General features: G+C 41.4%; 33 protein-coding genes (2 of these 33 running past the window's edge). 30 read left to right on the top strand and 3 right to left on the bottom strand.

Annotation, left to right across the window (positions count from 1 at the left end; genetic code table 11):
• From AAH582_RS17185 to AAH582_RS17150, 8 genes are all read left to right on the top strand, one after another.
• A protein-coding gene (locus AAH582_RS17185; protein WP_343319042.1) for a TonB-dependent receptor crosses the window boundary here: on the top strand, nucleotides 1–1119 show its 3' portion. It extends 2340 nt beyond the left edge of the window; the window shows 1119 of its 3459 coding nt (coding positions 2341–3459); the start codon falls outside the window, past its left edge; its stop codon occupies nucleotides 1117–1119.
• Nucleotides 1120–1164: 45 nt separating this feature from the next.
• Nucleotides 1165–2994 carry a RagB/SusD family nutrient uptake outer membrane protein gene (locus AAH582_RS17180; protein WP_343319040.1) on the top strand — a complete coding sequence of 610 codons (1830 nt, stop codon included), beginning with the start codon at nucleotides 1165–1167 and terminating at the stop codon, nucleotides 2992–2994.
• A 61-nt stretch (nucleotides 2995–3055) separates the two neighbouring features.
• Nucleotides 3056–5962: a hypothetical protein gene (locus AAH582_RS17175; protein ID WP_343319039.1), complete on the top strand. Its 2907-nt coding sequence runs from the start codon at nucleotides 3056–3058 to the stop codon at nucleotides 5960–5962.
• Between the two features lie 387 nt (nucleotides 5963–6349).
• On the top strand, nucleotides 6350–6922 hold the full coding sequence (locus tag AAH582_RS17170) for an RNA polymerase sigma-70 factor (RefSeq protein WP_343319037.1): 573 nt from the start codon (nucleotides 6350–6352) through the stop codon (nucleotides 6920–6922).
• A 34-nt stretch (nucleotides 6923–6956) separates the two neighbouring features.
• A complete protein-coding gene (locus AAH582_RS17165) occupies nucleotides 6957–7856 on the top strand; it encodes an aldo/keto reductase (RefSeq protein WP_343319035.1) in 900 nt (299 codons plus the stop codon).
• Nucleotides 7849–9021 (top strand): enolase C-terminal domain-like protein, encoded by a 1173-nt coding sequence (locus tag AAH582_RS17160; protein ID WP_046675335.1) that lies wholly within the window; start codon nucleotides 7849–7851, stop codon nucleotides 9019–9021. The genes AAH582_RS17165 and AAH582_RS17160 overlap by 8 nt, the downstream gene beginning before the upstream one ends.
• Before the next feature lie 22 nt (nucleotides 9022–9043).
• Complete coding sequence (locus AAH582_RS17155; protein WP_343319032.1) at nucleotides 9044–10603, top strand: SLC5 family protein; 1560 nt, start codon at nucleotides 9044–9046, stop codon at nucleotides 10601–10603.
• 100 nt (nucleotides 10604–10703) lie between these two features.
• A complete protein-coding gene (locus AAH582_RS17150; protein WP_084823247.1) occupies nucleotides 10704–11135 on the top strand; it encodes an L-rhamnose mutarotase in 432 nt (143 codons plus the stop codon).
• Here the strand turns inward: AAH582_RS17150 and AAH582_RS17145 are convergent.
• The gene (locus tag AAH582_RS17145) at nucleotides 11122–12003 is read right to left on the bottom strand and encodes an AraC family transcriptional regulator (RefSeq protein WP_053003845.1); all 882 of its coding nucleotides are present in this window, start codon (nucleotides 12001–12003) and stop codon (nucleotides 11122–11124) included. The two genes, AAH582_RS17150 and AAH582_RS17145, sit on opposite strands and share 14 nt — an antisense overlap.
• Nucleotides 12004–12445: 442 nt before the next feature.
• Here AAH582_RS17145 and AAH582_RS17140 point away from each other — a divergent pair, with 442 nt between their 5' ends.
• The 19 genes from AAH582_RS17140 to AAH582_RS17050 all read left to right on the top strand — a co-directional run bounded on the left by AAH582_RS17140 (nucleotide 12446) and on the right by AAH582_RS17050 (nucleotide 51235).
• Nucleotides 12446–14674: a hypothetical protein gene (locus tag AAH582_RS17140; protein WP_343319029.1), complete on the top strand. Its 2229-nt coding sequence runs from the start codon at nucleotides 12446–12448 to the stop codon at nucleotides 14672–14674.
• A gap of 40 nt (nucleotides 14675–14714) precedes the next feature.
• Complete coding sequence (locus tag AAH582_RS17135; protein WP_343319027.1) at nucleotides 14715–16994, top strand: hypothetical protein; 2280 nt, start codon at nucleotides 14715–14717, stop codon at nucleotides 16992–16994.
• A 26-nt stretch (nucleotides 16995–17020) separates the two neighbouring features.
• Nucleotides 17021–18949, top strand: a complete 1929-nt coding sequence (locus tag AAH582_RS17130) for a right-handed parallel beta-helix repeat-containing protein (protein WP_343319026.1) — start codon at nucleotides 17021–17023, stop codon at nucleotides 18947–18949.
• The gene (locus AAH582_RS17125; protein WP_343319024.1) at nucleotides 18942–21350 is read left to right on the top strand and encodes a family 20 glycosylhydrolase; all 2409 of its coding nucleotides are present in this window, start codon (nucleotides 18942–18944) and stop codon (nucleotides 21348–21350) included. Before AAH582_RS17130 ends, AAH582_RS17125 begins: the two co-directional genes overlap by 8 nt.
• A gap of 128 nt (nucleotides 21351–21478) precedes the next feature.
• A complete protein-coding gene (locus AAH582_RS17120) occupies nucleotides 21479–22774 on the top strand; it encodes a family 43 glycosylhydrolase (protein WP_343319022.1) in 1296 nt (431 codons plus the stop codon).
• 150 nt (nucleotides 22775–22924) lie between these two features.
• Nucleotides 22925–24370, top strand: coding sequence for a glycosyltransferase family 2 protein (locus AAH582_RS17115; protein ID WP_343319020.1), 1446 nt, complete (start codon nucleotides 22925–22927; stop codon nucleotides 24368–24370).
• A gap of 26 nt (nucleotides 24371–24396) precedes the next feature.
• A complete protein-coding gene (locus tag AAH582_RS17110; RefSeq protein WP_343319018.1) occupies nucleotides 24397–26541 on the top strand; it encodes a right-handed parallel beta-helix repeat-containing protein in 2145 nt (714 codons plus the stop codon).
• A gap of 432 nt (nucleotides 26542–26973) precedes the next feature.
• Nucleotides 26974–30234 carry a SusC/RagA family TonB-linked outer membrane protein gene (locus AAH582_RS17105; protein WP_343319016.1) on the top strand — a complete coding sequence of 1087 codons (3261 nt, stop codon included), beginning with the start codon at nucleotides 26974–26976 and terminating at the stop codon, nucleotides 30232–30234.
• 12 nt (nucleotides 30235–30246) lie between these two features.
• A complete protein-coding gene (locus AAH582_RS17100) occupies nucleotides 30247–32145 on the top strand; it encodes a RagB/SusD family nutrient uptake outer membrane protein (protein ID WP_343319014.1) in 1899 nt (632 codons plus the stop codon).
• 90 nt (nucleotides 32146–32235) lie between these two features.
• A complete protein-coding gene (locus tag AAH582_RS17095) occupies nucleotides 32236–33423 on the top strand; it encodes a DUF4959 domain-containing protein (protein ID WP_343319012.1) in 1188 nt (395 codons plus the stop codon).
• 47 nt (nucleotides 33424–33470) lie between these two features.
• The gene (locus AAH582_RS17090; RefSeq protein ID WP_343319010.1) at nucleotides 33471–34637 is read left to right on the top strand and encodes a DUF4998 domain-containing protein; all 1167 of its coding nucleotides are present in this window, start codon (nucleotides 33471–33473) and stop codon (nucleotides 34635–34637) included.
• 205 nt (nucleotides 34638–34842) lie between these two features.
• Nucleotides 34843–35703, top strand: a complete 861-nt coding sequence (locus AAH582_RS17085) for an AraC family transcriptional regulator (RefSeq protein ID WP_343319008.1) — start codon at nucleotides 34843–34845, stop codon at nucleotides 35701–35703.
• 275 nt (nucleotides 35704–35978) lie between these two features.
• Nucleotides 35979–38294, top strand: a complete 2316-nt coding sequence (locus AAH582_RS17080; RefSeq protein WP_343319006.1) for a GH92 family glycosyl hydrolase — start codon at nucleotides 35979–35981, stop codon at nucleotides 38292–38294.
• 62 nt (nucleotides 38295–38356) lie between these two features.
• The gene (locus AAH582_RS17075; protein ID WP_343319004.1) at nucleotides 38357–39763 is read left to right on the top strand and encodes an alpha-L-fucosidase; all 1407 of its coding nucleotides are present in this window, start codon (nucleotides 38357–38359) and stop codon (nucleotides 39761–39763) included.
• Between the two features lie 84 nt (nucleotides 39764–39847).
• Nucleotides 39848–41104 carry a DUF2264 domain-containing protein gene (locus AAH582_RS17070; protein WP_084823251.1) on the top strand — a complete coding sequence of 419 codons (1257 nt, stop codon included), beginning with the start codon at nucleotides 39848–39850 and terminating at the stop codon, nucleotides 41102–41104.
• 108 nt (nucleotides 41105–41212) lie between these two features.
• On the top strand, nucleotides 41213–43501 hold the full coding sequence (locus tag AAH582_RS17065; protein WP_343319002.1) for a glycosyl hydrolase family 95 catalytic domain-containing protein: 2289 nt from the start codon (nucleotides 41213–41215) through the stop codon (nucleotides 43499–43501).
• 69 nt (nucleotides 43502–43570) lie between these two features.
• Nucleotides 43571–45805, top strand: coding sequence for a glycoside hydrolase family 3 C-terminal domain-containing protein (locus AAH582_RS17060; protein ID WP_343319000.1), 2235 nt, complete (start codon nucleotides 43571–43573; stop codon nucleotides 45803–45805).
• Between the two features lie 65 nt (nucleotides 45806–45870).
• Nucleotides 45871–48387, top strand: coding sequence for a beta-galactosidase GalB (gene galB, locus AAH582_RS17055; protein ID WP_343318998.1), 2517 nt, complete (start codon nucleotides 45871–45873; stop codon nucleotides 48385–48387).
• Between the two features lie 4 nt (nucleotides 48388–48391).
• Nucleotides 48392–51235: a hypothetical protein gene (locus tag AAH582_RS17050; protein WP_343318996.1), complete on the top strand. Its 2844-nt coding sequence runs from the start codon at nucleotides 48392–48394 to the stop codon at nucleotides 51233–51235.
• A gap of 200 nt (nucleotides 51236–51435) precedes the next feature.
• On the opposite strand, the gene AAH582_RS17045 is transcribed toward AAH582_RS17050, so the two are convergent.
• On the bottom strand, nucleotides 51436–53211 hold the full coding sequence (locus AAH582_RS17045; protein WP_343318995.1) for a family 43 glycosylhydrolase: 1776 nt from the start codon (nucleotides 53209–53211) through the stop codon (nucleotides 51436–51438).
• Nucleotides 53212–53460: 249 nt separating this feature from the next.
• On the opposite strand from AAH582_RS17045, the gene AAH582_RS17040 reads away from it, so the two are divergent.
• Nucleotides 53461–54630 (top strand): glycoside hydrolase family protein, encoded by a 1170-nt coding sequence (locus tag AAH582_RS17040; RefSeq protein ID WP_343318993.1) that lies wholly within the window; start codon nucleotides 53461–53463, stop codon nucleotides 54628–54630.
• An 11-nt stretch (nucleotides 54631–54641) separates the two neighbouring features.
• Here AAH582_RS17040 and AAH582_RS17035 read toward each other — a convergent pair whose 3' ends face one another.
• Entirely contained in the window at nucleotides 54642–55688 is a 1047-nt protein-coding gene (locus AAH582_RS17035; protein WP_343318991.1) for a hypothetical protein, read from the bottom strand.
• A 618-nt stretch (nucleotides 55689–56306) separates the two neighbouring features.
• Here AAH582_RS17035 and AAH582_RS17030 point away from each other — a divergent pair.
• Together AAH582_RS17030 and AAH582_RS17025 are read left to right on the top strand one after the other, a co-directional pair.
• A complete protein-coding gene (locus AAH582_RS17030; RefSeq protein ID WP_046675345.1) occupies nucleotides 56307–57074 on the top strand; it encodes a pentapeptide repeat-containing protein in 768 nt (255 codons plus the stop codon).
• 377 nt (nucleotides 57075–57451) lie between these two features.
• A protein-coding gene (locus AAH582_RS17025; protein ID WP_046675346.1) for a PadR family transcriptional regulator crosses the window boundary here: on the top strand, nucleotides 57452–57671 show its 5' portion. It continues 119 nt past the right edge of the window; the window shows 220 of its 339 coding nt (coding positions 1–220); its start codon is at nucleotides 57452–57454; the stop codon falls past the right edge of the window.

Genomic DNA, 57671 nt, shown 5'->3' with positions numbered 1-57671 from the left:
TACAATTATGCGAGCAGTTCGGGGATGATTTTCAATGGTATGGTGGTACCATCAACATCTTTGGGAGGAACCATAAATCCGAATATTACGTGGGAAAAGAATCGAAATATAGGAGCAGGGATCGATTTAGGTCTCTTTAATAACCTGGTCACATTGACTGCCGAATACTGGACGAAGAAAACAACCGACATCCTTGGAAAAAGAGAAGCCTCCGTCCCTGATGAGGTGGGAGCAAGCCTGCCGGCTATGAATTATGGGATCGTCTCCGCCAATGGATGGGAATTTCAGTTGGGGCATCAACAAACTATAGGGGATTGGCATTATCGGATCGCAGGAAATATTTCCTTTTCCAACAATAAGATTGTCCAAATGGATCAAGCGGCGGCTATTCGAGATTATGAAAATCGAATTGGGACACCAGTTGCGGGTGGACTTTGGGGCTATGTCGCTGATGGTATAATTCGAACACAGAGAGATGTTGATCGCATTTTGCAGGAGCATGGGAAAGATTTTACCATATTTGGTGTTAAGCCCCAGCCTGGCATGCTGATGTACAAGGATTTGAGAGGACCGATTGGGGTTGATTCTCCTGATGGTAAAATCGACAGCTATGATCAGCAGTATATAAGTTGGAATGGTATTCCACGATTAAATTATGGACTATCCTTGGGTTTAGATTGGAAACAATTTGATTTTTCTGCAATCATTGCGGGGTTTGGCCGATATCAAGGTTATGCCCGAGGCAATTGGTTTTTGCCTAATGGTAACTATGGAAACCAGACGTACTGGAAAGATATGTGGACAATCGATAATCCAAATGGCAAATTACCGAGCGGAGCTTGGCAGGGTGATGTCATGGGTGTAAACAATGTGAATCAGAATTCGACTTTTTGGTTGCAAAACAGAAGCTTTGCACGTTTAAAAAATGTCACCCTGGGGTACAACTTTAAGGTCGATAAATTAAAACCAGTTTCCGCATTACGTGTGTTTGTCAGCGGTGAAAATCTTTTTGAATGGGTCGCGGGTGACTGGAAAAGATATAGTGATCCTGAATTGGGGGACGGTGGTGCTTACCCGATCCTACGCTCTTTTACAGCAGGTGTAAATGTAAGCTTTTAACAGACGTCCAGTGTGAATTAGTGGTTAATTATAAATCAAATAAGTATGAAATTTCAACAAATTAAAATAGGTGGTTTTCTATGTGCCGTATTATTTTCCTTAGCGGGATGTAAAGACACATTGGATGTTGATCGTATTGGTGCGATTACACCTGAAAATATGTGGAGCAATCCTGATTTTATTAAATATTATGTGAACGACTTCTATAAAATATTACCTGCTTGGAACCAGATGTCGGATTTAACGGAAGAAGCAGCTTCCAAAACACTTTCAAGCGTTTTAAGAGGGATTAATGCGAGCAGTGATGACTACCCAGGTCGTGAATGGCCTTATGCTTCACTACGTTCCATTAATGTTTTTTTACAAAATATTGAATCATCAAACGCGGGGCTAACTGCTGAAGAAAAGGCCTACATGACTGGTCAAGCACATTTCTTTCGGGCCATGCTGTATTTTAAAATGGTGAAGGTCATGGGTGGAGTACCTATTATTACGGACGTATTGAATCCAACTGACGACTTGGAAACACTGCAAAAATCAAGAAACTCAACAAAGGAGTGTTTCGATTTTATCGTTAGCGAATTGGATCAAGCAATTGCCTCGCTCCCGGTAAAAGGTACAGCAAGCTATGAGAACAGTCGAATCAACAAAGCTGCAGCAATGGCTTATAAAGGTGAAGTGTTGTTGTGGAAAGCGAGTCCTTTGTTCTGCAAGGTCAAAAATAATAACTATTGGGAAGATGCTTATAAGGCCCTAAATGATGCAAAAGTAGAGCTGGATAAAGAAGGATATGGTCTTTATCGAACAAATGCAGCAAATACAATGGATAATTATTGGTATGATAAACCGGGAGCGGCAACGGAAAATATTATTTTCGTAGAATATAAGTATCCTGCTAAATCAAATGGACATCAACAGAGCCAACGTCCCCTATCAACATCCAGTGGCTCGGCAGGCGGAAATGAACCTACTTGGGAATTGGTAAAGGCGTTTCCAATGAAAAATGGTAAAGATATTCAGGATCCGAGTTCGGGCTATCAGGCTACCCTGTTTTGGAAAAATCGTGACCCTAGATTTTATACAACGATTGTTTATAATGGGGCTACCTATGGAATAGGAAATGATAAAACTCGGCATCAGTGGATATTCAATAGTGTTAACGAGGATGGTTACCTTGGAAATGGCTACAATAATAGTGGGTTTTATTCACGTAAGGCTATCGATACGACATTAAATCAAACCGTTTGGTCCCAACAGGCATTTGATTGGCCGGTGCTGCGTTATACCGAGGTATTGATGAACCTAGCAGAGGCCGCTAATGAATTGGATAGCAAGAGAGGTACGGTATTGTCCTTATTGACACCTATTCGCGATCGTGTTGGTATTGTGGCCGGTACAGATGGGCGTTTTGGTTTTGGAGAGGATGTAGGTGCAAATTATGCGAGTACCTTGAAAGCAATCATGGCAGAACGATTAATAGAATTCGCTTATGAAGGCAAGCGTTTTATGGATCTGCGCAGAAGAAGGATGTTTGCGGAGCTCGATAGTTATGGTACTTTTCATGCCTATGGTCCTTACCTGGATAAGGCTGCTGCTGTAGCATTGAAGATTGGAATAACCGCAGATATGTCTACCAGTGATATTATGAAACAATTGAATATTTATCTTTCCAGCCCTAATGCAAAAGCTGATGAAGTTTTAAAAACGATCTTTCAGTTCAAACAAGATAAAATCGATGTTAATCCTGATGCTAAAATAGCTGTTCCGGAACGGAACTATTTTGCGCCATTAAAACAAGATTGGATCAAAAAGAACCCGAAACTTAAACAGAATACTGGTTGGGATAATGGCGATTTTAATCCGGTTATTCAGTAAATAATAGCTCGAGATAGCGTTGGATTTTCAACGCTATCTTTTAAAAAAATATCGATTATCTATGAGAGCAATAGTAAAAATTGACAGAATAGTATGTTTAGTCTTCTTTCTAATTTGGAACCTTAACAACGTAATTTCGCAGCAAGTCAGCTGGTCCCAAGAGGAAGTTAAAGGGCTGAATAGCGACCCGCATCAGAAGAAAATAGGAGGGTATCCTTATGAGATGGAAGGGCGAACGGAAGTACGCCAACCGCTTGTGGATTTCGAAGATTGCAGCAGGTGGAAAGTACGGACGTATAACACTCAAGCGGCGCTATATCGGACAGAGGAACAGCGTGTCATCGGTCAGCATAGTGGTAAGGTTTTGTACAAAACGTCAAATAAATCTGCAGGATTTCGTGTAGAATTGACCCAGCCTATTGTTTTTAAAAAAGAATGGGATTGCATCAACTTCTGGAATTATGGTGATCATTGGTTATGGGAAAACAGTGGTCCTGCAATGACGCATGCAGCGATTGTAAAAGATGCAAAAGGAAAGGAAATTGTCATTCCTTTTATGCAAGAGTGGTTGTGGCGAAATATGAATTATAAATATTGGTTTTTAAATCATATTAAGTTAAATGACAGTATTGCACGGCCAATTACCTTAGTTGGTTTGGAATTTAAGGGCGATGGCACGCAGCCAAATCAGGAAAATAACATTTTTCTTGGACCACTTTACGGTTACCAGGAAATTTTAAAACCCGTCAAGTACAAAACCCTACCTGAAAAGTTACCTTTCCCTGTGAGGAAAGAGACGATCTTACCGACCAATAAAACAAAGGAGTTTAGCAATACCCTACGTAAAGAAGGGAATACCTATATCTTTTCGTATACCGGTAAAGATGCTATGTTGGATTATAAGATGGTACCTACCTCACCGATGGCTGAAATTAACCTGATTTCAGGAGATCAAACGAAGGTGATCAATGCCGGTGCAGACCTCATTTTTGAATACGAGAATAAAGTAGCTTGGACAGTGTTGGATCAAACGATCGCTAACAATCAGTTACAGGTTCGTTACCGGGCTCGATCCAAAGAGGGGGAGGTTAAATTTTTGTGTAAATATGAAATTAATCAGAAATCCTTTATTGTTACTATTGAAGAATTGGCAGCGCAGGGGCGAGTAGCAGAAATTCGATTGGGGAGGACAGATAAAGCCAGTGCGGGAAAATTGGTAGATATTCCTTTTCTGTCTTACAATCCTTTTGCAAATGATTCGTATACTGCCGATCGACCTAGTTTATTGGCTGTTGATAATCTATTTTTCTTTACTATGTTTGATTGGTATTATAGTAATGCTTCGGTGCTTTATGCTGGTCAGAAAGGAATTGAAGGCGGCTTGGCGGCATATAACGGTGGCGCCAGATATTATCCACTCAATAATAAAAAGCGGAATCCTGTGCGTGAACGTTTATTTTATAATGTCTCACCCGATGTACAGGAAGTATTTCCGACAATTGATAACCCGGCATCGCCAATGCGTTCCAATCAAGCGAATCGATTATGGGCTATTAATGGCGGAAGTGACTTGGTTAAACTGGCTGATTTTGTGACTGACCTGCGTAGTAAGGGACTGGAGCATGTTAGTATACGTTATCATGAAGAGTTTTGGCGTGAAGGGGGGGAAAGCTTTACTTTTCGGACTAAACCGAATCCAACATTAGGGGTGAAGAAAATTCGGGATTTTGTAAAGTTTGTTCAACAGCAGGACTGGCGAATAGGGCTCTATACCAATTACATGGATTTAGCACCTGTCAATGCCCTCTGGAATGAAGATTGGGTTCGTATCAGCCATAAAGATTTTGGTTGGGGACCGGCCTGGTGTCGAAACTATGCACCCAAACCTGCCGTAGGGTATGAGCAGCAAGCCATCCTGGCACCACAGATACATAAGACCTTTGGAACCAATTTTTCCTACTGTGATGTTGCTACTTGTATTTCGCCGATGGATCGAGTCGACTATGATTATCGCGTACCTGGAGCAGGCAAGTTTCGGTCTACTATTGACTATATTGGGATGACCTTATTAAATGAAAGAAGAGCTTATCAAGGCCCTGTGTATTCAGAAGGAGGTGTTCACTTCTTTTACGCCGGCCTATTGGATGGAAATTATGCCTGGGTAGACCGTAGCCTCCCTATATTTCCTGATTTTCAGCTGCTAAAAATAAATCCACTGGAAATGGACGCTATTGCCAATGTATCTGGATACGAATATTTGGCCTATGCGTATGCTTTCGGTAGTATCGGTATGCTTTCCGAGGGGGCTGATGCCGTGATGCGCTATGCATTTATGCAACCTTTTCAGGAAAAATACATCATGGAACCGGTAAAGGATATCGCTTATTTTGACAATGGACAATTTTTAAGCTCTTCTGAGGCTGTTAAAAAAGATCTGATTAAGTCACCTAAGCTCAAAGTAACTTATGGTACCAAACTTGAACTCTATAGCAACTTTTCGGATAGCGAATGGACGGTTGAAGTTGGTGGACGCACCTATTGCTTACCAAAGTATGGCGTTTTAGCTTATTCTCCAAATGAGAATCTTTTCGCTGTCTCTGCACTGAATAAGGAAGCAAAGGAAAGTAAACGGATTGATAAAGTCTATTCGAATGAATTGTATTATTTGAATACCAACGGAGAAATAGTGACTGAACCTTTGGGAGGAAAAGGTTGCTATATGGTAAAAAAAGAAAAATTTGGTTGGGAGGTTATTCCAGTGACGAACCTGGAAAAAGTGGATATTGACTGTAAACTTTTAGGTTTTTCTGGCACTATTGGATTAGACGTAGAAGCTGTAGATAAAAATGGGCAGGTGATTGAGACAATCAATACACATCCATTCAAGAATACGATTTCCTTTAACCACGACAACAGAGCTTTCAAGTATCGTATATGTCCTGTAACGCGATTCGCTGAAAATAACTAAGCTAATGCTGTACTGTTTACAATTCTATCACAAAGGACAGTTTTTAAATCTGTCCTTTGTTGTATTGATAAAAATACTATTCTCGTAAGACCACTTGAATGATTATTTTAAACCTTTGGGCGCATAAGTATGCTGGACCTTGACTAAATTCGGATTTTCGAGCCGACAGAGACCGCACCAACTCGCCTAAAAATCGATCAGGCATATACAATCCCCGAATTGCTGCCAAAGCATAAAACCGTCCGCTACGCTAGTCTATTTGAGAATTTTTAATTGAATCGTCAAATAATATGATAAGCTGTGATTTGCACCTGCAAATAAAACACCAATAATGGTCAAATTTGACCTAGTTGTATAGCTGGCATATTTGAAACTTTACATAAATAAATGGGATTTTATATTTCCTATGGCCTTAGTTATGTAATGAAGCAGATAGCACAACATTTTGATCAATTATTTAAAGAATATCACCAGCGGTCTTTTCTATTCGCAAAGTCTTTTGTCCATATTGATGCCGTAGCGGAGGATATCACCGCCGATGCGTTATTAGCAACTTGGGAACGGATGCAAGCGGAGACGCTCTTGTCTCCTAAGTGCTTTCTTTTACGGGTTATAAAAAATAAAGCGCTGGATTATTTGAAACACCAGCGGATCCATAGACAATTGATCGAACCCCTGGATAACTGGGATGAATGGGAATTGCAGCTTCGTATAGACAGCTTAAGCGAAATCAATGAAGAGCGGGTTTTCCTCCAGGAAATTAAGACAATAACGCAGCAGACACTCGATGCAATGCCCTTAAAGACACGGGCGGTATTTGAGTTGAGTCGACAGCAATATATCAGTGGTAAAGATATCGCCGAGCAACTGGGGATTTCGCTTAAAGGTGTGGAGTATCATATCACAAAAGCACTTAAGGTATTGACCATTAATCTTAAAGATTATATGGTTGCTTCTTAGTAATTTAGATGCTATAAATTTTGACTGAAATAAAATGCACAATCCGGGAATAGATAAAATAATATTGGGCACTGCAGGCTTGGGTGGTGTTTGGGGAGCCGTAGAACCCGAGGAGTCCATTCAAGCTATACATGAGGCTTTATCCTATGGAATCTGTGCATTAGATACGGCCGCAGCTTACGGCGATGCGGAATACTTTGTGGGACAGGCTTTATTGCAATGGAATGGTACAAAACCGGCCATTAGTACGAAAGTAGGACGATTAAAAAGCTATGTGGCAACCGAAGCGCGGTATGATTATTCCACTGCTGGTATGCAGCGAAGTGTGGAGGAGAGTTTAAAGACATTGGGGTTGGCGCAAGTAGATGTGCTGTTTTTGCATGAACCTGCTGTCTTGACGGCTGATATTGTGGGGCGAGTGGTCTCGGATATGCAGTGTTTTAAGGAGCAAGGGCTGGCCAAAAAGATTGGAATAGGAGGGAACCCTCCAAGCTGGTTTATGCCATACCTGATCGAAGGACAATTCGATGTGCTTATGGAATACAATACATTAAACGCATGTAACATAGCGGCACTTCATAGCTCTATCCCAATCTGTGAGCAGAAGGGAATGGAATACTATGCCGCGAGCCCGCTAAATATGGGGCTATTGGGACGTAAATTTCAAGATTTTTCCCTGCTAGTGCCCGAGTGGTTGGATGTGCTGACGGTTGAACAGGCAAAACGAATACAGTCTATTGCGGAACGATATAACCTATCGCTGGATGTATTAGCTTTACAATTTTTATTGAATATTGATGCTCCCTTTAAAATGGTCATAGGCGCCGCCAATCAGCGCGAACTGCATCGTTCTCTCAACGCAATCAACCAAGGCATATTGCCAAAAGATATTTATAACGAAATCCTCCACACGTTAATGATAATAGATGAATAGTATAGATCTGGAAACCTTTAATATCCAAAAAATCAGTATCCGGGTGTTGGCACCCGTCGCAACAATAACTCCTTTCCAGGACGCAACCATGGGACCTTTTCCGAGCTTTGGTCTATCGATCATCCGTATTGAAGATGCCGAGGGGTTTGTCGGTGAAGCACCCGTGTATAATAGTTATACCAATATTTTGGAGACCTGCCTATTTCCGATATTATTTCATTGCGAAGGCATGTCTTATCAGGAATTTTTTCCTAAGCTGTATTGGTCCATTCGAAATGAAGGCTTCAAGGGGGCGGCGTCGGCGCTACTAGGGCAGGTCGATATGGCTTTACACGATCTGGCGGCTAAACGAAGTGGACTGCCTTTGTACCGTTATATTGGCGGAAATCGCAACACCGTGAAGATTTATGGAAGTGGCGGCGGCACCAATTATACGCTGCAAGAATTGGAAAAGGAAGTCGCACTCTTTTTGAATGCTGGAGTGGACTGCTATAAGATGAAGATCGGAAAAGATTTTGGGACAAATATAGCTACCGATATTGAACGTGTGAAACATGTACGCAAACTGGCGGGAAAAGATATGCAGATCGCTGTGGATGTCAATCAGATCTGGTCTTGCGAACAAGTGTTTAGATTTCTGGATGCCATTGGTGAAAAAGAATTAGCCTGGCTCGAGGAACCGATACATTCTGCGGCATATGATCAAATTGAAGAGCTTTGTAAGCGGACAACCGTTCCAGTTGCTTATGGTGAATCCGAGCGCACATCCAAGATATTTCCCATGTTGGCCAACTGTGGAGTAAAACACTTACAGCCTGTTCCGACACAATTCGGGGGAATAAAGGAATGGATGGAAGTACGAGATTTATGTACCAGTCGCAATTTGCAGCTTTCTTCTGGTGGTTATTCTTTATATTCGAGCTTTTTAATGACTACGGCCAGTGAAAGGGGGATGATCGAGTACCTATATTCCTTGATGTATGGTTTAGAAAAGTATTTCTTGATTAAACCATCATTGGAAAAAGGACATTTTCATTTACCTGAATCAGAAGGATTACCTGTTCGGATCAATTGGGAGTATTGTTTGAAAGAAAATAAAATAATAAGGGAACAGGTCTGGATGAAAGCAGATGTTCCTGGATATAATCCGCTGGTTAGTATGTAATACAGAAAAAACAAACCTGATCATGAACTTAACATTTAATTACATTGACTATTTGGTTTTAATAGCATACGCGTTGGTTCTTTTGTATGTGGGGTTTCGTTTTTCCAGGAGAGAGAAAAATCAGCAGGACATATTTCTTGGTGGGCGTTCTCTGAAATGGTGGCAGATTGGTTTTTCCATTTTTGGTGCCAATGCTGGACCCACGATGTTGATCGGATTTGCAAGTATTGGTTTTTCTCATGGGATAGTCGCCAGCAACTTCGAATTGTTGGCTTGGATCTTTTTGATGCTGTTGGCTATGGTGTTCTTGCCTTATTATCTGAAAGCCAAGATTAGTACAATTCCCCAGTTTCTATTGATTCGCTTCGGTAAAAGATCATACAATTTCCTGATCGTGTATAGCCTTATTTCCATTTTGGTTGTTTGGCTGGGGAGTGCCTTGTATGCTGGAGGATTGCTTATATCAGGGATATTTGGTTGTCAGTTGTTTACAGCAATCTTAATAATCGGTGCCATCGCAACCAGTTTTACGGCAATTGGAGGATTGAAGGCTGTGGTTCGTACCGGGGTTTTCCAGTCTGTAATCATTATCATATCGTCGATTATACTGACCTTCTTGGGCTTTCAAAAGATCGGCCAGCTCGAAACGTTGATCAGTCAGACACCAGCGTCGTACTGGAAGTTATTTTTGCCGGCTTCCAATCCCGAATATTCGTGGGTAGGTATTGTTTTGGGATACCCTGTAGTGGCCATATATTATTGGTGTGCCGATCAGACGATCGTACAGAAGGTGCTGGCAGCGAAAGATTTAAAAGAAGGACAATATGGTGCCTTATTTATTGGGGCACTTAAGATTATTATGCCGATTATATTTATTCTGCCCGGCATCATGTGCTTTGTATTGTTCAAAGATACCGCACCAGACAATGCCTATATTACCATGATCAAACAATTGATGCCTCACGGTCTACTGGGATTAAGTATTGCGGCATTGATTGCGTCGCTCGTGGATACCGTATCATCGAGTTTAAACTCATTCTGTGCGGTGTTTACATTGGATGTTGTCCAGCAGTTTAAAGTACTGGATAGTAATCAGCAAAGGCGGATGGGGAAATGGGTGACTGTCTTAGTCGCATTGGCAGGTATTGCGATCGCGATGCTGTTTTCTTATTCCGGAAAAGGATTTTTTGATCTCACACAGGGTTTAGTTTCGATTCTTGCTCCACCATTGGCGGTGGTCTTTCTGTGGGGAGTCATCTGGCGCGGAATCAATAGTACGGCCGCAGAGGTTGTGCTATATGGTGGCGGTTTGATCTGTTTGATACTGGGTATTTGCCATGTAATGAATTATCCTTATCAAGGGTACTGGCCTCATTTTTTAATGCTTTCTTTTTATATTTTTGTAGCCTTGAGCGTGGTCGTTGTCGCCGTGTCTTTCCTGACTAAATCCAAGGAGCATTCGGAAATACCGACCCTGTTTGACCGAACGCCTAGTTGCGAGTCTGGTCAATCTCGATCAGTTTGGCTGACCTGGGCAGGATTGGCGATCGTTATGATCATGATCTATATTTATTTTAATTGACGTCATCCATCAATAATTTCATCAGTCAATGATTAGGCATAGCGATGGGATGATTCAATAGCATATAGCTCATTTAATGAAAAATTAAACGAAAATAAAGATGAAATTGCTTGTTCGCCTGCTAATACTATGTAGTTCGGTGCTATTTGTGATGTGTAAAGGGGAGAAAGCACCCTCCCATTTACCAGATTATGAAGAGCATGTATTTGTGGTCAATATTGTAGACAATCCAGAAAAACTAAAGGAATACCTGGCCTATCACGATCGGGTATGGCCTGAGGTTGAGGCCGGGTTTAAAAAAGCAGGTTATCAGCAGATTGCATTGTATCGGTTTGATAAATTAATTGTTATGACGGTTAGGGTTCCGATAGGAGCCGATCTCGATAAAATGGGTAAAGAAGCCGAGGCTTACAGTCCAAAATGTGCAGAATGGAATGTACGTATGAATGCCTACCAACAAGGTGTGCGCGGAACGGAAGCAGGACAAAAATGGGCCGAAACGAAGCTTTTTTATGAGTTTAAACACAACTAGCCTCGGGGGTCCGATACTGCTTTAGAAAGTCACGAGGCGAACTGCCTTTTACGTCTTTAAAATGCTTGTTGAAATTGGAAATGTTATTGTAACCGCTTTTGAAACAGGTCTCTGTGATATTGTATTTTCCTTCCAATAATAATTTGGCTGCATGACCAATACGTATTTCCTTGATAAAATCCACCAAGGTTCTATTGGTTTGCATTTTGAAGAATCGGCAAAAGGCAGATGAAGACATGGGTACAATTGAAGCGACATCCTGTAGTGTAATATCCTCTCTAAAATGTTTGAATATGTAGTCGAAAACCCGGTTGATCCGATTGGCATCATTTGAATTTTCGATAATATTGAACGATGGTGAGGATAAAGTCCTGTATGAACTTGATAAGGCCAATTTATCCAAAAGTTGTAACATCAATACAGCACGAGACAACCCTGAAGTAGACAACATCTGGTTAAGGATTTCTTTCGCCTCTCTAACAATGGGACCAGAAAATAAGACACCTTTTGCAGCATTGATAAACAATTGATTGAGCAGGATTGCTTCAGGCTTGGTTAGCAGATCTTTCCCTAGAAAATCAGGATAAAAGTGGACGATGGAGGCTTTAGCTGGTTTATCTCTATCAATGGTATTGTAATATTGCCAACAATGCGGTAGGTAACTACCCAATAAAACCAATTCGTCACCTTCAAAATCTTCAATATGGTCTCCTATAAACCGTTTTCCCATGCAGTTTTCCAATAAAGCAATCTCAAAGTTAAGATGCGACTTTAAAGAAGTGTATTTTTTGATCTCCAGTTCTTCACTACGGACCGTAAATGATTGATCTGGTGGGAAAGTAAAGTTTTCATAAATATGCTGCATCATAGTATTAGGATAATGATGGTGAAAATTAATGTATAATAGCAACCGGTTGCATTACTCAGTTAAAGATAAGAAAAAAAATATGAAAGTGTAAAATTTGAAAATCTTGCTTGTAAAATATTTAATGCAAAAAAACATCACAATAGGGCAAATTATTGGTGGTTATCCCTATTTATTATATTGAAATTTATTCCTGCCATCAATTATGACGAATAGCGATGCATAATAATCAAGTTTACCTTTGTAAATGTGGGAACCGTTAGAAAGAAGAATGAAAGGAAATTCAAAAATTGAACAGAATTCGGAGTAAGGTGGAACTTTGATCCTTTAAAATAATAAGTTGGTTTATTTATAGTGTAATTTAGTGTTAAAGTGGTGAAAGTTGGGCCGTGTATACGGTCCAACTCTTCGGTAAGATTGAAAGAAAAGTAAAAATAATAGACGAATGAAAAAGATAGTAGGAAGTTTTCTACTCTGTGCATTAGCGCTAAATAGTTTTTCGCAAGACTGGCTCCCCCAAAAGCGGGATAAAAATGTGCTGTTCAGATTGCTGGATTGCCAATATGAAGGAGCAAAATTGGTACACAGTTCGACAATAGAAGGGCGTTCGGATAATTGGGACGTCAAGCAGGAGGTTTTGCAAAAAAAGGGAGCGAATGAGGTGACCTACCGATTTACCTTTAAGGCGAAAAGAGCGATGAAGGATGTTGGGGTAGCAGTCGCTTTTGATGCTTATAATTGGTCGAGTGACAATTTTGTGATGATTCCTGCGGTTGTTTATAATGGCAATCGTCAACGCATCGTTAACCGGGAATATGCAACGGGTTTGGACAAAACGGATTATTATCGAAAAGATTTAGCGCTTACCTCCAATCCGATTCCACAGCTTTCACCCGAATTTGGGGCCAATTCCCAGCTGGAAGTTAATATCAGCAATACCAGTACACCCTTGATGGCTTACTTGGACAGAAAGCAACAGCAGGGTGTTTTCCTGTTTACCGATCAGGGAATAACCTGGAAAAATGAGGTGAAAGATCATGCACTCATTATCGAAGAAAGTAGAGATCGGCGCTTGGCCAGTTTTGTCGTCAGTGCTCCTGGTGTACGGTCTCGGAAACCTGAATTTATTGGCTTTAGTGAAAGTCCTGATCGTGGGATAAGTGTCGTTCCAGGTGATGAATTACAGATTCGTGTGACAAGAATTGTGTTTCCAGCAATGGATGTGCCGCAACTCTATGCACACTTTATGCAAGAACGAAAACTTCATGTCAAGGAAACTGCGCCCCGCAATCTGATGCCCATGAGTGAGGTTTTTACACGTATGGCAAAAAATATTGATGAACGTTATTATACAAAAGACAATATTGGGTTTTACTGTCCCGAAAATGCCGATTGGATGTCCTACGGCTGGGTTGGCGGATTGATCAATACGTATCCTATGCTTGCTATGGCAGATAAAGTGCATTTTGACAGGGTAAGCCATACCTTCAATTTTGCTTTACCGCGAGGCCGTGGAGCAAGTAGCTATTATTACGATGTGCTTGGCGCAGACGGTCGGGTCATTTATCGTGATGGAGCAAAGCTAAATCCAGGGATCGGTTTGACCCGTAAAAATGCCGATGTGCTATACTGGATGGTCAAGCAGTTTATGCTGTTGAAAAAGCAGGGTAAATCTGCTCTGATCGATAGTACATGGGAAAATAAAGTCAAACAACTTGCAGATGCCTTCGTGAAAACCTGGCAGGAAGAGGGAACTTGGGGGAATTACCTAGCGATTGAATCGGGTAAAATTGCGGCTTATAACACGACAGGTGGGGCCATGGCCGTTGCAGGGCTGACTTTAGCAGCTTCTTATTTTCATCATGATCATTACCTTGCTGTGGCAAAAGAGGCCGCCAAAAAGTATTATGACGAGTTTGCACTAGTAGGTTTTACTTCAGGTGCCTGTGGTGATATTTTGCAAAATGCAGACTCAGAGACCGCAATAGCGTTAACGACTTCGCTGATGACTCTTTTTGAACAAACTGGCGATCGTAAGTACCTCGAGCAAGCAAAAAACTTAGCCAATTATACAGCTTCATGGACAGTGTCTTTTCCTTATCAGCTGCCCGAAAATACAGCCTTAGCAAAATTGGGGGCTAATCTAACGGGGGCAGTTTGGGCGAGTACACAAAATAAACACGGGGCGCCAGGATTCTGTACACAGTCTGGTGATGTTTTATTTAAACTCTTTCGGGAAACCGGTACAAGCTTGTATGCTGATCTGATACGCGATGTGATCCACGCACATGCCGAAGGCATTCAACCCAATGGTAAGATCACTGAGCGTTTGACTTATTGCGATGCTGATAGTCGAGGCTCACGTGGGGATGGCGGTAAAACAGGCTGGAACGAAACAAATGGAGCACTGATGGCCTTGGAAATACCGGGCGTTTATGTCCGCAAGGACAAAGCAACAGCCTATGCTTTTGATCATATTCTAGTTAAAACTGTCAAGAAAACCAGTCAGGGACTCGCTGTAACACTTCATAATCCAACCGCTTACGATGCAAATGTGAGCATACTGGCGGAGGATGCCGCTGAAGCAGCTCGACCTTTAGGTGAGAATGCCTTTTGGGACTGGAATAAAAAGGTCAATATTAAAGCAGGCGATACAGTCGTAGTTGTGCTATAGTGCGGATGCAAAAGGTATACTATGTTAAAATCTAAAACAAATGAAATTTTTAAAAACTAGCTTGTTATTTCTTGGGTTGACAGCTTTGTCAACAATGGGGTATAGCCAAACAACATTAAAAACCAATTATTTTAAGATCGTTGTTGACCAAAAAGGTTATATCACGAGCATGCAGAATATTACAAAGAAATCGAACCGGGAATTTAGCCCGGCAGATAAACCTTCTCCTTTGATGGTTCTGTATAATGCAAAGAAAAGGGTATACAGCTATCCAGAACAAGCAAATTATTCCGCTACGGATAAAATCATGACCTTGCGCTATCCCAACGGTTCTACAGCACGCATCAGTATCTTGCCGCAGGCAAAGTACTTTAAGATGAAGCTCCTTTCACTGACAAATTCGAAGGAAATTGAAGCCATACAGTGGGGTTCGTATCATACAAACATCACGAATTTATTGGGTGAGATCATTGGTGTGAGCCGTGATACAAGTGAAGCTGTCAATTATGCAATAGGCATGCTGGCGTTAAACGACAATACGTTGGGCGGTACCGCAGATATTCAAGGTGACGCGGCTCCTTTCCAATATATTATCCACTCACCAGATGCGTCACGTTTTCCCTTACCAAATGATCTGCATGAAGGACAGGTTTTCACATTGGGGGGCAACGGTATCAGCGATGTCGCTTTTTATGCGCACAAAGAACCCTACTACAGGATTATGTATGGGAATGCAGCTGAGGTCGATAAAAATGGACGAATTTCAATTACTTATCAATCTCGGGATCGCAGAAGCCCGCGGGAAGTTTATTATTCGTTAATTCCCAATATGCCTTCTAATAAACCCAACCATCTGCAGGTTCAACCCTTACCTGGAGTTGACTACATCGGCTCTTCCATTGCATTTTGGGGTAGCCCAGATAGTACGGCCTTGCTAGATGTGGTACAGGATATTGTCCTGAAAGAAGGTTTACCACATCCAACCGTTAATGGAAAATGGATTAAAGATCCAGCGGCTTTTGTACCGGATGTGCTGACAGAAGGAAATCTATACGACAATATGATCGCTTATGCAGACCGACTTGGATTCAAGGCAATCAGTTTATACGATCAAGGATTTTTACGGCCTGATCGCGGTAATGCGGGTTATATTGACGGTAAAAACTTCGAACGTAAACCCCTGAAGTTCTCCGATGGTAAAGCGCTTTCTCATAAGGAATATGCAGCGTTGGCAGCCAAGCACAATTTGGTTATCGGTCGTACACCGATCACAAATGCCTTGGCTCCGGGTACAAAAGATGCGAGTCCCGTTCCAAGTGACAGTATTTGGTATCAGCAAAAACGTTTGCTAGCTAAGGCAATCAATCCCACGGATACACTAATTTATGTTGATGACCCGACGCATTTGGAGGAAATCGGCAGCTGGGAAGGGCACGTCAAGAGTTTAAATATAATTAAAATTGGTAAGGAACTGATTCATTATCTCGGGGTGAGTGACACGAAGCCGTATCGTCTGCTGAATGTAAAACGTGGTTACTGGGATAGCAAGGCGACAGCTCATCAGGCTTTAGATACACTCTATAAATTGCAGGTAACCATCAACTACGGTTATGATGGCTTAATTCCGAATATGCAGTTGCAGGATGAAATTGCGGCTTACTATGCCGATGTCTGTGCCATAAATGGTTTGGGATATTACGATTTTGATGGACAGGAATTCTTGTTTAACAATGGGCATGGCTATTATTCGGCAAAACGTTTTTTCCGTAAAATGTTTGATCGGGCGAAACAGCATAGGCTAGCTGACATTCGTTTTACAGGTGCAACTTTGTCTGAAGGCTCATGGCATTACCAAAGTATATGGAATGTAGGTGGCGGTAAAAATCTATATGATGCCGAGACACGGGAGTGGGGTAGCGCAACAAGTCAGGGGAAAGATTTAAGAGATGTCTGTCAGGCCAATTTCTTCCCCGTAGGAATGGGCGGAAATTTTCCGATTACCGAAAAGTCCACTGTAGAAGAGTACGAACATATCCAGGCAATGTCCGTAGGTACCGGATCGACCTATAGCCTAAAGCTGAATCAAAAACAGGTAGAGAGCTGTCCACAGAAAGACGCTATTTTCAAGGTGATTCGTACCTGGGAAAATGCCCGTGCAGCGAGTGCTTTCCCAAGCTGGGTGAAAAAACAATTGGTTGATCCTACACAAAGCTTCAGACTGGAGGAATTGGATAAAGATCGCTGGAATTTGTATCGTTTAAATAAAGATGGCTCGGATAAGAAACTCTTAACAACATTGAGAAGAGCTAAAGGATATTAAGCTTAAATAGCACTAAACTGAATAAAATGAAAGTGACCTCTTTCTTAACATGTGTTTTCCTTTTAGGGACAATGACTCTGTCAGCACAAACCAAAGCAAAGCCAACAGAATATCATGTTGCTGTGGTGGGAGATGATGGGCAGACCGGTACGCAGACGAGACCACTGCGTACCATTATGGCGGCGGCTAAGCTTGCGATGCCGGGTGATATCATTATCGTTCACAAGGGGGTATACCGCGAAAGTATCATTCCACCGCGCGGTGGCCTCTCGGCACAACAGCCCATTACCTATCGCGCCGCAAAAGGTGAAAAGGTGGTTGTCAAAGGGTCGGAAGAAGTAAAGGGCTGGAAGCTATTGCATGACGATATTTGGCAGTTGGAGCTGCCTAATTCTTTCTTTGGTACCTTCAATCCCTATGCGGAGGAAATTCGTGGCGACTGGTTTTGGCCGACACCCAAAGAACGGAAATATCACCGTGGTGCTGTCTATCTCCATGGTCATTGGCTGATGGAAGCATCTTCCAAGGAGCAGTTATTGGCCGATCATTCCCAAAAAGGAGGATGGTGGGCTTCGGTTGATGGCGAAAAGACGTCTATATGGGCGCGGTTCCCACAGGTTGATCCGAATCAGGAACAGGTAGAAATCAATGTACGGCCTCGGGTCTTCTATCCCGATCGCCCATTTGTCAATTATATCACTGTGGATGGATTTGTGATGGAACAGGCGGCGACCAATTGGGCACCCCCAACGGCCGAACAGGAAGGACTTCTGGGAACACATTGGAGTAAGGGATGGCGTATTGTCAACAATACCATACAGTACTCGAAATGTGTAGGGATAGCCTTAGGGAAATACGGGGATGCATTCGACAATAAGGATACCGAATCAGCTGAAGGTTACGTTGAAACCATAAAACGAGCCTTGGCTTTTGGTTGGAATAAAGATAGTGTAGGTGGTCATTATGTAGGGAATAATAAGATAGCCTATTGCGAACAGGCAGGAATTGTGGGGAGTATGGGCTGCTCTTTTAGTACGATCGAAAAAAATACAATTCATGATATACACATCGAACGTTTGTTTACGGGAGCAGAGATGGCAGGAATTAAGTTTCATGGCGCTGTTGATGTCAGTATCAGAAATAACCGTATCTTTCGTACAGACAAAGGAATCTGGCTGGACTGGATGGCCCAAGGTGCACAAATTATGAACAATTTGCTTTATCAGAATGATCTTGATGTATTCCTGGAAGTAACACATGGACCCGCATTAGTAACCAATAATATCATGCTTTCCAAAAAGAGTCTGTTAATGAACGCACAAGGGGCTGCTTTTGCTCATAATCTCTTTGCAGGAAAAATAGATGTAGTTGCTTATGATAGTCGATTGACGCCGTATCTGAAACCTCATGCGACTGGAATTGCTGCATTAAAGGATAATCCCGGTGGTGACGTACAGTTTGTCAACAATATTTTTGCGAAAGGAGCTGATATCAGTGACTATAGTAATGCCTATCTACCCGTATTGCTCAATGGAAATGTTTACCTAAAAGGCAGTGTAGGAATTTCAACCTATAAAAACAATGCGCGCATGGGCGAGGTGCATGCTGATGCCGAGCAACGCATGAAAGCATATACCAGTAAAGGTGCGGTTGAAAAAAATGCATTGATCGATACCAATGAAGTTACTGCTGCCAATCTAGTCGAAAAACAGGGCCGGGTCTATTTGGATTTCCCATTCCGGACAAAATGGCTGCAGCAAAAGAGGGCTTTGGTCACTTCAAGATCATTGCAGCCTACTGTGATCTCAAACTTACCATTTGATGATCGTAATGGACAGTATTTGCAGATTGACCGGGACTTTTTCGATAAACCCCGAAAACACACAAATCCAACTCCAGGTCCATTTGAATACACTGGGAAGAAGGAAGAAAAAATAACATTGATTTATGAATAGAGATCTAATAATAAAATTAAAATCGGGGATGCTGTTGAGCATCCTTTTTTGCGTTTTGTCTGGATATGGACAAGAACAGTTGGATAGTGCAACGGTTGCAAAATTAACACCTGCTTTCCTGCATATCAATGGCAATAAACCAACGATTGGCATTCCGGAGATCGAGGGCTATAAAGTCAATTTAATCGGTTCAGATAATAAAGTAATAATCGATCTGAAAGGAAACATTTCGTCGCCTTTGGTGGATAAGAAAGTGAATTTATTATTCAAGGTTACCAGACTGTCCGATGCAGCCTATGCCGAAATACCGGTGAAAGATATTGATGTCAAGGGACGTTATCAAGGAACGGGTACCGGTGAAGTGCCTTTTGTGATTCCATCGCTCCGGGAGTGGCATGGACAAGAGGGGTATTATACTTTAAATAAAGCGACAGCGATCATTGTATCGGATAAAGATAAGGATGCTAGACAGGTAGCCGAATTGCTTCAAGATGATATTCGTAAGATGTTTGGGCTTCAGTTGATCGTTAAGACAGGAACACCCAAAAAAGGGGATATTTTTATTGCGGCTTCTGGAGCTGAGGAATTGGGTGAAGAAGGTTATGCACTTCATATTGATGATGTCTTTACAATCAAGGCGAAGCATTATAAAGGAAAGGTATTTGCAACGAGAACGTTACTCCAGTTGTTGGACCGCGACCGAACAGCTTTACGCATTCCAAAAGGTGATTCTAGGGATTATCCAACCTATGAGGTTCGGGGATTTGTTATCGATGTGGCCAGAAAGTTTTTTACCATAGATTTCTTGAATGACTATGTGGAGATTCTTTCCTATTATAAATTATCAGATTTCCATATTCATCTGACAGATAATGGTTTTCATAAGTTCTTTAACTTCGATTGGGACAGTACCTACGCGGCCTTTCGTTTAGAAAATGAGCGCTATCCCAACCTTACTTCCAAGGATGGACATTATACCAAAGCGGAATTTATAAACCTCCAAAAGAAAGCATTACGTTACGGTGTTACGATTATCCCTGAGATTGATGTGCCAGCACATTCTTTGGCGATCTCACATGCTATTCCCGAAGTTGGAAGTAAGAAGTTTGGTATGGATCATTTAGATTTAGACAATCCAAAAACTTACGAAGTTGTTAAAAATATTTTCGACGAATATACACAAGGAGCTCAGCCTGTTTTTATTGGAGAGGAAGTGCATGTTGGGACAGATGAGTACGATAAAAAGGAAGCCGAACCCTTTCGTAAGTTTACCGATTTTGTGTTTAAGACTGTTCAGGACAATGGGAAAAAAGTACGTGCTTGGGGCTCGTTAACTCATGCGCAGGGGAAAACACCTGTACGCGTGAAAGATGTTACCTTAAATATGTGGTATAATGGTTACGCGGATCCTTTAGAAATGAAAAAGTTAGGCTATGCTCAGATTAGTACACCAGATGGTTATCTGTACATTGTACCTGCCGCAGGTTACTATTATGACTATTTAAATACCGATTACCTATATAATAATTGGAGCCCAAGAAATATAGGGAAAGTCACTTTTGAAAAAGGTGATCCCATCCTCCGAGGCGGAAGTTTTGCGGTATGGAATGATGTAGTCGGAAATGGGGTGTCACAAAAAGATGTACACAATCGCGTGTTTCCGGGGATTCAGGTTCTTGCCGAGAAAATGTGGACGGCAGAAGACCAGCACCTTAGCCTTTACACCTTTAACCAGAAACGTCAGGATGTACGGGAGGCACCGGGACTAAATCTAAGAGGGTATTATAAAACAGCATTACCATTATTTGGTTACTTTGATTTTGAGTCCCAGTCCAACAATAAAGTCAATAATGAATGGAAAAAAGCAGAAGGTACACATGTTGATTATGTCGCAGGTGTAACAGGTAAAGGATTGCATTTTAACAGCGAGACGAGCGTACTTAAAATGCCGATTGATGAGATCGGTGAGCAATATACTGTCTCGTTTTGGATCAAGCCAGAAAAGGAATTAAAGGGAAATCTTTTTGTGTCTAAGAACGCGACAATATCAGCCAATGAACAGGGCTTGGGATTTGATCGAGATGGATATCATTATGATTTCGACTGTAAGCTGCCGGTAGACGAATGGTCCTTTGTTACGGTAATTGCCGATGGGGTAGGTACACAATTTTATTGCAATGGCGAACTGGTTAAAGATATGAAACCCTTTGATGTGGTCAAGCCTTATAAGGATAAAAACGACAAAGAGGTAAAATTCAGGAAAATACAGACCTTAGTATTTCCATTGGCAGAGATCAAACTGAAACATGCCGTGCTCGATGAACTTAAAATATATAATAAAAAGCTATCAGCACAGGAAATCAGAAGTGAATATTGGATGGTGAAAGGAAACGGGAAATGATTTGGAGGACGAGGAACTACCGTAGATGGACTGCTGGTATTCTGATCGGAATAATTTCCTATGGTTTCACGAGCTGCAATAGCATATCAAGTGTACCTAGGTCTAGGACGATTCAAACGACAAAAAGAATGTTGAATCCGATTGCACCACCGGGAGTATATATTGCCGATCCGGAAGTCCGAAAGATGCCCAATGGTAAAATCTATTTATACGGTTCAAAGGATGATCTTGGGAATGCCTATTGTTCGACAGCTTACAATGTCCTTTCTACCGACAATCTGGTGGAATGGAATAACGAACAGACTTCATTTGCTACAGTGGGGATAGGAAAACAAGCTAACTATACCAATCAAATTTTGTATGCACCAGATTGTATAGAACATGATGGGAAATACTATTTGTACTATTGTCTTGCCGGCGGAGGAGAGGATGAGGGAGTTGCGGTTTCGGATAGTCCTTACGGACCTTTTAAAGATGGCCAGATCATGAAAGATATGCGGGGAATTGATCCTTCTGTTTTTGTTGATGATGATGGTCAGGCTTATATCTTTTGGGGACAGGGTTATGCGAAAGGAGCGAAGCTAGGGAAAGATATGAAAGAGATTGTAGGTACGGCAAAGGATAGTTTATTGACTTACGAAACACATAAATTTAACGAAGGAAGTTCAGTAAGAAAACGCAATGGGATTTATTATTATGTTTTTGCAAGCCATGCGAGGCATGGTGAGAGCAACTGCGCTACATTAAGTTATGCTACCTCAACTTCTCCGCTTGGACCTTATACCTATAGAGGGGTCATTATTGATAATTGGGGCAGTGGTAGGAACCTCGTTAATAATCACGGTTGTATAGAAGAAATTAATGGACAGTGGTATGTCTTTTACCATCGTCCAACACATGGAAGTCAGACCATGCGCAAAGCATGTTTGGAGCCGATTTTCTTTGCAAAAGATGGCACGATTGCGGAAGTTGAAATGACGACACAAGGGGCCGGTGGGCTTATTGATCCTACTAGCCGGATGGACGCAGCAAGGGCCTGTTTGATGCAGGGAAATGTAGCTGTTCATGTCCGTCGTCCAGCTAATGACATTCCAGTAGAATTTTTAAAAGGTTTCCATGATGGTGATTTTGCTGTTTGGAGATATTTTGATTTTACCCGCAAGGACCTGAAGCAATTTACCTGTAAAACCTGGGGAAATACACAAGATGCGAAAATTGAAATTCGCATTGATGGTATCAACGGTAAGTTATTGGGAACAGTAGTTATTGCATCGCAGCAGGGGGAGACACAATATGCAATCCATACCACTGCTGTAGCGAACATAACAGGTACTCATGCAATTTATCTTGTGGTTCGTGGGAAAGAAGATGAAGCCAAACCAAAGGAGTTACTGAATCTTGAATGGTTTGAGTTTAGCCATTAATTGAAGGAGGAAATGAAATAATTTTGCGGGGTTATGTGGTAAAATAGCATCGATCTTTGGTAAGATATTGGTTGTTATTAGACTATAGTCTATGGTTATTTAGCGAGAGAAAAAGAGTTTTATTTTTAGATATAACCATTAGACTATTTTATGAGAAAAAAAGCTAAGTTGGCAATGGAAACCTTACAGGTGGAAATTCAGCACATGATGTCTACGAATCGAAGTAAGCTTTTGGGCAAGTTCTATGTGGGGGAGAATGATTGGATAGTTCAAGCCATAGTGACCTTTGCCAAGAAATCATATTATGATACTATTTCAGATGATCATGTTTGCATGGAACTAAAACGCGAGCAGTCTGATTGCTCCAAAATAGCCTCTGAAAAACTACAATGTATAGAACCTGAACACCATGAAGGCATAGATCATGAGAACTATACCTCAGCCAATGTAAATGCCAGCAATTTCATGATCTGGCATAGGTATCCGTCGAAAGGTTCTATTCCGTTTTGGGGTAAGACAGTAAGTGCAATCAATGATCCGGCTAGTTCCAATACGATCAACTACAGCTATCCAGGCTGTAAATTCTCCATAGAAGGCATGATAAAGCAGACCATCTGTTTATTGGAAAATCTAAGGACGACTAGAAGTACGATTGAAATTCTAAACGAAACTGCTTCCCGGCCGTTGGTGTCAATTGTCCTACCTTGTTTTAATGCAGAAAGATTTCTGCCGGATTGCTTGGAAAGCATCTTTTCTCAGACCTATCCTGATTTTGAATTAATTGCTATTGATGACGGATCATCAGATGCAACAAAAGCAATCCTAAAAAAACAAACTGATCAGCGGCTGATTATTGTTTCGAATACATCAAATAGAGGGATCACTAAGAGTTTGAATAGTGGAATAGAGCTTTCAAAAGGAAAATATATCGCACGGATGGATGCCGATGATATCATGCATCCAGATCGTTTGAAAAAACAGGTTTCCTTTTTTGAAAGCACTTCGGGGGAACATGTTGCCGCTGTGGGATCTGATCATTACATCATCGATCAAAATGGAAAACTGGTTGGATTAAAACAATATTCTTGTATGTCAGATGAAATAGAATTTATTTCTTTATTCGGAAATCCGGTTGCGCACAGTTCGGTCATGTTTCGGAGTGAGGTTATCAAGAATACAAAGTACAGAGACAACTATCCTCTGAATGAGGATTATGCACTGTCGGTAAAACTTTTAAAAACAGAAGATTTTGTCAATATTCCTGAATCTTTGATGTATTGTAGAGCTCATAAAAGTAACTTTTCCTTGAAAAATAGTAAGGTTCGAAAAGAGAGCGTTGCCAATTTATTGTCCGATGAGTTAGAGTCGCTGTCTGTCGAGCTAAATACAGATGAACTCAAGCAGTTACTTGCCATTGGTTTTGGAATGGGAAATATTTATTTTAATGATAGGGAAAAACTAAGTTCGTTAGAACTTCTAATAGCGCATATTGTCAAGACAAAACAAGACACGAAAATAAACAGAACCTATTCGAAGAAATTTTCGAATGCTATAAGAACTTATGTTAAAGAAAACCTCTGTGGACTTTATCGATAAGAGTCCATTCTATGATAAAACCTGATATGAAAAAGATTATACTAGTAACAATCTCCATATTATTTATACCTGTTGTATTGCTTGCCAATGAAACTGTATGGCTATCCCCCAAAGGGAGTGACACAAGTGATGGGACAAAGGCTGCACCCTATTACTCGTTGAATAAAGCGATAAAGGGTAGGCTAGAAAGCCGGAGCGAAAATGATACTTTATTCGTCAATGTGTTGGCCGGAAATTATTATATGGACCGACCTTTTGAAATCGAGCAGCCGTCTCGTCGTCCTATTGTTATTCGAGGTTATGATGCTGAAAATAAGCCTCGTTTTATTGGGGGTATAGCGATAAAAGGCTGGCAAAAATATGATGATAAGTTGTATCGGATACGCATACCGGAAGTCGTCCACTATGGTCTGACTATAGAGCAACTCTTTGTGAATGGTAAACGCGCTATTTTGGCTCGTACCCCGAATGTTGATTGGTATACGGTGAAAAATGCTGTCGAAACCAATTTTGTAAGCGGAGTACGTTTTGCAAATTATGCCGTACAACGCATTGATTTTAAAAGGGAAGACTGGAACGAAATAAGGCAGTTAAAACACGCGGGTTTTGCAGATCTAAAATTTAGATTCTATCACAAATGGGATGTCACCATAAAGAAGCCTGAATATACCAGTCCGGATTCCGCATTTATTTATATGGGCGGTAAAGGAATGCACCCCTGGAATCCGATACAGGCCGGTAGTCGTTATGTCATGTATGACTACAGGGCAGCATTGGATGCGCCAGGTGAATGGTATTTGGATAGGAATACAGGGTACCTCTATTACATGCCATTGGCTGGGGAGAATATGGATACGGCCGAGACACTGATACCTACGTTGGAACAATTAGTTGTGTTTAAGGGGAATGAAAATGACGCGATCAAACATATAACATTTGAAAATATTTCTTTTCAAGCGACCAAATACCAGATACCTCCAATGGGAGAGGATCCCATGCAAGCAGCAGCATTGACCAAAGCCGCATTGTCTTTTGATTTTTCTGAAAATATTTCCTTGATAAACTGTGAAGTGCTCCATACTGGGGCATATGCTATTTGGTTAGGACGAGAATGCCATTATAATCGAGTAGAGCACTGTTATCTGGCTGATTTAGGTGCGGGTGGAATCAAAATTGGTGTACCCTTTTTCCGGCCGGGTAACCAAAAAGTCAGTAGTTTCAATTTAATTCATAACAACATTATTATGCAGGCAGGTCGTGAACTGCCCTGTGGAATTGGAGTTGCTATTTTTCATAGCAGTGATAATCAGATAACACATAATGAAATCGCCGACTTGTATTATTCTGGTGTCTCAGTCGGTTGGACTTGGGGATATAATGATGATCCAAATAGTTGGACACACCATGTGAACGAAAAAGGCGAACCTGAATTTCATAAAACGAAGTTAATAAGCCCGGCTGTGAGAAATGTCGTCTCCTACAACCATATTCATCATATTGGTTGGGGGGAACTATCTGATATGGGAGCGGTGTATACGCTTGGAGAATCTAAGGGGACCAAAATAACGCATAATGTCATTCATGATGTGTTGTCTTATGACTATGGGGGATGGGGACTTTACACAGATGAAGGTTCAACAGGTGTAGAAATGAGCAATAACCTGGTCTATCGATGCAAAAGTGGCGGTTTTCATCAACACTACGGCCGAGAAAATAAGATTGAAAATAACATCTTTGCTTTTGGCCATTATTATCAAGCGCAGTATACGCGTGCGGAACCACATCAGTCTTTTAGTTTTAAACACAATATAATTCTGCAAGACAGCGGGGAGACCTTGGCCGGAGCTTGGGAAAAAGGATCTTTGGCCATTGATTCAAATCTGTATTGGCATCTCAATGGGGTACCTCAGTTTGTTGGGAAATACACATTGCAGGATTGGAAGAAATTAAAAGAGCCACATTCCATATGTGCCGATCCACTTTTTAAAAATCCGCTTTCTGACGATTTTTCATTTTCATCTAAAAAAGCTATCCGCAAGATTGCATTCAAACCGTTTGACTATACAAAAGCGGGTATTTACGGCGATTCTGCTTGGCTAATGAAAGGACGATTGAGCGATGAGACGCTCGATGAGTTTAAGAAAAGGGTAGCTTTAAGGTCTAATAAATAAGTTATAGCTAAGCTTCATTATTTGTTCGGACCATGCTCGTCATAAATTCGTCTCATGTTCGCCCCATTTTTTCAAAAGCTCTTCATTTTCTTTATAGATTCCCTACCTATCGTAAGGGAATGAGTAGGGAATCTGTAGGCGCACGGTGGGCAAAAGCTGAAAGGAGGACGAATCGCTTATGAGCTTGTCTCGAAGAATTGGCAACGATGTCATTTATAGAAGTAGGGTTTGGATAAGTTAGCATCAATAGTCGTTAAGATATAGGTTGTCCTACTACTGTGTATTCCTGAAATTTAAGTAAATGAAAGGAGGTCAGTATGTTGTTGTAACAGCAAATAACCAATTTATAACAATACCTTAAGCGAACCATACGCAATCATTATCGGTATTGTTTCAACCTAATTAGTAGAGTATTAACCAAAACTTTAGATTATGATGAATTGTTGCTTTTCTCAAAAGCGACCAGGGAATAGACTGTCTATTCCGAATGTCAATGTTTTCAAGCCATTATTGATGATTATTTTCAGTACGGCCTTGACCACACACGCAAAGCCTGCTTTAAGAAGTGCGCTGTCTATTGATCCTTATCTTAAACCCACAAAGGAAATTACCTTAATTAATAAGCTTTTAGCCAAAGACCGGATTATTACGGGGACGGTACGAGATTCATTGGGTAATGTGATCCAAGGGGTAAGCGTGTCATGCAAAGAAGTCCCTGGCCGAAGTGCAATGACAGATAAAGATGGTAGATTTTCACTCGCCCTGCCCAAAGAGGCCGCGACACTAGTTTTTGTCTATGTGGGTATGAAAAGAGAAGAAAAATCGATTGGGGATCAATCTATTGTCGATATCGTCTTGTTTCCCGAATCAAAAAACATTGATGAAGTATTGGTCGTGGCATTTGGTAAACAAAAGAAAACGGAACTTGTCGGGGCTGTTACATCTATTAAGCCATCAGAATTAAAAATTCCGTCAAGCAATTTGACTACAGCACTTGCTGGACGGCTTGCGGGGGTTATTGCATATCAACGAAGTGGGGAGCCGGGTGCAGATAATGCCGATTTCTTTGTACGTGGAGTGACCACCTTTGGTTATAAGGTTTCTCCCCTTATTCTCATCGATAATGTTGAAGCAACATCAACAGATTTAGCAAGATTGCAGGTCGATGATATTGCAAGCTTCTCTATTATGAAGGATGCAACTTCGACAGCACTTTATGGGGCCAGAGGTGCCAATGGTGTAATTCTAATTACAACAAAAGAAGGTAAGGAAGGGAAAGTAAATCTGTCTTTCCGTGCAGAAAATTCAATGTCACAAGCAACGAGAAATATTGAACTCGCAGATCCGATTACCTACATGAAATTGGCTAATGAAGCGAGTTATGCCCGTAACCCACTGGGTGGATATATTTATCAAAAATCTAAAATAGACAATACGGAGCGAGGAACCGATCCTATAGCCTATCCGATGACCAATTGGCAAGATATGTTGCTCAAAGATTACACGATGAACCAACGGTATAACCTGAATGTGAGTGGCGGTGGTAAAGTGGCTCGATATTATGTTGCAGGCGCACTGGCGCAAGATCATGGTATTATGAAAGTCGATCCCATGAATAATTTTAATAGTAATGCCAATTTAAAAACCTATTCCTTACGGACGAATGTAAACATTAATTTAACACCGACAACAGAAATGATTGCCCGTCTCTCGGGAACTTTCGACGACTATCGTGGACCTATCGATGGAGGAACAGACATTTTTAAGAAAATTATTCGATCAAATCCAGTCTTATTCCCGGCCCGTTATGAACCGACTGAGGATACGAAATATGTAAAGCATATCATGTTCGGTAATTATGGTGATGCAGAGTACAATAATCCTTATGCTGATCTACAAAAAGGCTATAAAGATTATTCGCGTTCGAATATGTCAGCTCAGATTCAACTTTCCCAGGATTTCTCATTTTTGTTAAAGGGATTGAGCGCACGTGGAATGTTCAATACCCAGCGCTATTCTTATTTTGATGTAAAGCGTCTGTACAATCCATATTTTTATACCCTAATGAATTATGACCGCGCGACAAAATCTTACACGCTACGGGGAATTAATGAGTTGGGAAATACGCTAAAAGGGGTTCCTGCCGGCACTGAATATCTCAATTATCAGAATGGAGAAAAAGAGGTTTCAACTAATTTTTACAGTGAGCTTTCTGTAAATTATAAGCAAGTCTTTAATAAGGTGCACAGTGTTAGTGGTATGTTGATTGGATTGGCAAAGAGTAGCCAGGTCGGTGGTGCTACTGATTTACAAAGCTCATTACCTTTCAGAAATCTTGGACTTTCGGGGCGATTTACCTATGTCTACGATGAACGGTATGCGGCTGAATTTAATTTTGGTTATAATGGATCGGAACGTTTTCATACATCGCATCGCTTTGGATTCTTTCCATCGGCAGGTCTAGCTTATACGGTTTCCAATGAAAAGTTCTGGAGTCCGTTAAAAAATATACTCCCACTTTTCAAACTCAGGGCGACCTATGGGCTTGTCGGAAATGACCAGATTGGAAGCCCTACTGATCGCTTCTTTTATTTGTCCAATGTGGACATGAATAATGGTAATAATGGTGCAATTTTCGGAACGTTAAATGGTTATTCACTTTCCGGTGTAGATGTGAAACGCTACGCAAATCAAGATATTACATGGGAAACTTCCCAAAAAACCAACTTTGGATTGGAAGCTAAGCTTTTTGGAAAACTGGGGATACAAGCTGATTTATTTTCAGAGCATAGAACAAATATCCTCATGGATCGAACCTCTATTCCGACAACCATGGGCTTGTCGGCTGGAGTGCGTGCAAATGTTGGTGAGGCATCTGCAAAAGGTTTAGACGCATCTTTTGATTACTCACAAAACTTTGGAACAGATCTTTGGATAAAAGGAATGGCCAATTTTACTTATGCCACAAGTAAATTTAAGGTTTATGAGGAACCTCAATATCAAGAAAGAAATAAGCTTCATGTCGGATATTCTTTGTCACAAACTTGGGGATATATTGCTGAGCGTCTTTTTATCGATGAGATGGATGTGGCCAATTCTCCAAAACAAAATTTTGGGCCCTATGGCGCGGGAGATATCAAATATAGGGATGTTAACAAAGATGGGCAAATCACAAGTTTGGACGAGGTGCCCATTGGTTTTCCGACTTCACCGGAGATTGTCTATGGATTTGGAATTTCCGCAGGTTATAAACATTTTGATATTTCTTGTTTTTTTCAAGGTCTGACCAGGGAATCCTTTTGGATAGATCCAGCTGCAACTTCGCCTTTTGTTGATAATCAAACGGCATTGCTACAAGCTTATGCGAATAACCATTGGAGCGAGGAAAACAGGGACATCTACGCCTTGTGGCCAAAATTAAGTACTAATGTGAATGTTAATAATACTCAAAAAAGTACTTGGTTTATGCGCGATGGTGCATTCCTCCGCTTGAAATCTGTTGAGTTGGGGTATACCTTACCGAACTCTTTTACACAGAAAGCACATTTGTCTAATGTGAGGTTCTATCTCAATGGGTCAAACCTGTTCCTGTGGAGTAAGTTCAAGGAATGGGATGTTGAAATGGGTGGGAATGGTTTAGGCTATCCTGTTCAACGTGTGATCAACTTAGGTGTCAACTTATCCATTAATTAACCTTTAAACGATATGAAATTATATAAAATACTGATCTTAGGGGTACTGATCTTTTCTGTCGTCTCTTGCAAGAAATATCTGGATGTGATTCCGGATAATATTGCAACGATTGACAATGCATTTAGTCTCCGCAATCAAGCAGAAAAATACTTGTTTACCTGTTATTCGTTTTTACCGAAACTGGGGGATATGGAAAATCCGGCATTTTTGGGATCAGGGGAGTTTATTACACCTAATCCTGGGATTTCACCCTTAGACGCCAACCAAAAACTTATCGATCTGGCCTATGGACAGCAAAATAAAGTAAGCCCAATTTATAATGCTTGGGATGGTGAAAATGGTCCCCGATCGTATTATCAAGGTATTCGCCATTGTAATATTTTTTTAGAAAATATTGGTCGAGTCCCTGACATTAAAGAATCTGAACGGAATAAATGGATAGCCGAAGTAAAGTTTCTAAAAGCCTATTATCATTTTAGTTTATTGCGGATGTATGGACCTATTCCTGTTATCAAAGAAAATCTGCCAATTTCCGCTTCTGTGGAGGAGGTGAAGGTGAAGCGCGAGCCAGTTGATACTGTCGTTAATTATATTGTACAAATTTTAGACGAAGCAAGTACTGATTTACCAACTGTCATCGCAAATCAAGGAGATGAGCTTGGTCGGATCACGAAACCTATCGCTTTGTCTGTCAAAGCGCAGGTGCTCATATTGGCCGCAAGTCCATTATTTAATGGAAATTCGGATTATGCAAATTTTAAAAATAAAGATGGACAAGCATTGATTGCGACAGCTTTCGAATCTAGTAAATGGCAAAGGGCCGCCACCGCTTGTAAGGAAGCGATAGATGCCTGTCACGAAGCTGGAAATACCATCTTCTATTTCGAGCCTCCATTTAATATGAAATCACTCAGCGAAGCTACGCAATATTGCATGAACATTCGTGGTGCTATTACCGAAGATTGGAATAGTGAAACAATCTGGGGCATGTCCAATTCAAAGTCCAATACAAGCTGGCTGCAGAATATAACCACACCTCGTTCGGAAATACAGGAAGTTTCAGGGGCACTGCTTGCTGCAACTATTAATTCGGCAGAAATGTTTTATACACGAAACGGTGTTCCGATTGAAGAGGACAAGACCTGGGACTATAATGGACGTTTTAAACGATTGAAGACAATCTCGCAATCGGATAAAAGCCTAATGAACCCCAATTATACGACATCCTCTTTCAATTTAGATCGTGAACTTCGCTTTTACGCAGATTTAGCTTTCGATCGTTCGTCCTTATTCGGTTTTGGACGGCTGGATGAAACCAATTTATTGTATCTGAATACAATTTGGGGACAAACGAATACGACAGGAAATAATAGCCGGTTTTCCTGTACAGGCTATTGGCCTAAAAAGTTGATTAATTATAAAAATACGGGAAGTAAAGACCGCTATAATATCGTTACTTATGTTTGGCCTGCAATTCGTTTGTCCAACCTGTATTTGCTCTATGCTGAGGCACTAAATGAGGTAGGTGGGCCTTCGGAAGACGTACTTAAATGGGTAGACTTGGTACGAAAACGTGCAGGGCTGAAAGGCATTACTGAATCTTGGGCAAATTTTTCGAAAAATCCAGCTAAACCAACGACAAAAGATGGTTTACGAAATATTATTCACCGTGAAACCTTGATCGAATTTATGTTTGAAGGGGAAAGTTACTGGAGCATGCGTAGATGGAAAGATTTGGATCTGATGAATCAGCCGAGAACAGGCTGGGATGTATTTCAAACTACGACGGAAAACTTCTACCGCTTAAAAACGATTTTCGTACCTAACTATACTTATCGTGATTTTCTGTTCCCGATCAAAGAGTATGATCTCGCGGTTAATCCTAATCTTGTCCAAAATCCAAAATGGTAAAACTTTAAGAAAAGAGTCAAAAATCGGTTGGTTTTTCTTTCGTTTATAAAGAGGAATCGGTTTATTCATGGCTCATATAGAATAAATTATATGAAAAAGATACTTGCTTTAATCGCAGTTTTATTGTTTTGTGGGCTAATTTATTCCTGCAAAGAAGAACTGGTCAATAAACCTTTATTTAATGACAATACCAAACCTTCGCCTGTTTCAGATGTAAAGGTTATGAATACAGAGGGTGGAGCGATTATTACCTACAAACTCGCTGATGACCCTTCGATATTATATGTCAAGGCTGAATATAAAGTAAATGAAACTATTAGTAGAACGGCGAAATCCTCTTATTATTCAGACACGGTTCGGGTGGAAGGATTTGCCAAGGAAGGTGCTTATAAGATAACGCTTCGTACAGTAAGTCGTAATGAAATCGTGTCAGAACCAGTAGAAGTAACGGTTAATCCGCTTACACCACCCTACTTGTCTATTGCGAAGTCATTGGAATTGTTACCTGATTTTGGTGGAATCAATATCGCCTATAAGAATCCTAAAGAAAATGAAGTGGGAATTGTCATTCTTGCAGACTCTCTTAACACACTTGAATACCTCGATACGAAATATATTAAAGATGCGAAGGGTAATTTTTCAGTACGAGGGTTACCATCAAAAGAGAAGACTTTTGGTGCCTATGTTCGCGATCGTTGGGGCAATGTTTCCGATACCATTTTAGTGAAGACTACCCCCTATAATGAAGTCGAGCTTGATCGAAGTAAGATTTCTACTTTATCACTTCCGGGAGATATTGTGGGATGTTGCGGTTCTTCTCCAAGTGTACCGTTGACTGGAAATGGTGCATCAGACTGGGCGTTATATGGCGAGGCCACGGCATCAACTAAACTACCTAGTCGAATTACTTACGATTTGGGGCGTACCGTAAAAATGAGCCGTTTTAAATTATGGATTCGCGTCAACGGTATTGCAGAATACATCAATGGTACGCCAAAGATGTTTCGAATTTATGGTAGTAACAATCCTAATCCAGATGGTAGCTTGGACGAAAGTTGGATGCCCTTGGGAGATAGCTATGAACTGGTCAAACCTTCAGGTCTACCTTACGGAAAACGCAATGCGGAAGATGATGCCGCCAAGTATAATGGATTTGAATTTGTATTGCCTTTGCCGGCGAAGTCTATTCGATATTGGCGGTTTGTTTTGATTTCCAATTTTGCACAAGGTAACAGTATGGATATTGCTGCACTTAAGTTTTGGGGAGATCCACAGTAAGTATGTGAACAAATAGAGATTTTTTGTAGAAATGAAATGACAAACCAATGAAGAAAAACTTAATATTTTTAATTATTTGCACGGGAATACTAAGTTCTTGTACAAAAATGGACCATTCCTATAAACCTTATCTCGAAGATGGCGAGCGTATATATCCGGGGATGCCATCTGGAGTAATGGTAAATACAGGTAAAAATAGAGCACAGGTTCAATTTGCGAAAAGCCAAGATCCTAACGTAGAAAATTATCTTATCTATTGGAATGATGGTGCTGATTCGGTTTCTGTGCCACAGGCGAAGGATCTTGACACGATAAGGACTACCATTGCAAATTTGAAGGAACAGACCTATAATTTTGAAATTTTGTCGGTCGATAAAAATAGTAACAGGTCTTTACGAGTATTAAAATCCGCCAAAGTGTATGGCGATGGATACGAGGCATCGTTATTTAATCGTAGCATTGTCAAAGCATCTGTGGAGGATGCTAATAAAGTTAAGATTGAATTTGCAGCTGCAGATATTGGAAATGTATCGACAGAGATTACTTATACCAATGACAAGGGAACTGCGGGTCGATTGGTTATCCCCAGCACTGAGAACGTAGCTATGATCAATGATTGGAAGTTGGGAACTAAAGTGATGTATCGGTCTCAGTTTAAACCTAATGTTACGGCCATCGACGTTTTCAATGTTAAAGAGGAACAGAAAATGCGTGTACAAAAAGATGTGTCGTCAATCTATTTGAAAAACTATAAACAACCATTTCTATCCATCCAAACTGAAAATCGCTTTCGTGATCCTAAAGGTTGGATAGTCAATGCAACTGTTCAAAATCATGGTGGAATGGGCGGTTGGGCGTCGAATGATAATACGGTATTGTGCATGGAATCTGGGTGGGGGGTACCCAATATCATCAATGGTAAGTTGTATCAAACAGTTGTGTTATCTAAGGGTGACTATGGTGTGGAGATTGATCTCGGATCGAATGGCGTAAATAATTCCCAGGTTCGGATTGTTGCTGCAGCAGGAAATACACTACCTGATTTTACGGCAGATTTTCAGGTTCCCTCCGCTTTAGGGACTGGGAATTTAGGCGGTAAAAAAATGGAGTTCTCTATGACCATGGATGGGACAGTCTCATTGGGATTTTTGGCTAATATGGTCGGCGATCAGTATTGGCGTGTTTCCAAGGTTGCCTTATATCAATATTACTGATTTGTATCTAATTGAACGAAACCTGTCCGAAGCGAAAGTGAAAGACAGGTTTTTCTGTTTTAGCCGATTTCCTTTTCGTAAATTAATGAAATGTGATCTAGTTACTAGGGAAATGTTTTTTTCAGTCGTCAGTCAATTAAACAAAGGAAGAATAAGCTCAGGCTAAAATTCTAGACAGACTGTTACTAACCAATCATTTCTCGTTATGAATACAATTTATGAGCACTTTTCTTTTCCTCCGAATCAGTCCTTTACTATTCGAATGGATGACTATACCCTGGAGGAAAAACAGCATTTGCATAAACATGCGAACTATGAAATTGCCTTGATAGAAAATGGAGTGGGGACTAGGTTTATCAATGGCAGTGCCGAAACTTTTCACGGGACGGATCTTGTGTTGATTGCGGGAGATGTTTCGCACTGCTGGAGATATCAGGGGACCGTTGATGAACAACAACAGGTTCGGATTATTGTGGTCCATTTTTTTCCAGATTTTCTAGGTAAAGGATTCTTGCATATTCCCGAAGCCAAGGCGATTAGCAAATTACTCCAACGGGCGAAAAAGGGGATTGTTTTCCATGGCGATGTGTTGGATAAAGCAAAATTGATCCTGGAAAAAATGTTGACTGAAAAAGAAATGGGACGGGTTCTACTTTTTCTCAAATTGATGGATTTGTTGAGCAATACATCATCTTGTAGAGTCTTGAACGACGCAAGTCAAGAGATTGTCTATAGTGATTTTGAAACGAAAAAAATGGATACTGTACTACAGTATATTTTAAATAACTTTAATCGCCAGCTTTCTCTTGTAGAGATGGCCGCTATCACCGCAATGGCTCCCAATTCCTTCTGTCGATATTTTAAGCTAAAAACCGGCAGACGTTTTTCTGACTTCATAAAAGAGCTTCGGATTAATCATGCCGCAAAATTGTTGGTGCAAGGAAACTATAGCATTTCAGAATCCGGTTACCTAAGTGGTTATAATAATATCTCTAATTTTAATAAGCATTTTAAGGAAATCAAAGGCATGAGTCCACGGCTATTTAAGAAAATGCGGGTTGTCTGATGAATAAGTGAATTTGAGGAAAAAACATATGTGACAGTTCAAACGTTTTCGTAGAAATATAGCACCAGATCAGCTGTTTTTTTATGTCGATATTTATTATCTTGTTCCAGTTTTACAGCCTATGGCAAACTTTTGGTCGAACAGAATCAATTGCTTAATCGCTTTTTAATTTAGCGAATGTAAGGGAATTAGCGATTTTCTGTTTCTTTTTGAAATAAAAATGCAACCGGTTGTTTTAATCAGATTACGCAGGTTGAATAATATAAACCACTTTTATGATATACCGTATTCAATTCAGTGTTGTTTTATTTTTCGTGATTTTTAATTGCTATGCGCAGTCTAACTATATCAATCCGTTTATCGGCGCGGTCACAAGTGGTGAAAAAGCGGAAACGGGGGGACATGGCTTTGGTAAAACTTTTCCGGGGGCGGCGACTCCATTTGGCCTAACACAGGTTAGTCCTAACACGATTACCGGGGGAGACAATGGTTCTGGATACAACTACGAACATACCTCCATCGAGGGATTTGCTTTTACGCAAATGAGCGGTATAGGCTGGTACGGTGATTTAGGTAATTTTTTGGTGATGCCAACAACGGGAGAACTGAAAACTTCCGCGGGTAGCCTCGAACATCCAGAAAATGGCTACCGTTCCCGTTTCGCTAAAAAAGATGAAAGAGCCCGTGCAGGTTACTATGAGGTACTGCTTTTAGATTATAATATAAAGGCCGAAATGACTGCTGCACCACATAGTGGAATGCTCCGGTTTACTTTTCCTAAGCACCAAAAGTCACGGATTCAGATTGACTTAGCTCGGCGTGTAGGCGGGACATCTACGGAACAATATGTGAAAGTAGTGGACAACCATACCATTCAAGGATGGATGAAGTGCACACCCGAAGGTGGCGGTTGGGGAAATGGGGATGGAAAGGCAAATTATACCGTCTATTTTTATGCCCAATTTAGTAAGCGTTTTATTGAAACAGGGGTATGGAGTTGTGCCATTCCAGAAGGGCAAAAACGTAAATTACAGGATGTCACAAGTGCAAGCTACCAAGACATGGTGGCCAAATCTGTCGTTACCAAAAATATCGGTATCATGGAAGGGAAGCACTTAGGTTTTTATACCGAATTCCCCACGCAGGCAAATGAACAGGTATTGATGAAAGCCGGAATTTCATTTGTCAGTATGGAGGGGGCAAAAAATAATCTTCAAACAGAAATCAAAGATTGGAACTTTAATAATGTATTGCAGCAAACGCAGAAACGATGGGATGATGCTTTGGGAAAAATAGGTGTCCTTGGTGGGACAGAGGATGAGAAGACCATTTTTTACACGGCTCTGTACCATTCGATGATCGATCCGCGAGATTTCTCGGATGTAGATGGAAAATATGTTGGCGGTGACGAGCATATTCATCAAACGAAAGATTTTACCAAAAGAACGGTATTTAGTGGCTGGGATGTTTTTCGAAGTCAGTTTCCATTGCAAACGATTATTAATCCGACTATCGTAAACGATATGATCAATTCTTTGGTTACATTGGCAGAAGAAAGTAAACACAATTATTTAGAACGTTGGGAATTTTTGAACGCTTACAGTGGCTGTATGATCGGAAACCCTGCTGTATCGGTTATTACCGACGCTTATAGGAAAGGGATAGCCAACTTTGATGTAGAAAAGGCTTATAAATATGCGCGGCAAACGGTTGAAAAATTTGGAAATGGTGAAAAGGTAACTACCGGTGGAATTTCGACGACATTGGAATATGCTTATACAGAATGGTGTCTGTCGCAATTGGCGGCACGATTAAATAAAACGACCGATGAGCATTTATATGCGCGTCGTGCGCAAAGCTACAGAAACCTATTTGATCCAACAGTTGGCTGGTTTCGACCGAAAGAACAAGATGGTACATGGAGTAAATGGCCAGAGACGGGGCGCTTAACTCAAAATTACGGCTGTGTTGAGAGCAACCCTTATCAGCAAGGATGGTTTGTCCCTCATGATGTGGATGGGCTTGTAGGCCTTTTGGGTGGAAAGGAAAAAGCCATCGCGGATCTTAATAATTTTTTTGAACTTGCTCCACAAGACATGATGTGGAATAATTATTACAACCATGCCAATGAACCAGTACATCATGTACCATTTTTATATAATCGGGTAGGAGCTCCCTGGCTTACGCAAAAATGGACGCGAGAAATTTGTTCGCGTGCGTACCACAATTCAGTTTATGGTTTAATCGGTAATGAAGATGTGGGGCAGATGTCCGCATGGTATGTTTTGGCGGCCTCTGGCATACATCCCGTTTGTCCGGGCGACACACGCTACGAAATCACAAGCCCCGTATTTAATACAGTCACCTTTAAACTTGATCCCAACTATCATTCTGGGACACAGTTTGTAATCAAAACAGAAAATAATTCGCCTGAAAATCGCTACATCCAAAAAGCTGAACTTAATGGCGTCCCTTATAACAACTGTTTTATAGATCACCGTGAAATCATGCGAGGTGGGACCTTGGTACTGTTTATGGGAAGTGAACCTAATAAACAATGGGGGCTTGGTAAAGCTTTTGAAACACAATAAATACTAGGGCGATGTGGGGTGTTAATCGTCTTATTGTATAAAATGACTAAAGATTTTATTTTATGATAAAAAAACTGAAAACTTCCATAGTGGCGGTTCTACTGGCTGGCACTGCAATCGGGCAGCAAGCTCCGGCACCATTTTTACCTATTCCAAATCCCGCACAATTGCGATGGCACAAAGCCGAATATATTATGTTTGTTCATTTTGGCATGAAGACATTTTATCCGAGTGACAACCATATGGGGACTGGAGATGAAGATCCAAACCGTTTTAATCCGGTACAATTCAATACAGACCAATGGGCTAAAGTGGCTAAAGAAGGCGGTTTTAAAGGGATGGTGCTAACGACAAAACACCACGATGGGTTTGCAAATTGGCAGACGTCGACCACAGACCATGGGGTTGCTTCTTCGGCTTGGCAGAAAGGAAAGGGAGATGTTGTGCGTGATCTGGCTAATTCCTGCCGAAAGAATAACCTCTATTTTGGATTATATGTCTCTATTATCGATCATCATTTTAACAAATATGGCTCGCCAAAACATCAATCCTATGGTGATTATTATTATGACCAAATTGAGGAGTTAAGTACCAAGTATGGCCCAATTGATGAATATTGGTTCGATGGATTTAATGCAGATAACCTAAAAATGGATTATCCTAAAATTGGACGAATGATCGTGGCGAAACAGCCCCATGCAGTGGTCTATGATTCTGGTGTTTTGGTCAAAACTATTCCGGATCGCTGTATCGCATGGCCAGGAAATCATGGTGGAATCAAGCCAGATCAAAATTACCGCCAATTAATCGACGGTGTGATGCGCTGGTATCCGAATGAGGCTTCCATTATCCTGCAGGGAAACTGGTTTCATATTGGTCAACCTGCCGTGAGTCTAGAAAAGATGAAAGAGTATTATTTGACTTCTGTTGGTTACGGTTCGACTCCATTAATGAATGTTTCGCCCAATGCACGGGGATTAATGGATGAAGAAACAGAGAAAACCCTGATCGCGTTTAAATCCTGGGTGGATCAATTGCACAATAGCAATCCTGCATTCAAAAAAAGGGCAACAGACGACGGCCATCGTGGCAATTCGAAAAAGTATGCAGCTTCACAAGTGAATGATGGAAATTATGACAGTTATTTCGCAACAGATGATGGCGATGATAAAGCAAGTATAACGATCGACTTAGGTAAGAAAACAAAAATTGATGGTTTTATCTTGCAAGAATACATTCCACTTGGTCAGCGGGTGGATGATTACAGTATTGAATGTCGTGTTGATGGGAAATGGGTTGAAGTTTTTCAAGGAAAGAAAATTGGGTATAAGCGTATTATATTGGCAGGAGGGGCTTCGGCAAAGGACATTAAATTTCCAGTATCAGATGCGGTTCGACTGCATGTCAATAAAAGTTTGGCTTGCCCGTTAATCAATAATTTTCAAGTGATTGCTTTGGGAGGAGTCTAGTATTTTGTTTAGATTTATGTACTGTAAACATGATGTAAATCTAAACAGAATTGATAACCAATCGCTTAGATCAAACCCAGACGAATGAAATATGTTAGATTGCTTGCCTGCATAACCTCCGTGTTTTATGCCGTGATAGCTCAACACGTAGTCGCTCAGCAGACTACTACTCTTCCTGCAACAATTGAACAAGGAAATCAAGATCGTGAATATTGGACAGGACTACTTTACAAAATTGTATCTCCGGTGATCCATAACCTCGCTTCGGGAACACTGAAAAAGAATATGCCGCTGGAAAAGGCTCCAGGGTATATGTTAAAGGCTGAGCAGGTTACCTACCTGGAAGCTGTGGGGCGTACCATGGCCGGTGTTGCGCCTTGGTTGTCGCTTCCTGATGACAATACGCAAGAGGGGAAACAGCGTAAAGAATTGCGTTTGGCATTGCTAAAAGGAATTGCCAATGCCGTGAATCCAACGAATCCCGATTGCTTGGATTTCAGCAAGGAGCAACAACCCATTGTCGATGCGGCATTTATGGCAGAAGGCTTTTTAAGAGCGCCTCAAGCACTTTGGGAACCTTTGGACGCAACTACAAAATCAAGGATTATCCATAATTTTAAAAGTCTGCGCAATCGCGCCGCCTACTATAACAATTGGTTGTTATTTTCGGCATTGACAGAAGCCTTTTTGTTACGGATAGGTGAAGATGCTGATCCCATGCGTATCGATATAGCACTGAAGAAAATGGAGGAGTGGTATCTGGGCGATGGCTGGTACAGTGATGGACCTCATTTTGCCATGGATTATTATAATAGCTTTGTCATTCAGCCGATGTTGGTCGATATCTATCGTACGCTCATGGATGTAAAGAAGACGGGTAGCAAGGAATATGATGTAGTGCTAAAACGTATGCAACGCTATGCCACTTTTCAGGAACGGATGATTGGTGCCGATGGAAGTTTTCCGCCATTTGGTCGTTCGATAACTTATCGAACGGGTGCTTTCCAGGCTTTGGCACAGGTGGCGCTTATGGGTAGGTATCCGGAAGGACTGTCTCCGGGACAGATTAGAAGCGCGATGACGGCTATGCATCGTCGAATGTTCGATTCCTGTTCAAACTTTGATCCAAATGGATGGTTATTGCTGGGATTCTGCGGCGCACAGCCGGAAGTTGCGGATACCTATACTTCGACTGGAAGTTTATATATGACTACCCTCAGTTTTTTACCTTTGGGATTGCCGGCAAATGATCCATTCTGGACAAGTAAATTGGAAGACTGGACAACAAAGAAAGCTTGGCGAGGTGAGGCGTTTAAAAAAGATTATAAAGTTGGTTATTAAGATAAGTCGAATTACCTGCTATTCCTTCGAGAAAGCTTGCCTAATGATTTTCTTACAATTGTTCTAGGGAACGGTGGGAGTGAGTCGTCTTTTAACTAAAGCATTATCATGAAATCGCCAAATCTTAAGCTCGTTTTTTTAACCTGTTTCCTTGGTTTTAGTTTTTACGCGCCAGGTCAGGCTCAGCAAAACGCTGTACAACAAGGACTATTGCAAAAAAGTAAAGCTGTTGTATCGCAATATGTAGCCAATTTCGATCGACCAGCAGTACGGATACCATCCCAAGTTGCCGTGGATGCCCCATTGTTGGGTAATGGCAGTACTGGAGTGGCAATTGCAGGTACGCCCGATAAGCAGACCTATTACCTGGCAAGAAATGATTTTTGGCGGTTAAAATCTGGATTTAACGAATCTTACCCTGCTGTATTGGGTAAGGTAGAAGTTGCCGTTCCAATGTTAAAGAAGGCGAGTTATGAGGTTAATGTGGATCTTTATACAGCAATTGCAACATCAACCTTTCAGGCAGGAGATACGTTGCTGGAGATCAGATCCTTTGTTTCAACGAAAGATGACTGTTTGATTTTACGGCTTAAAAATAAGGGAAAACAACAAATCAAGGGGCAGATAAATTTGCTTCTCCCTGCCGAAGACCAATTTAAAAACAATCCACCAGCTGAGTCACTTTTCCCTGCTGTCACTCAGCAGGAGACGAGAGGAAATGGAACAAAATTGATCTGCAGGGGCTTTGAGGAGCTGGTCGATATTCCGACAAAGGCTGCAGCTGCTGGAAAAATAATCACACAGCAGCAACCTGCTTTCAACTTACATGCAGGCGAGTCGCTAACCTATGTATGTGCCTTGTCTTCCAATTTCAAAAGTAAGAATTGTGTGGAAAAGGTGCTTAAGACCCTGGATGGTTTAGATCAAAAAAATGTAAAGCAGCTCGAACGCGAACATAAAAAGTGGTGGGCAGATTTTTGGTCCGAGTCTTATGTTGAAATTCCTGATAAAGTGATCGAAAAACAGTATTACCTGTCTCACTATGTGATGGGATCCTGTAGCCGCGATCCACAATTTGCCCCGCCCATCTTTGGAACCTGGATTACCCGCGAGATTCCCAATTGGAATGGTGATTACCATTTGAATTATAACTATATGGCCCCTTACTATGGACTTTATTCTTCCAACCATCTTGGTGCTGCTGGTTCGTATGAGCAACCGCTGCTCGACTTTATGGAACGGGGTAAGTTCTACTCAAAAGAAATAACCGGGATTTCGGATGGATTGCTATATCCGGTGGGAATAGGTCCGAAAGGGATGGAAACAACTCGTCAGAATGCAATCATGGAAAGCGTATTTGGCGGATATATCCAAGGGGGACAGGTAGAGCATAAAGGCTTATTCTTTGGTCAGAAAAGCAATGTGTCCTATGGTGTAACCAATATGGCTACAGCGTTTTATACGACTTACGATCGTAAGTATGCGGAAAGAATATATCCTTATGTGCGTGGTGCAGCTGTGTTTTGGAGCAACTATGTAAAGAAAGATGAAAATGGTCGTTATGTGATTTTTAACGATGCAATTCACGAAGGAACAGTGGGGGATAGCAATCCAATTCTAAGCCTTGGACTGGTAAGGCAAACACTGCAGCTGGCTACCGATCTGAGTGCCTATTTGGATTTGGACCGCCAGCTGGCGGCGAATTGGATGCGGGTCAGGGAGAATCTTGCTACTTTTCCGGTTCAGGAAAGAGATGGTCAACCTGTATTTCGTTATACAGAAAAGGGCCCAGCATGGTGGAATGATAATACATTGGGCATACAGCATATTTTTCCGTCCATGCAGATTGATCTGGAAAGTGATCCGCGTTGGATTACCATTGCGCGTAATACGATCGAAAAAATGGGGCGTTGGACAGATAACAATGGTACTAATAGTTTTTTCCCCGCGGCAGTTCGGGTGGGTTACAGTGCTGATAGTATATTGTATCATTTGCATCGATATAGTCAACATACTTATCCCAATGGGTTTCAACTGAACAACCCGCATGGTATAGAAAATTGTAGTACTGTGCCGACAACCATTAATCAGATGTTATGTGGCGTCCATCAGCAGGTGCTAAAATTATTTCCTGTATGGCCCAAACAACAGCATGGGCAATTTGGCAACCTACGTGTGGACGGCGCCTTCCTTGTGTCATCAAAACTTGAAAATGGAGTTGTCGCCTACGTCGAGATCTTAAGTGAGCAAGGGCGGAACTTGATTCTTGACAACCCTTGGCCCGGACGTAAAATTTCTTGGCGCAAAAACGGAAAAATAATGCAGCCTTTGGAGGGCGATCGCTTACGTATAGCAACGAAAAAAGGAGATCGTATTCACTTGATAGTTGCGGTCTAGATATGCAGAGGGGAACTGTTGCTGTTTGAGAAATTAGAAAGGTATATCTGAGAAAATAAAACTATAAAAATGAAATTTAACCGTTGTTTTTTGAGACTGAATGTCCTTTTTTTGTTGCTTATTGCTGGGGGAAAGCAAGCGACAATGGCACAAAGCAAAAGTTACGCTTTTCTTGATGTAAAAAAAAGTCGCGAGGAACGTATTCAGGATCTGATTGCGCGAATGAGCCTATCGGAAAAAGTGCAGATGATGAAGCACGAGTTTAAGGGCATTCCACGATTGGGCATTCCGGCATACGATTGGTGGAATGAAGCGCTGCATGGTGTTGCACGGACAGAAGAAAAAGTAACTGTATATCCGCAGGCTATAGGCATGGCAGCTACTTTCAACACGGCTGCAGTCAAACAGATGGGGGATTATACGGCGACAGAAGGTCGCGCATTATTCAATGAAGATCTCAAAGCTGGAAAAACAGGTAAACGCTATCGCGGACTGACCTATTGGACTCCAAATATCAATATTTTTCGTGATCCACGCTGGGGGAGGGGCCAGGAGACTTATGGTGAAGATCCTTATTTGACAGGGCAGATCGGAACGGCTATCGTGCGCGGATTGGAAGGTGATAATCCGCAGTATTTGAAAGCGGTTGCGGCAGCTAAGCATTATGCTGTGCATAGCGGTCCCGAACATAATCGACATTCTTTTAATGCAGAAGTCTCCGCTTATGATCTTTGGGATACTTATCTTCCTGCATTTCGGCAGTTGGTAATGAAAGCAAAAGTACACGGAATCATGTGTGCTTATAATCGATTAGACGGAATGCCCTGCTGTGGCAATAATGTGTTGCTTAATACTATTTTACGCCATCAGTGGGGCTTTAAAGGTTATGTAACTTCGGACTGTGGCGGTATCAATGATTTTGCAAGTGGACATAAGACACATCCGGATAATACAGCGGCTGTCAGTGCGGCGGTTTTGGCCGGAACAGATCTCGAATGTGGTAATCTCTATCAATTGTTAGAACAGGGGGTAAAACAAGGCGCATTATCCGAAAAGGATATTGATGTTTCACTAGCCCGACTTCTGCAGATCTGGTTTCAATTGGGGATGTTCGATCCACAAGCACTGGTACCTTATGCAAAGATTGGTCGCGAAGTTATCGAAAGTAAATCGCATAAGGCACATGCATATAAAATGGCGCAGGAGTCGATGGTGCTCTTGAAAAATGAGCATAACTTGTTACCTCTTAATCCCAATAAAATAAAAAGAATTGCTTTGATTGGCCCTAATGCCGATAATGGACATGCGCAGTTAGCAAATTATTTTGGTACACCTTCGGAAATTGTTACACCACTGAGCAGCTTACAAAAGCGTTATGGAAAGCAAATCGCGATAGACTATCTTCCGGGAACCGAAATTATGAAAAAAATTGATGGTGGTCCTTCATTTGAAGAAATTGTTAAAAAGGCTGCAGCGGCAGATGTTATTGTTTTCGTTGGTGGTATAACTGCAGACTACGAAGGTGAAGCTGGCGATGCTGGTGCAGCGGGGTATGGTGCTTTTGTGAATGGCGACCGATCGACTATGGCTTCTCCTGAAGTGCAGACGGCACTTTTAAAAGAACTGAAAAAAACAGGGAAACCACTTGTATTGGTCAATATGTCGGGATCAGTGATGAGCTTCGATTGGGAATCACAGCATGTAGATGCCCTATTGCAGGCATGGTACGGCGGGCAGGCAGCCGGAGATGCTATTACGGATGTGCTGTTTGGTCGTTATAATCCTGCCGGACGTATGCCTTTGACAACATATAAACGTGATGCGGACTTACCTGATTTTGAGGATTACTCCATGGCAAACCGGACTTATCGTTATTTTACAGGTGAGGTCCGTTATCCATTTGGTTATGGACTGAGCTATACGAACTTTGAATATAAGCAATTACAGACGCCTAGAATCGTCGAAACAGGAACTGATGTTCAGGTCACCGTACAAGTTACAAATAGCGGCGAGCGTGACGGTGATGAGGTTGTTCAATTATATGTTGTTCATCCGAAAGAAGGAAACTATAAAGTACCTAATTGTGCTTTAAAGGGCTTTCAGCGCGTATTTTTCAAAAAGGGGCATTCGCAGAAAATAACGTTCACTCTGACACCAGAAGATTTGGCTCTGGTGAGCGAAAAAGGCGAGTTGATACAAAAAGGTGGCGCTGTCAAAATATATGTTGGTGGCGGTCAGCCGGGAAAATCTGTAGGCGTCGAGACCGAAATTACAATGCAAGGAACCGCGTATCGACCCTATTAAGGCAAAAAAAGAAGTAGGTTTGTATAGACCTTACTGTTAAATAATCAACGAATAAACAAAAATAAATGAAAGTAATTTTCGGAATGATCCTCGCGATGTTATCCTTTTCCTTATTTGGACAACAGCAGGAAATAACACGCATGGGAAACGCGCGTGTGGAGCTTTTTGATCGGGACTGGAAGTTTTCCCGCTTTGGTTTGCAGGCTGATGGTAATCAATTGGCTGAACCTAATGATTTGTATAAGACCGAGTGCAATGATGATACTTGGCGTAGCTTGGATCTACCGCATGATTGGGCTATTGAGGGACCATTCCGTATTGAATTGGCCAGTGAATCCGGAAAGCTGCCCTATAAAGGAATAGGTTGGTATAGGAAACATTTTAAAGTCGAGAACCTTCAAGCCGGAGAGCGTGTTTATCTGGATTTTGATGGAGCCATGGCGAATGCTAAAATCTGGTTAAATGGCCGTTATGTAGGTACTTGGCCTTATGGTTATAGTTCCTTTCGTATGGATTTAACGCCCTATCTAAAAAAAGATGGTGAGAACGTTTTGGCAGTACGTTTGGATACGGAAAATTGGGAATCAAGATGGTATAGCGGAGCAGGAATCTATCGCCATGTATGGATGGTACGTACTTCCGCTGTGCATGTGGCACATTGGGGAACCTCAATCACCACCCCTGTTGTTAGCGATCAATATGCAACGGTCAAGAATGAAGTAACATTGGATAACTTCCGTTTTTTTTCAGTACATGCTGAGGTCAAGGCGACTTATTTCGAGTTGGATGCTCAAGATAAACCTGGAAAACAGGTGGCCACCGCCAGTGGATTTGTAGACCTTCATGCCAATGCAAGTGGCAAACTGAATCTTGAAACGCGTATCAGTCAGCCGAAACGTTGGGATATTCTATCGCCAAATCGTTATGTAGAAAAGATCGAGGTAATCGTCGACGGTCAACTTAGTGATATCTATTATAGTCCTTTTGGGGTGCGGACAATCGCATTTACAGCCAATGAAGGCTTCAAGTTAAACGGCCGTCGTGTAGACATAAAAGGGGTATGTAACCATCATGATTTGGGATCATTGGGGGCGGCCTTCAATAAAAGTGCGTTGGAACGTCAGCTCAACATGTTACAGGCCATGGGTATGAATTCCCTGCGCACATCACATAACCCACCAGCACCAGAATTATTGGAATTAGCTGATAAAATGGGGATTTTGATTTGGGACGAAGCTTTTGACGCTTGGCGTACAGGTAAGCGCGCAAAAGATTATAATAAATTATACGATGAGTGGCATGAGCGCGATCTATTGGCCATGGTACATCGCGACCGGAACCATCCTTCGGTATTTATATGGTCCATTGGTAATGAGGTGCTTGAACAACAGGATGTCAACATGACTCGGCATTTGGCCGATATTATTCGTCGGGCAGATCCAACACGACCAGTTTCCAATGGTTATAATGACCCGGATGGCGGCCGTGAATCGGGCGCTGCAACCGCTTTGGATATCATGGGTGTGAATTACTTCTTTAGTCAACAGGGGCGTTGGGATAAAGATGCGCGGTATCAGCATATGCCGACTTTGGGCAGTGAAACTTCTTCCTGTGTTTCTTCCCGCGGAGAATATTTTTTTGGAACCGATTACGATGGCTGGCAGGTCACTTCTTACGATCGTGCCGCTCCAGGCTGGGGCTGTTCACCGGACGCACAGTTCCGGATATTGGCGCAGTATCCAAACTTGTTGGGAGAATACGTTTGGACAGGTTTTGATTATCTGGGCGAACCGACACCTTATAATTCGGCGGAGACCAATCTGTTGAATTTTAGAACGGATCCCGCAAAACGTGCTGAATTGGAAGCTGCATTGGAAGAATTGAAAAAGAAAAATCCTCCTTCGAGAAGCAGCTATTTTGGGATTATAGACCTTGCTGGTTTTCCAAAAGATCGGTTTTACTTATATCAATCTCATTGGCGGCCAGACCTGCCAGTGACGCATATCCTGCCACATTGGACTTGGGAAAGCAGAAAAGGAGAGATTACACCGGTGCATGTGTATACCTCTGGCACAGAAGCAGAACTTTTTGTCAATGGAAAAAGTCAAGGACGTAAGAAGAAGGTTGCGGGACAGGATTTCCGATTGCAATGGGATAGCGTGCGTTACGAACCGGGAACGGTTAAGGTAATTGCTTATAAAGACAGCAAGGAATGGTCCAAAGCAGAAATCCAAACCGCCGGAAAAGCTGAAAAGCTCCAGATGGAAGCAGATCGTGCTACAATCGATGGCGGACGCTCTGAGCTTGTTTTTGTATCGGTAAAAGTGACTGATAAAAAAGGAACCCTCGTGCCTCAATCGGATGCGATGATTGATTTTTCGGTCGAAGGTGCAGGTGAAATTGTATCTACCGATAATGGAAATGCAATTGATTTTACCTCGTTCCAAAGTCATTCGCGTAAAGCCTATAACGGAATGGCATTGGTCATCGTAAAAGCAAAAAAAGGAGAGCAGGGTGCAATTCGAATCAACGCATCGAGTAAGGGCTTAAAAGTAGCTACGGTACAAGTATTGGCAAAATAAAAAGATGAATTATTTAAAGAAACAACTCTATATCCTGTGTCTATTGGGATGCTTGGGGCAGGCAAGGCAGAGCTATAGTCAGCAGCTGCCGCTGTTTAACAAAGAAAGCAACAGCCTGTCTGGAGACTGGTTAATTGGAACTCCCCGAGCAAAAGCGGGACTTTTCAAAACGAAAGAAGGTCATTTGGTGTTTTCCAATGGCTTGGTCAGCCGCACATTTACGACTTTTCCAAATGTAGCCAGTATTGGTTTGGACGAATTGACTGGAAATACAGCATTTCTAAGGTCGATTCGACCTGAAGCCAATGTAACAATCGATGGGTTTACCTTTGATGTCGGTGGATTGGAAGGACAAAAAGTACATAATTACTTACTAAAAGAATGGATACCGAGTTTAAAGGCTAATCCCATTGCTTTTAAGTTCCATGACTATAAAATTGAAGAGACAAAACCCCGTTTTGGCTGGAAAAAAAGACCAAACTGGATGCCTAAAGATATGCCCTGGCCAGTGCCGGGCAAAGAGCTGACATTTAACTATAAATTGGATCAACAGGCGATCGATGCTCTTGCCGCAAAGAGCAAAAGTGACCAAAACAGATCATTGCTGTTGGAAGATAAATTTCAGCGTTTAGCGTCCGACTGGAAGTTGATGGTGTCGAAATCACATGCACGTAATTCCTTTGTCAATGAAGGAAAAGTGGGCGAGATTATGGCACTGGAGAATGCGGCAGTATTTGCTGAAAGAGCGGTTCCTCAAGAAGCAAAGGTACTCGTCGCCAAGATGAATAAAGGTACTGATCAATCCAACGATTGGGGATTGGGTTTTGGGCTAACACTAATGAATAGTAGCCCCAGACTTTATTGGCGGGCAAGCGAAGGCAAAGTAGTCTTTTTTGATGGCAAACGCGATAACGGAACCTTCGAAGTTGGTAAAGCAGATCAGCTATGGTTTAGATATGAAATAACGGATAAAGAATTATTGGCACAAGCCTCTTTGGATGGACAACAATGGCATACTGTCGGCCATCTTTCGCTAAAGTCAGGTGACAAGATACAGTTGGTCCGTGTCGGAAAAATGGATCCAAATGGTGGAAATAAAGATGGAAAGGCTTCTACAAAGGAAGGTCGCTCGAAAGTTGAAGGCTTTTGGGCATATGGTGATTTCCCATCCCAATTTGCCGGCGATTTGTCCAGTAAACTTGCCTATATGAAAGATGTCACGGTACAGGTGCATTATGACCTTTATGACGATATGCCAATCTTTAGCAAGTGGATTACGGTGCAGAACCAGTCTGGGCAAGACATCGTTGTCAATAAATTCAAAAGTGAGCAGCTTGCGGTTTTTGAACCCGAAAGTTCGGTAGATCAACGCAATCGATGGCTGTTGCCAAACATCACGTTGGAAACGGATTATAACTTTGGCGGGATGAGCGAAGAGTATATTTATTCGTCGAGTGTGGAATGGAAAAAAGACCCCCTATATACAACACAGGTACACTATGACCGGGAGACGCCTTGTCTCTTGGAGGTTGCACCTAAAATGGGACCTGAGCAGAAGGTATCTTCTGGTGCTGAGTTTGCGAGTTATCGCGTTTGGGAGCTGTTGAACGATAGCTGGGAGCGCGAACGTAAGAGCCTTGGATACCGAAAAATGATGCGCTCCATGGCGCCATGGGCAACTGAAAATCCGATATTGATGCATGTACGGAGCTCGGATAACGAGTCGGTTAAAAAGGCAATTGATCAAGCAGCGGAAGTGGGTTTTGAAATGGTGATCATGACCTTTTGGTCTGGATTCAATGCCGAAGATGATTCTCCCGAGAATATTAAGCGCATGAAGGAGCTCGCTGACTATGCACATAGCAAAGGGATTGAACTTGGGGGCTATTCGCTCCTTGCCAGTCGTCATATTGATGCTAAAAATGATGTTGTATTACCTGAAGGGATGCATCCGCGCTTTGGAAGTTCACCCTGTATTGAAAGTGAATGGGGACAGGCTTACTTTAAAAAACTTTATTCGTTATTTGATCAATCGGGACTGGGTGTATTTGAGCATGATGGCTCTTATCCAGGGGATTGGTGTTATGCCACCGACCATCCGGGACATCATAATGAAAAAGACTCGCAATGGAATCAATTTAAACGGATCACTGACTTTTACAAATGGTGCCGTGAAAAAGGAATCTACCTGAATATTCCGGATATGTATTTCTTGAACGGCGGTAACAAAGTGGGAATGGGCTACCGCGAAGCGAATTGGTCATTACCGAGGGCACAACAGGAAATTGTTGAAAGACAGAATATCTTCGATGGTACCTGGGCGAAAGCACCATCGATGGGGTGGATGTTTGTTCCTTTGGTAGAATACCAAGGTGGCGGCAAAGAGGCAACGATAGAGCCTTTGAAGGATCACCTGCCTCATTATGAACAACGCTTGGCCAATCTATTTGGCGCAGGTGTACAGGCTTGTTATCGTGGACCACAGCTTTATGACTCCCCAGAGACGAAAAATGTAGTAACCAAATGGGTGAATTTTTACAAGAAACACCGTGAAGTTTTGGACAGTGATATCATCCACGTGAGACGTCCTGACGGGATGGATTATGATGCTATTTTGCACGTGAATCCAGCGGGAAAAGAAAAGGGATTACTAATGATCTATAATCCATTGGACGAAGCGATAACACGAAAAATTAAGGTCAACTTATACTATACCGGACTGAAAGGAAATGTGCAAGTGGTTGAGCAAGATCAAAACAGGAGGACAATGCCATTAAATGCAGCCTCGGAAGGGATCTTTGAGGTTAATATACCAGCAAAAAGTCAAACTTGGTTTGTGATTAAGTAAATCGTCGGTGAACGTTTCGGATCGAGATTTCACATTTTTAAGGAGTCTTCTCATCACAACGATGAGAAGACTCCTTTTTTTAGACTTGGTTTATATGCTGTTTCGTGTTTGACTTTACACTTGATTGACAAGAGTTCACCCAATGTAATTTCCCGGATTGTGTTTCTCCGTTTATCCAACGGGATAGGCCGTTTTAGATGCTATTCAATATGGAGCAATTTTTTGCTCCGTTCCGAATGGCCGTTTTCATTAAAAGCTTCCACCGAAAAATAGTAGCCCTGATCGCTGTTGAAACTACGACCATCAAAGTTGTTCTCGTAGACCACGATTGCATTGTATAATTTGTCGGATTTAATACCCCAACGGAGGATATAACCTTTGGTGTTTGGCGATGCTGGCCAATGCAGTGTGATCTGGCGACGGTCTTCCGTATTACGTTGTCCTGTCAAGCTGTTGATTCCTCTGGGTTTTTGCCCCAGGCCATGACCAAAAATTCGAAAATCATAAAGCGAGAACTTACCAGGAATATCTTTCTTATTGGTCAGGCGGACATAACGTGCGTTGACTTTGCGATCTAGGCTAAATAATTCATGCGGGTGATCTTTTGTATTTTTTGTTTGATCTATCAGCGAGGACCATTTTTTGCCATCGCTGGAGTATTCGATCAAATATTGATAGCAGTAAGACTGGGGCGCTTTAAGCTGGAAATCTTGATCAGCGAAATTCACTTGTAGGGAACTGATGGACATGTTTTTTTCAAGGTCAATCTGAATATATTCACCGATAGCGCCCGAAGCTGCCGACCACCAGCTTTCTACCCGTTCGTCGTTGGCGTAAATTTTTGGGAATTTATCCAGCTCACTGGATACTTGAATGGGTTTGTTTTGAGACAAAAGGTTGTACGGTAGGGAAAGATCTTTTGTCTCGAGGTCAACTTTGGTACTGGGGAGCTGAAAGGGGAGATCAGTATACACTGTCTGTGCATAAAGCTGGCCTTTCTTGTCAAAAAATGCAGGAAAAAGACCAATACGTCGTTCAAACCAGTCCCGTGCCGAAATTTTCATGGTCGCGACATGCCAATAGTTGCCCAGCTTGTCCTGAAAAGTATGTCCATGACCTGCGCCTGCAATAAACCCGCCGGGTTTATAAGAAAAAGGGCTATTGGCTTCATAGCGAAACGGTCCCAAGGGTGAATCGGCGGTGTAAACACCATCGGCATAACTTCTGAATTGCGTGCCCGGAGATGCGTATTGGAGGTAGTATACACCTTTGTGTTTAATCATTGTCGCCCCTTCGTTCCAACCGGGGGTTCCCAGTTCGTTATGTTCGCCCTGCACTTCCCAGCCATATTGTTTTTCATGATGTTGAATCAATACTTGTGGGACGCCAATGGGTTTGAAACCATCGTTAGGATCTACTTCCACTCCCATGATGGGATCAACGTTTGAACATCCCCAATACAGATAAACTTTACCAGTATCGTCCTTGAAGAAGGCTGGATCCGTCATGCCGATGGTAAATTTGGTCGGTACGGGTTCCCACTGATCCTGATCAGGATTGGTTGTTTTATAAATTTGGGGTTTGCCACCGGAAGCCAAAAAGTAAAGCGCACCGTTGTAATTTAATACAGTAGGTGCATAAGCTTCGATGCTGCCAATACTTTTGCAAGGGATATACAGCCAATCCTTTAAATCTGAGGAGCGCCAATATCCTCCGGATTTCGACGCAAATAAATAATACTGGCCGTTGAAAAGCTCGATGACGGGATCTGCTGCTTCCCGTCTACTGGGACTTTCGGGCATAAAACGATATTCCAATGCCAAAGGATTGGTAATGATTTTTGTGGTCTGTTGTCCGTAAACAAGCCCAGAAAGAGAGCCTGTACCGAAAAGAACAGTTATGAAAATCTTTGTGAACCTATTTTTGTTTGCTGTTATCGTTCGCTGTTTTATGGGTTTACCGATTGGTTTTTGCATAGTTTTCGCTTTCTAATAAAGACGATCGAAACCTTTTCGTCCCTAAAATGGCCAAAAGGTTTTGATGATGTAAACTGAGGTAAGATAAGTAAAATTAAGTCTTTAATAGTTTTTTAGACGTTGTTGACGAAATCATGTTAATACTGATTCATAAATAATCAATAGAGATGACTAGTTTGTTGTAAAGTCTTGCTAATTTGCCTTCAGTTATAAAACAGATGCTACAATGCATTTAGCCGAAATTATGTGATGAAAAGACTAACTTTCTTTTTAACCTTGCTATTGCGGGTATTATGTGCCGGAACTGGTTATATTGCTAAAGCACAGGACAATCTTAATCTTGGAGCAAAGCTCCAACAGACAATTGATACCAGTCAAGTTTTAATCGACGGCCAATATTATCACTGGTGCAATAGTGTAATTCAGGGGGAGGACGGTAAATACCATATGTTTTACGCGCGTTGGCCACATGGCAAACGGACATTGGATGATGATCCTGCGAATGGAATTTTTGATGGTTTCAGTGGTTGGTTAAAATATTCGGAAATCGCCTATGCAACCGCCGACAAGCCAACTGGGCCTTTCCATTATGTGAAGACCATTTTAAAAGGAAATGGAGATCAACATAAATGGAACCGCTATACCATGCACAATCCACAAATACGCAGATTTGGTCAGAAATATTACCTCTATTACATGAGTAATGCCTTCGATTCGACCTTTAGAGCCAAAAATGTCGATCCCAATTCAGACTGGGGACATTGGCTTAAATACAATTGTACGCAGAAGATCGGTGTACTTGTCGCTAATAAATTGAGCGACTTTGCGCTGGGTAATTTTCAGGAAGTAAAAGAACCGCTGATTGAGCCAGATGGGATACAAACTTTTGAGGTGACGACAAATCCATCGGTGACAGAAGGACCCGACGGACGATATTATATGATCTTTAAGTCGCGAAAACCCAACGTGGGCAATATGACGATGTGGATCGCGGTAAGCGATAGACCGGATAAGCCATTTAAACTCCTTTCACAAGTATTCACGGAGCCGGACATGGCCTGTGAAGACCCATTTTTATGGTATGATAAACAGCGAAAGCAATTTTATGCAGTTGTCAAGTACTATGCGCATTCAGGTAAATTGGTCGCGCAGTTTGGTGCTTTGGCACTGATTACCTCAGCAGATGGCCTGCACTGGCATGCTGCCCGTCACCCTTTGGTATCACAACGCGAATTGAAGGTAACCGGACAACACAAAACAGTGCTGGCCCATTTGGAACGTCCGTTTATATTATTCGATAAAAAAGGACGACCACAGGCATTATATGCTGCTGCTTCGATCGGAGATCCTTTTAAAAATAAGTCCGATAAGATCCCGAAAGAAGAAAACTCCTTTATTGTCAATTTTGGACTGAATTAAAAGCATTCCCTTTAATTAACATCTTTTTTCTCTGGCCATTTTACAAACACACCCGTTTCGAGTGTCAGTTCACCGGTCGTAGGGTTATAACTATCCTTGGATAGAATAGGGATTTCACCGGCAACTTTACTTTGTTCGGGATTGTGTGTACGGTTGTGGTAGGTTGGTACTTTTTCAAGCTTGACCAATTTACCATTAATGCGTAGATTTTTTTGAACAATGGTTACTTTAGGTAATTTGTCGTATCGGATGACATTCAGTCCCTCAAGATCCCTCGACCTTTGGGCAAAATCGATGAAATACTTGTATTGCTCTAAGAACGATGTAATATGCCCTTTCATCTGAATCTTTTTACCCGGGAAAGCTAGGGATCCTACATTAACCACTTTTTTTGTGCTTAAATCTTCGACATACATAGTGACCCAGGAATGTTCATAATCGCCCCAGCTGAAATAGGTTTCTTTAGGCTTAATAGTATCTGGGATAGACTTGCCCGCGATATAGCCTTCTTTTTTTAATGTGATGCGATAAGAACCTTTATGCCAGCCTACAACATTCCGGACACTGATAAAATCACCCTCCGCATCCGAACTGGCATAGTACCCCTTGGTTTTTAAGGCTTTTTTTGTCCTTTCAAACCAACGCGAAAAGATGCCATTAAATTTGATATCCTCTTCTTTACCCGTCTTAACACTAATACCGCCACCGGAAGATTGAATACCACAATATAAAGGCATATTGTTTAGGGATATATTAAAAGGTGAAATATAAAATGAATAATGGTCGGGGATCTCATCCTGTACAATAACATCAATGGAAATAGAATGGAAATAATTGACTGCAGAGTCCAATACATAATAGGAATTGGTATAGTGTAAAGGGGGTAAGATGAGGCTATCGGGAAAGACATATTCCGTAGCCATTTTCTTCTTGAGCTCTTCATCTATACTGCTGTTTTCATATTTTTTTTTAAGCTCCTCTTTGGTTTGGGAAAAGGTTATGCCGCTGAATAAGGAAAGCGGTACAAGCACTACCAAGATATTTTTTATCAATTTCATAAACAGTTTTAATTGCGTATACCAATATACTTTTTTTTCTTTTAGCAGTAAAGAGCTAATTAACCGGCCGATTAAAATAATACAATGAACGAATCGTAAATCATTTTTGGCGAATTGTAAACGGTGGCTTGAATCGCTGACTGAGCACTTTATATTTGGTTCCAAGAAATGCCGAAACATATCTTGGTGCTTTTTTGAAGTTCTTGGTGCTTTTTTGAAGTAAGAAATGAGCCGATCTTAATTTGTTAATTTATTGTGCTGCAGATTTATGTGCGACATTTTAATTTTAATTGTCATAGTAGATAGTGCCTTACACGTAAGGTAAATGTTTTTCATAGGTAGTAAGCCGTAAAGGACTCCCCGTCCTTGCGGCTTTTTTTGCGCTTATTGTTCAGTTGAAGAATGGCTGGCTAATATATTCCTATCGTTAGTATGCAACGACATGTTTTATGTCTTGGCTGTTTTAGGCTGGGATAAAAAAAAATAAAAAAAGTCAAAATTCCTTTAGGACGTTTTGTCTTTCCCGTTGTCATCATTGTATAAATGGAGATTTTGGCCGTTAAATATCCATTTGAAATGCAACTACTATGAAATTTTAGCCTATTAATCATTTTTAGCATGGCACTGACTAATAAAATATTCCAGCAAAGTGAGATTGAAAGTTTTGAATTCAATCACAAAGTCTTAAAAAACTGTTCTTTTATCGATTGCAAGATAAAAGGGAAAAGCTTCATGAACTCCATGTTTCGTGATTGTAAGTTCATCCGCTGTACCTTTGTAGACTGTAACTTTCAGTCTGTTGTTTTTCAGGAATCTGGGCTTTGGATGGAAAGTACATTCGAAGCGAATGATTTTTCGAAAGCCATCATTGGAAATCTAAAAATTGAAAAATCGTCCTTCCTTTACAATACATTTGACAAAACAACTTTCGACGGGACGAATTTGATTCATGTGGTATTTAAAGGAAAGATCAGTTCTTCATGGTTTTATGGAATTCCTTTTACAGAAGATTTATATTCCACCAATCTTTTTATTCTCAAAAAAGCCAAACCATTAAAGACTCCCTTGGTAAATTTTGGTCATGCAGAATTAAAGGACGTCATATTTTCTCGAGGGTTAGATCTCTCCAGTACAGTTTTTCCAAACCAAGAGCATCTTAAAATCATCAATAATCCCAGACGTTTTTTTGATAGTTTCCTCAAAAGGTCAAGAGAAGTGTTTACGGATAATGAATCGTTGGTTTTCTGTCGGGACTTGGTGGATAATGTCTTGTATAAACCCGAAAATAGGGGGATGCCAATCATATTGGTTGATCTAAATCAGTTTTACCCCTCATTGAATGAAAATAGAGATCGTCTTATTGTTGATCTATTAAAAGCAGGATAATCATATCATTCTATATATAATTGTTAGTGCAAAGCCGTTTGGAGTTCCCAGCTCTAGCGGCTTTTTCGCTCCCGACCTGCTTATGCCTTTATTCGCTCCTGTCATTACCTTTGTTCGCTCTTGTTCCTAGTAAACACTTAGCTGAAACCTTGTGTTTACCTAGTGAACTAGGTTAAGACTGGGCGATTCATAGGGATTTGCTAGGTGAATTCCAAAAGCAAGGCAAAAGCAGGGTAGAAGCGGTGCAGTCAAAAGGCCGTGCAAACGCCCAACCTGATGATGGAAGTTAAAATGCAACCTGCTGTATCATAGTTTTTTTATGTTTTTGTATATATAAGAAAATTAGGTATATTTAATTACTTTTTTAAGATGAACGAATGAAAGATACGAAGCTATTAAAAGGCACTTTACAAACGATTATTCTGAAGCTATTGTCTGGAACGGAAAGAATGTATGGCTATGAAATGACTCAGCAGGTAAAACTCTTAACAGATGGGGAGTTTATCCTCACTGAGGGAGCGCTTTATCCTGCACTACATAAGCTAGAAGCGGAAGGGCTCCTGGATACAGCAATAGAAGTTGTCGATGGAAGAGCAA

Origin of the sequence: Sphingobacterium multivorum, assembly GCF_039511225.1 — a bacterium.
GTDB lineage: Bacteria > Bacteroidota > Bacteroidia > Sphingobacteriales > Sphingobacteriaceae > Sphingobacterium.
Note: the sequence above shows the minus strand (reverse complement) of the source record. Positions and strands in the feature narration are given on the sequence as shown.

Coding starts and splice junctions, on each gene's coding strand:
- AAH582_RS17085 (WP_343319008.1), top strand. CDS start 34,843: ATGAATACAATTTATGAGCACTTTTCTTTTCCTCCGAATCAGTCCTTT.
- AAH582_RS17160 (WP_046675335.1), top strand. CDS start 7,849: ATGAATAGTATAGATCTGGAAACCTTTAATATCCAAAAAATCAGTATC.
- AAH582_RS17090 (WP_343319010.1), top strand. CDS start 33,471: ATGAAGAAAAACTTAATATTTTTAATTATTTGCACGGGAATACTAAGT.
- AAH582_RS17065 (WP_343319002.1), top strand. CDS start 41,213: ATGAAATCGCCAAATCTTAAGCTCGTTTTTTTAACCTGTTTCCTTGGT.
- AAH582_RS17115 (WP_343319020.1), top strand. CDS start 22,925: ATGAGAAAAAAAGCTAAGTTGGCAATGGAAACCTTACAGGTGGAAATT.
- AAH582_RS17110 (WP_343319018.1), top strand. CDS start 24,397: ATGAAAAAGATTATACTAGTAACAATCTCCATATTATTTATACCTGTT.
- AAH582_RS17035 (WP_343318991.1), bottom strand. CDS start 55,688: ATGAAATTGATAAAAAATATCTTGGTAGTGCTTGTACCGCTTTCCTTA.
- AAH582_RS17075 (WP_343319004.1), top strand. CDS start 38,357: ATGATAAAAAAACTGAAAACTTCCATAGTGGCGGTTCTACTGGCTGGC.
- AAH582_RS17155 (WP_343319032.1), top strand. CDS start 9,044: ATGAACTTAACATTTAATTACATTGACTATTTGGTTTTAATAGCATAC.
- AAH582_RS17170 (WP_343319037.1), top strand. CDS start 6,350: ATGGGATTTTATATTTCCTATGGCCTTAGTTATGTAATGAAGCAGATA.
- AAH582_RS17095 (WP_343319012.1), top strand. CDS start 32,236: ATGAAAAAGATACTTGCTTTAATCGCAGTTTTATTGTTTTGTGGGCTA.
- AAH582_RS17070 (WP_084823251.1), top strand. CDS start 39,848: ATGAAATATGTTAGATTGCTTGCCTGCATAACCTCCGTGTTTTATGCC.
- galB (WP_343318998.1), top strand. CDS start 45,871: ATGAAAGTAATTTTCGGAATGATCCTCGCGATGTTATCCTTTTCCTTA.
- AAH582_RS17175 (WP_343319039.1), top strand. CDS start 3,056: ATGAGAGCAATAGTAAAAATTGACAGAATAGTATGTTTAGTCTTCTTT.
- AAH582_RS17100 (WP_343319014.1), top strand. CDS start 30,247: ATGAAATTATATAAAATACTGATCTTAGGGGTACTGATCTTTTCTGTC.
- AAH582_RS17125 (WP_343319024.1), top strand. CDS start 18,942: ATGAATAGAGATCTAATAATAAAATTAAAATCGGGGATGCTGTTGAGC.
- AAH582_RS17180 (WP_343319040.1), top strand. CDS start 1,165: ATGAAATTTCAACAAATTAAAATAGGTGGTTTTCTATGTGCCGTATTA.
- AAH582_RS17130 (WP_343319026.1), top strand. CDS start 17,021: ATGAAAGTGACCTCTTTCTTAACATGTGTTTTCCTTTTAGGGACAATG.
- AAH582_RS17140 (WP_343319029.1), top strand. CDS start 12,446: ATGAAAAAGATAGTAGGAAGTTTTCTACTCTGTGCATTAGCGCTAAAT.
- AAH582_RS17030 (WP_046675345.1), top strand. CDS start 56,307: ATGGCACTGACTAATAAAATATTCCAGCAAAGTGAGATTGAAAGTTTT.
- AAH582_RS17040 (WP_343318993.1), top strand. CDS start 53,461: ATGAAAAGACTAACTTTCTTTTTAACCTTGCTATTGCGGGTATTATGT.
- AAH582_RS17045 (WP_343318995.1), bottom strand. CDS start 53,211: ATGCAAAAACCAATCGGTAAACCCATAAAACAGCGAACGATAACAGCA.
- AAH582_RS17050 (WP_343318996.1), top strand. CDS start 48,392: ATGAATTATTTAAAGAAACAACTCTATATCCTGTGTCTATTGGGATGC.
- AAH582_RS17060 (WP_343319000.1), top strand. CDS start 43,571: ATGAAATTTAACCGTTGTTTTTTGAGACTGAATGTCCTTTTTTTGTTG.
- AAH582_RS17105 (WP_343319016.1), top strand. CDS start 26,974: ATGATGAATTGTTGCTTTTCTCAAAAGCGACCAGGGAATAGACTGTCT.
- AAH582_RS17080 (WP_343319006.1), top strand. CDS start 35,979: ATGATATACCGTATTCAATTCAGTGTTGTTTTATTTTTCGTGATTTTT.
- AAH582_RS17135 (WP_343319027.1), top strand. CDS start 14,715: ATGAAATTTTTAAAAACTAGCTTGTTATTTCTTGGGTTGACAGCTTTG.
- AAH582_RS17165 (WP_343319035.1), top strand. CDS start 6,957: ATGCACAATCCGGGAATAGATAAAATAATATTGGGCACTGCAGGCTTG.
- AAH582_RS17120 (WP_343319022.1), top strand. CDS start 21,479: ATGTTGAATCCGATTGCACCACCGGGAGTATATATTGCCGATCCGGAA.
- AAH582_RS17145 (WP_053003845.1), bottom strand. CDS start 12,003: ATGATGCAGCATATTTATGAAAACTTTACTTTCCCACCAGATCAATCA.
- AAH582_RS17150 (WP_084823247.1), top strand. CDS start 10,704: ATGAAATTGCTTGTTCGCCTGCTAATACTATGTAGTTCGGTGCTATTT.